Annotated in this window: 47 protein-coding genes, 2 tRNA genes and 1 pseudogene (2 of these 50 running past the window's edge); 38 read left to right on the top strand and 12 right to left on the bottom strand. The window is 37.2% G+C overall.

Going from position 1 to position 57,671, the window contains the following annotated elements:
- From moaB to CWS31_RS00685, 8 genes are all read left to right on the top strand, one after another.
- On the top strand, window positions 1–425 hold the 3' portion of the coding sequence (gene moaB, locus CWS31_RS00720; protein ID WP_101343245.1) for a molybdenum cofactor biosynthesis protein B. 118 nt of this gene lie to the left of the window's left edge; the window shows 425 of its 543 coding nt (coding positions 119–543); its start codon lies beyond the left edge, outside the window; it ends in the stop codon at window positions 423–425.
- The gene (gene moaC, locus CWS31_RS00715; RefSeq protein ID WP_101343244.1) at window positions 425–961 is read left to right on the top strand and encodes a cyclic pyranopterin monophosphate synthase MoaC; all 537 of its coding nucleotides are present in this window, start codon (window positions 425–427) and stop codon (window positions 959–961) included. Before moaB ends, moaC begins: the two co-directional genes overlap by 1 nt.
- A 79-nt stretch (window positions 962–1,040) precedes the next feature.
- Complete coding sequence (gene moaD / locus CWS31_RS00710) at window positions 1,041–1,289, top strand: molybdopterin converting factor subunit 1 (RefSeq protein ID WP_101343243.1); 249 nt, start codon at window positions 1,041–1,043, stop codon at window positions 1,287–1,289.
- Window positions 1,290–1,312: 23 nt separating this feature from the next.
- Entirely contained in the window at window positions 1,313–1,795 is a 483-nt protein-coding gene (moaE, locus tag CWS31_RS00705; protein WP_101343719.1) for a molybdopterin synthase catalytic subunit MoaE, read from the top strand.
- 1 nt (window position 1,796) lies between these two features.
- On the top strand, window positions 1,797–2,615 hold the full coding sequence (modA, locus tag CWS31_RS00700) for a molybdate ABC transporter substrate-binding protein (RefSeq protein ID WP_246143246.1): 819 nt from the start codon (window positions 1,797–1,799) through the stop codon (window positions 2,613–2,615).
- Complete coding sequence (modB, locus tag CWS31_RS00695; protein WP_101343241.1) at window positions 2,612–3,313, top strand: molybdate ABC transporter permease subunit; 702 nt, start codon at window positions 2,612–2,614, stop codon at window positions 3,311–3,313. Before modA ends, modB begins: the two co-directional genes overlap by 4 nt.
- A complete protein-coding gene (gene modC / locus CWS31_RS00690) occupies window positions 3,313–4,419 on the top strand; it encodes a molybdenum ABC transporter ATP-binding protein (RefSeq protein WP_101343240.1) in 1,107 nt (368 codons plus the stop codon). The genes modB and modC overlap by 1 nt, the downstream gene beginning before the upstream one ends.
- A gap of 42 nt (window positions 4,420–4,461) precedes the next feature.
- On the top strand, window positions 4,462–5,226 hold the full coding sequence (locus CWS31_RS00685) for a HesA/MoeB/ThiF family protein (protein ID WP_101343239.1): 765 nt from the start codon (window positions 4,462–4,464) through the stop codon (window positions 5,224–5,226).
- Between the two features lie 122 nt (window positions 5,227–5,348).
- On the opposite strand, the gene CWS31_RS00680 is transcribed toward CWS31_RS00685, so the two are convergent.
- A complete protein-coding gene (locus CWS31_RS00680) occupies window positions 5,349–5,933 on the bottom strand; it encodes a DUF1285 domain-containing protein (RefSeq protein ID WP_101343238.1) in 585 nt (194 codons plus the stop codon).
- Between the two features lie 139 nt (window positions 5,934–6,072).
- Between CWS31_RS00680 and CWS31_RS00675 the strand changes: the two genes are divergently transcribed.
- The 9 genes from CWS31_RS00675 to CWS31_RS00635 all read left to right on the top strand — a co-directional run bounded on the left by CWS31_RS00675 (window position 6,073) and on the right by CWS31_RS00635 (window position 21,002).
- Window positions 6,073–8,274, top strand: a complete 2,202-nt coding sequence (locus tag CWS31_RS00675) for a S9 family peptidase (protein ID WP_101343237.1) — start codon at window positions 6,073–6,075, stop codon at window positions 8,272–8,274.
- Between the two features lie 41 nt (window positions 8,275–8,315).
- Window positions 8,316–9,107: a porin family protein gene (locus CWS31_RS00670; RefSeq protein WP_101343236.1), complete on the top strand. Its 792-nt coding sequence runs from the start codon at window positions 8,316–8,318 to the stop codon at window positions 9,105–9,107.
- A 511-nt stretch (window positions 9,108–9,618) separates the two neighbouring features.
- Complete coding sequence (locus CWS31_RS00665; protein ID WP_170252728.1) at window positions 9,619–11,670, top strand: methyl-accepting chemotaxis protein; 2,052 nt, start codon at window positions 9,619–9,621, stop codon at window positions 11,668–11,670.
- A gap of 252 nt (window positions 11,671–11,922) precedes the next feature.
- Window positions 11,923–13,329 carry a TolC family protein gene (locus tag CWS31_RS00660; protein WP_101343234.1) on the top strand — a complete coding sequence of 469 codons (1,407 nt, stop codon included), beginning with the start codon at window positions 11,923–11,925 and terminating at the stop codon, window positions 13,327–13,329.
- 71 nt (window positions 13,330–13,400) lie between these two features.
- On the top strand, window positions 13,401–14,795 hold the full coding sequence (locus CWS31_RS00655; RefSeq protein ID WP_101343718.1) for an efflux RND transporter periplasmic adaptor subunit: 1,395 nt from the start codon (window positions 13,401–13,403) through the stop codon (window positions 14,793–14,795).
- Entirely contained in the window at window positions 14,795–17,920 is a 3,126-nt protein-coding gene (locus CWS31_RS00650; RefSeq protein WP_101343233.1) for an efflux RND transporter permease subunit, read from the top strand. The genes CWS31_RS00655 and CWS31_RS00650 overlap by 1 nt, the downstream gene beginning before the upstream one ends.
- A 106-nt stretch (window positions 17,921–18,026) precedes the next feature.
- A complete protein-coding gene (locus CWS31_RS00645; RefSeq protein ID WP_101343232.1) occupies window positions 18,027–20,393 on the top strand; it encodes a chondroitinase-B domain-containing protein in 2,367 nt (788 codons plus the stop codon).
- Window positions 20,394–20,803: 410 nt separating this feature from the next.
- Window positions 20,804–20,879 (top strand) — tRNA-His (locus tag CWS31_RS00640).
- Window positions 20,880–20,925: 46 nt separating this feature from the next.
- Window positions 20,926–21,002 (top strand) — tRNA-Pro (locus tag CWS31_RS00635).
- 199 nt (window positions 21,003–21,201) lie between these two features.
- Here the strand turns inward: CWS31_RS00635 and CWS31_RS00630 are convergent.
- Both CWS31_RS00630 and CWS31_RS00625 read right to left on the bottom strand, forming a co-directional pair.
- Window positions 21,202–21,978 carry a DODA-type extradiol aromatic ring-opening family dioxygenase gene (locus CWS31_RS00630; RefSeq protein ID WP_101343231.1) on the bottom strand — a complete coding sequence of 259 codons (777 nt, stop codon included), beginning with the start codon at window positions 21,976–21,978 and terminating at the stop codon, window positions 21,202–21,204.
- A 108-nt stretch (window positions 21,979–22,086) separates the two neighbouring features.
- Window positions 22,087–22,551 (bottom strand): DoxX family protein, encoded by a 465-nt coding sequence (locus tag CWS31_RS00625; RefSeq protein WP_101343230.1) that lies wholly within the window; start codon window positions 22,549–22,551, stop codon window positions 22,087–22,089.
- A 123-nt stretch (window positions 22,552–22,674) separates the two neighbouring features.
- Between CWS31_RS00625 and CWS31_RS00620 the strand changes: the two genes are divergently transcribed.
- The 5 genes from CWS31_RS00620 (at window position 22,675) to mdoH (ending at window position 28,867) form a co-directional block, all read left to right on the top strand.
- Window positions 22,675–23,571, top strand: a complete 897-nt coding sequence (locus CWS31_RS00620; protein ID WP_101343229.1) for a LysR family transcriptional regulator — start codon at window positions 22,675–22,677, stop codon at window positions 23,569–23,571.
- 406 nt (window positions 23,572–23,977) lie between these two features.
- Window positions 23,978–24,445 carry a pyridoxamine 5'-phosphate oxidase family protein gene (locus CWS31_RS00615; protein ID WP_101343228.1) on the top strand — a complete coding sequence of 156 codons (468 nt, stop codon included), beginning with the start codon at window positions 23,978–23,980 and terminating at the stop codon, window positions 24,443–24,445.
- An 80-nt stretch (window positions 24,446–24,525) separates the two neighbouring features.
- Window positions 24,526–25,059 carry a peroxiredoxin-like family protein gene (locus CWS31_RS00610; protein ID WP_101343227.1) on the top strand — a complete coding sequence of 178 codons (534 nt, stop codon included), beginning with the start codon at window positions 24,526–24,528 and terminating at the stop codon, window positions 25,057–25,059.
- Window positions 25,060–25,241: 182 nt separating this feature from the next.
- Window positions 25,242–26,786, top strand: a complete 1,545-nt coding sequence (locus tag CWS31_RS00605; protein ID WP_170252726.1) for an OpgD/OpgG family glucan biosynthesis protein — start codon at window positions 25,242–25,244, stop codon at window positions 26,784–26,786.
- A complete protein-coding gene (mdoH, locus tag CWS31_RS00600; RefSeq protein ID WP_101343225.1) occupies window positions 26,762–28,867 on the top strand; it encodes a glucans biosynthesis glucosyltransferase MdoH in 2,106 nt (701 codons plus the stop codon). The genes CWS31_RS00605 and mdoH overlap by 25 nt, the downstream gene beginning before the upstream one ends.
- A gap of 236 nt (window positions 28,868–29,103) precedes the next feature.
- On the opposite strand, the gene CWS31_RS00595 is transcribed toward mdoH, so the two are convergent.
- Window positions 29,104–30,810 carry a SulP family inorganic anion transporter gene (locus CWS31_RS00595; RefSeq protein ID WP_101343224.1) on the bottom strand — a complete coding sequence of 569 codons (1,707 nt, stop codon included), beginning with the start codon at window positions 30,808–30,810 and terminating at the stop codon, window positions 29,104–29,106.
- Between the two features lie 595 nt (window positions 30,811–31,405).
- Between CWS31_RS00595 and CWS31_RS00590 the strand changes: the two genes are divergently transcribed.
- The 7 genes from CWS31_RS00590 to CWS31_RS00560 all read left to right on the top strand — a co-directional run bounded on the left by CWS31_RS00590 (window position 31,406) and on the right by CWS31_RS00560 (window position 40,022).
- Window positions 31,406–31,891 (top strand): Hsp20 family protein, encoded by a 486-nt coding sequence (locus CWS31_RS00590; RefSeq protein WP_101343223.1) that lies wholly within the window; start codon window positions 31,406–31,408, stop codon window positions 31,889–31,891.
- A gap of 242 nt (window positions 31,892–32,133) precedes the next feature.
- Window positions 32,134–32,325 (top strand): hypothetical protein, encoded by a 192-nt coding sequence (locus CWS31_RS00585; protein ID WP_101343222.1) that lies wholly within the window; start codon window positions 32,134–32,136, stop codon window positions 32,323–32,325.
- Between the two features lie 100 nt (window positions 32,326–32,425).
- Entirely contained in the window at window positions 32,426–33,307 is an 882-nt protein-coding gene (locus CWS31_RS00580) for an RNA polymerase factor sigma-32 (RefSeq protein ID WP_101343221.1), read from the top strand.
- Window positions 33,308–33,531: 224 nt separating this feature from the next.
- A complete protein-coding gene (locus CWS31_RS00575) occupies window positions 33,532–35,061 on the top strand; it encodes a DUF1214 domain-containing protein (protein ID WP_101343220.1) in 1,530 nt (509 codons plus the stop codon).
- Between the two features lie 393 nt (window positions 35,062–35,454).
- Window positions 35,455–37,368, top strand: coding sequence for an alkaline phosphatase PhoX (locus tag CWS31_RS00570; RefSeq protein WP_101343219.1), 1,914 nt, complete (start codon window positions 35,455–35,457; stop codon window positions 37,366–37,368).
- 107 nt (window positions 37,369–37,475) lie between these two features.
- The gene (locus CWS31_RS00565; protein WP_101343218.1) at window positions 37,476–39,203 is read left to right on the top strand and encodes a hypothetical protein; all 1,728 of its coding nucleotides are present in this window, start codon (window positions 37,476–37,478) and stop codon (window positions 39,201–39,203) included.
- Window positions 39,204–39,269: 66 nt separating this feature from the next.
- Window positions 39,270–40,022 carry a hypothetical protein gene (locus CWS31_RS00560; RefSeq protein WP_101343217.1) on the top strand — a complete coding sequence of 251 codons (753 nt, stop codon included), beginning with the start codon at window positions 39,270–39,272 and terminating at the stop codon, window positions 40,020–40,022.
- 55 nt (window positions 40,023–40,077) lie between these two features.
- Here the strand turns inward: CWS31_RS00560 and CWS31_RS00555 are convergent, their stop codons facing one another.
- On the bottom strand, window positions 40,078–41,745 hold the full coding sequence (locus CWS31_RS00555; protein ID WP_101343216.1) for an ABC1 kinase family protein: 1,668 nt from the start codon (window positions 41,743–41,745) through the stop codon (window positions 40,078–40,080).
- Window positions 41,746–42,196: 451 nt separating this feature from the next.
- On the opposite strand from CWS31_RS00555, the pseudogene CWS31_RS17980 reads away from it, so the two are divergent.
- The 3 genes and pseudogenes from CWS31_RS17980 to maoP form a co-directional block, all read left to right on the top strand.
- Window positions 42,197–42,961: pseudogene (locus CWS31_RS17980) on the top strand (PAS domain-containing protein); the annotation flags it as partial.
- A gap of 18 nt (window positions 42,962–42,979) precedes the next feature.
- Window positions 42,980–43,501 carry a methyl-accepting chemotaxis protein gene (locus CWS31_RS17975; protein WP_425457507.1) on the top strand — a complete coding sequence of 174 codons (522 nt, stop codon included), beginning with the start codon at window positions 42,980–42,982 and terminating at the stop codon, window positions 43,499–43,501.
- A 366-nt stretch (window positions 43,502–43,867) separates the two neighbouring features.
- Window positions 43,868–44,230, top strand: coding sequence for a DUF413 domain-containing protein (gene maoP / locus CWS31_RS00545; protein ID WP_101343214.1), 363 nt, complete (start codon window positions 43,868–43,870; stop codon window positions 44,228–44,230).
- Between the two features lie 133 nt (window positions 44,231–44,363).
- Here maoP and CWS31_RS00540 read toward each other — a convergent pair whose 3' ends face one another.
- A complete protein-coding gene (locus CWS31_RS00540; protein WP_101343213.1) occupies window positions 44,364–44,834 on the bottom strand; it encodes a nuclear transport factor 2 family protein in 471 nt (156 codons plus the stop codon).
- Window positions 44,835–44,988: 154 nt separating this feature from the next.
- Here CWS31_RS00540 and CWS31_RS00535 point away from each other — a divergent pair, with 154 nt between their 5' ends.
- Window positions 44,989–45,567: a TetR/AcrR family transcriptional regulator gene (locus CWS31_RS00535; RefSeq protein ID WP_101343212.1), complete on the top strand. Its 579-nt coding sequence runs from the start codon at window positions 44,989–44,991 to the stop codon at window positions 45,565–45,567.
- 46 nt (window positions 45,568–45,613) lie between these two features.
- Window positions 45,614–46,192: a DNA-J related domain-containing protein gene (locus tag CWS31_RS00530; protein ID WP_101343211.1), complete on the top strand. Its 579-nt coding sequence runs from the start codon at window positions 45,614–45,616 to the stop codon at window positions 46,190–46,192.
- A gap of 82 nt (window positions 46,193–46,274) precedes the next feature.
- On the opposite strand, the gene CWS31_RS00525 is transcribed toward CWS31_RS00530, so the two are convergent.
- Window positions 46,275–47,477, bottom strand: a complete 1,203-nt coding sequence (locus CWS31_RS00525) for a YbfB/YjiJ family MFS transporter (RefSeq protein ID WP_246143242.1) — start codon at window positions 47,475–47,477, stop codon at window positions 46,275–46,277.
- 241 nt (window positions 47,478–47,718) lie between these two features.
- Here CWS31_RS00525 and CWS31_RS00520 point away from each other — a divergent pair, with 241 nt between their 5' ends.
- Both CWS31_RS00520 and CWS31_RS00515 read left to right on the top strand, forming a co-directional pair.
- A complete protein-coding gene (locus tag CWS31_RS00520; RefSeq protein ID WP_101343210.1) occupies window positions 47,719–48,552 on the top strand; it encodes a LysR family transcriptional regulator in 834 nt (277 codons plus the stop codon).
- Between the two features lie 60 nt (window positions 48,553–48,612).
- Window positions 48,613–49,302, top strand: a complete 690-nt coding sequence (locus CWS31_RS00515; RefSeq protein WP_101343209.1) for an MliC family protein — start codon at window positions 48,613–48,615, stop codon at window positions 49,300–49,302.
- A 55-nt stretch (window positions 49,303–49,357) separates the two neighbouring features.
- Here the strand turns inward: CWS31_RS00515 and CWS31_RS00510 are convergent, their stop codons facing one another.
- The 5 genes from CWS31_RS00510 to CWS31_RS00490 all read right to left on the bottom strand — a co-directional run bounded on the left by CWS31_RS00510 (window position 49,358) and on the right by CWS31_RS00490 (window position 54,746).
- On the bottom strand, window positions 49,358–50,890 hold the full coding sequence (locus tag CWS31_RS00510; RefSeq protein WP_101343208.1) for an FAD-dependent oxidoreductase: 1,533 nt from the start codon (window positions 50,888–50,890) through the stop codon (window positions 49,358–49,360).
- Between the two features lie 155 nt (window positions 50,891–51,045).
- Window positions 51,046–51,393 carry an RNA-binding S4 domain-containing protein gene (locus CWS31_RS00505; protein ID WP_101343207.1) on the bottom strand — a complete coding sequence of 116 codons (348 nt, stop codon included), beginning with the start codon at window positions 51,391–51,393 and terminating at the stop codon, window positions 51,046–51,048.
- A 274-nt stretch (window positions 51,394–51,667) separates the two neighbouring features.
- Complete coding sequence (locus tag CWS31_RS00500; RefSeq protein WP_101343206.1) at window positions 51,668–52,498, bottom strand: substrate-binding periplasmic protein; 831 nt, start codon at window positions 52,496–52,498, stop codon at window positions 51,668–51,670.
- 265 nt (window positions 52,499–52,763) lie between these two features.
- Complete coding sequence (locus CWS31_RS00495) at window positions 52,764–53,591, bottom strand: haloacid dehalogenase type II (RefSeq protein ID WP_246143240.1); 828 nt, start codon at window positions 53,589–53,591, stop codon at window positions 52,764–52,766.
- Between the two features lie 213 nt (window positions 53,592–53,804).
- Complete coding sequence (locus CWS31_RS00490; protein WP_101343205.1) at window positions 53,805–54,746, bottom strand: LysR family transcriptional regulator; 942 nt, start codon at window positions 54,744–54,746, stop codon at window positions 53,805–53,807.
- A gap of 128 nt (window positions 54,747–54,874) precedes the next feature.
- Between CWS31_RS00490 and CWS31_RS00485 the strand changes: the two genes are divergently transcribed.
- Complete coding sequence (locus CWS31_RS00485; protein ID WP_101343204.1) at window positions 54,875–56,140, top strand: efflux RND transporter periplasmic adaptor subunit; 1,266 nt, start codon at window positions 54,875–54,877, stop codon at window positions 56,138–56,140.
- Between the two features lie 9 nt (window positions 56,141–56,149).
- On the top strand, window positions 56,150–57,671 hold the 5' portion of the coding sequence (locus CWS31_RS00480; RefSeq protein WP_101343203.1) for an efflux RND transporter permease subunit. It continues 1,628 nt past the right edge of the window; only the first 1,522 of its 3,150 coding nucleotides appear in the window; the start codon lies at window positions 56,150–56,152; its stop codon lies off the right edge, out of view.

Below are 57,671 nucleotides of genomic sequence, written 5' to 3'. Positions count from 1 at the left end.
AAGCAGGTCATAATCTAGCCGACAAAGCTATTGTGATTGATGATGTCTACCAACTACGTGCACAAGTATCAAAATGGATTGCCGATGATAGCATTCAAGCAATTATATCAACCGGTGGCACAGGTTTTACCATTCGTGATAATACCCCTGAAGCATTAATTCCATTATTTGATAAAGCAGTCGAAGGTTTTGGGGAAGTCTTTCGTCATGTTTCATTAGCTGAAATTGGTACTTCAACAATTCAATCGCGTGCTTTTGGTGGCATAGCCAATAAAACCGTAGTGCTTTGTGTTCCGGGGTCAACCAACGCCTGTAAAACAGCCTGGGATAAAGTTATTAAAGAGCAGTTAGATAACAGCCATCGTCCGTGTAACTTTGTGCCGCATCTTAACTTAACAGCAGCACAATGTGAGACTCGCGGCTAATGGCAACTACTCCTAACACACCAGAGCTGAAACCAGAACTGAAACCAGAACTGAAACCAGAGCTTAGCCACCTTAATCAACAAGGTGAAGCAAATATGGTTGATGTAACTGAAAAGGCTATGACCTCGCGCACTGCAACTGCACAAGGTTTTATTAAAATGAACCGTGCGACTTTTGACTTGATCACCACAGGTAAACATAAAAAAGGTGATGTATTCGCTGTTGCCCGTATTGCAGGTATTCAAGCAGCGAAGAAATGCAGTGATTTAATTCCATTGTGTCATCCGTTAATGCTAACTAAGGTGCAAGTTGATTTCATCCTTGATGATGAAAACAGCCAAGTACAAGTGACTAGCTTATGTAGATTAACAGGGCAAACAGGAGTTGAAATGGAAGCATTAACAGCAGTATCTATCGCCTGTTTAACTTTATTTGATATGTGTAAAGCTGCAGATCCTGCCATGGTTATTCACGGTATTGAAGTATTAACTAAAGAAGGCGGTAAATCAGGTCACTGGCAAACACCATCAGCTTAAGCGACTTTCTAAAATCTAGAACCTAGGTACTAGCGCCTATGCTCTAAATAGTAGGGTTTAATTAAATTTTGAGATTATTATGATTAACATTGTTTTTTTTGCAGCTCTGAGAGAGCAACTTGATTGCGCACAATTATCAATTGCCGCAGAAGATGTAAAAACAGTTGCCGATATCAAACAACTATTGAGTGATAAAAGCGAAAAGTGGCAACAAACCTTTAGCAACGCCTCACTTTTATCAGCAGTAAATCATGACATGGTTAATGCTGAGCATCGGGTTAAATCAGGTGATGAAGTGGCTTTTTTTCCACCAGTTACAGGTGGATGATGCCAGTTAATAGCGAAATACTTATGAATAACAACATTGAACAACAAGAGATATCTATTCAAAATGAAGACTTTAGCCTAGCCGAAGAAGTGGCGTTGCTTGAGCATGATAACCTCACCGATGGCGCTGTAGTTACTTTTACTGGCAGAGTAAGAAATAACAATAATGGCAATATAGTTACCACGCTAACGCTTGAACATTATCCTGGCATGACAGAAAAGTCGCTTGCCAAAATAATTATCGAAGCTAAAGAGCGTTGGAATATAGGTCGTGTAAAAGTTATTCATCGTATTGGCGAATTAACCATTGGCGATCAAATAGTGTTTGTTGGCGTGACGAGTAAACACCGTCAAGATGCCTTTGCCGCAAACGAATTCATCATGGATTATTTAAAAGTCAGTGCCCCTTTTTGGAAAAAAGAGCGTATTAATCATAACGGTGAAACCTCTGAAAACTGGCTTGATGCAAAAACTACTGATACTGACAAAGCAGATCTTTGGGGCTAATGTGTTACGTTTTTTGTTATTATCGGTTACCTATATTTGCTTAAGCTTATTCTCTGCCAAGAGTAGTCAAGCGATACAAGCTAATGAAAATAATTTAAGAATTGCCGTAGCCGCTAATTTTACACCCGTACTCAATATATTACTCGAAGATTTCACTAAACAAACGGGCATACCCACACAAGTAATTAGCGGCGCTAGTGGCGCATTATTTTTACAAATAACACACGGTGCGCCGTTTGATATTTTTCTGAGCGCTGATAGTCGTCGCCCAATCGAGCTTGAGCAAACCGGCTTTACCGTAGAAAACAGTAGAAAAACCTACGCTTTAGGTCAACTCGCTTATTATTCTTCACTTCACACCGATAAAGAAATAAATAACGCGACTTCTTTATTAGCAATACTTAATACGCCCCCCCAACGTTTTGCCATCGCTAATCCTGATATTGCCCCTTATGGTAAGGCAGCTAAAGAAACTTTAATATCTTTAGGTTTATGGCAAATTTATCAACCTCGTTTAATTACCGGCATCAATATTGGACAAACTTTCACACAATTGCGCAGTAAAGCGGTAAGTAGTGGTTTAATTGCTAACAGCCAATTAATCTTAAATAATTTATCAGGTGTTGTCATTCCAAGTGATTTACATCAACCAATAGAACAACAATTAGTTATTATTCGCGCCAGCAAACAGCAAGCTAACGCACAAAAACTAATGGATTTTCTATTATCAGATGCCACTAAACAAATTATCGAAAGTTATGGTTACGCAAAGTCTTCGGTGCCTGTTTCATTACCAGAAAGTAAGTTGAGCCCACAATGATAAATTCTGATCTACAAGCACTAATTACTACCCTAGAAATGGCAGCGTTAACAACAATAATTTTATTAATTATTGGTACGCCTCTCGCTTGGTATTTAGCTAAAATGACCAGCCGTTCTAAGGTTATTATTGAGGCCATAGTTGCCTTACCTTTAGTGTTACCGCCAACCGTATTGGGGTTTTATCTATTAATCGCTTTTTCACCCGAGTATTTGCCCGGACAATTGTGGCAACAAACAACAGGGCAACAGCTTGCTTTTAGTTTTTCAGCCATTGTTATTGGTTCAGTTTTATATTCTCTGCCATTTGTTGTACAACCGTTACAAAAAGCTTTTGAACAATTAGGCGATTCATTATTAGAAGCAGGAGCCTTACTTAATGCAGGGCCTATCGACCGATTTTTCTCTATTGTTTTACCTTTAACTAAAGCTAGTTTCATTACCGCCGCCACTTTAGGCTTTGCTCATACTGTTGGTGAATTTGGTATTATTTTGATGATTGGCGGAAATATCCCAGGCGAAACTAGAGTGCTTTCTATTGCCTTGTTTGATCATGTTGAAGCCTTTGATTATACCCGAGCACATATTCTCTCAATCGGTTTGTTAATCGGTTCTCTGATCATATTAGCGGCTATTTATTGGTTAAATTTACCCAAAAGAGCAGGCACTAAAACAACTCTCATAGGCAAAGCTAACTAATGAACAATAACCCTCCACAGCTAAATATTGATATCAGCCTTAGTTACTCACAATTTAATTTAGTGATAAACCAAGCTATTCCCTTAACAGGCATCACAGGTATTTTTGGTCACTCAGCCTCAGGAAAATCGACCTTGTTACGTGCTATTTCGGGGCTAGAAAAAAGTGTATTCGGCAATATCAGTTTAGGTAAAATAAAACTTGTCTGCACAGAGCAAAAAGTCTATTTGAAGCCTGAAGCGCGTCATGTTGGTTTAGTATTTCAAAACAGCCGCTTGTTTGATCATTTAACTGTGTTAGGCAATTTAGAGTATGCAGTCAAACGTTGTAAAAATAATCAACTTTTTATCGATGATATAATTGAGTTAACTAAACTAAAAACTTTACTTAATAATCACATCAATGAGCTTTCCGGTGGTCAACAACAACGTGTTGCCTTAGCCAGAGCAATACTCGCAGAGCCTAATTTATTGCTACTTGATGAGCCATTAAGCGCTCTTGATCAACAAAGTAAAACACAGTTATTAACTATGATGCTGGCTATCCAAAAGCAGCTTAATTTGCCTATATTATATGTCAGCCACTCCCTTGATGAATTGCAACAAGTATGTGATAACCTACTAGTAATGGCCCAAGGCAAAGTAAAAGAGTTTGGCAATATTCACCAAGTAATTCACAACTTAAATCATCAACTAGGTGACGACCTTATTGCACAGCAAACCAGCTTATCTTTACCTATAACAAAGCTTTGTGATGGTTACGGCTTAACAACATTAACGCTCCAAGATAAGCAAAAAATTTATCTTGAATACGATGCAAGCTTTAAAGATAAAATCAATAATGGTGAGCTACGCTGCTTTATTCTAGCCAGTGATGTCAGCGTTACCCTAACGGAGCCAACTAATAGCTCTATCGTTAATCACTTATGCGGTACAATTAACGCCATTAAACAAAATAATAACAAAGTATTACTGACAGTAAATTGCGGTGAGCAAAATTTTTATGTTGCTATCAGCGCTTTTTCACAACAAAAACTAGCGCTCATTGTTCAGCAACAAATATATTTACAGTTTAAAGCCAGTGCAGTACGTACTTTTATTCATTAACTCAACATTAATCATTATCACTTTTAAAGAGCAGGACAACACGTGTTAAGCAATCAAGAGCAACTCAAATACTCACGTCAAATTATGTTAGATAAGGTTGGCACTAAAGGTCAACTTGCACTGCGTAACGCCAAAGTTCTTATTTTAGGGGTTGGTGGTTTGGGTAATCCTGCAAGTTTATATTTAGCGGCTGCAGGTGTTGGCACACTTTACATTGCTGATGGCGATAACATTGAGATCAGTAATTTACCACGTCAAATTTTATTTTCAGAAGCAGATATCAATGAAAATAAAGCCGACACGGCAGCAGAGAAGTTACAACAGCAATTTCCTGATACAACCATTGAAGCCATTGATGAAATGCTTGATATTGAGCTGTGCGATTATTACTTGCCACAAGTCGATTTAGTACTAGATTGCTCTGACAATATTCAAACCCGTTACCTTATCAATCAAGCTTGCGTACAACACAAAGTGCCATTAATTGTTGGCGCAGCTACAGGGTTTGATGGTCAACAACTGACTATTGATCCGCGCGACGAGACCAGTGCTTGTTACCATTGCTTGTTTCCTGTTGCAGAGAAACCGCCCGCCAATAATTGCCAAACCGTTGGAATTATTGGTCCAGTATTAGCAATGATTGCCGGCATGCAAAGCTTACAAGCAATTAAGTTATTAACAGATAATGAAGTGCAAATTAATCAATTGAATTTACTCGATGGTTTGGCGAATAAATGGCAACAATTTAACATGAAGAAACAGAGTAATTGTACTGTATGCGGTAATACTTCAGCAGATAATACTTAAGTAGGATATGTGAAATAGATAAAGCTAGATAGAGAAGCGCGAACAAGTTGTCGCCTACAAACATGCAATAACCTATTAACGGGATTTTAATCGCGCAGCTCTTAAACATTTATTCTGAACAATCAACTCTCAGTAATTACACCCAAACTAAAAGTACATCCTGAACTATTAATTACCAACTCAGTGCCTTTTTCTGTTTGTTGCTCACTAGCAATCTCAGCCCATTGATAATAAATATTTCGATGAACTTTAGCGGTTAAATTTCGGCGAACCGTCACATACAAATCACCGTTTTCATTAATAGTTAATGGATGTTCTGCATCAAGTAAAAACTCATCACCTAAGTTAGTGCTTACCTTCATTTTTCGTGAATTATTATGTGACTTTTCTTCATCAACAGTTAGCCCGTCATCAAGCCAACACCATTGAGTTAAAACAAAAGGCGCCTCTTCTACGCTAATTTTTACTTTTTCAACTGGGGTAACTAAAAAATAGGCTTCGCTTGAATCTTCAACTTCTTTAATTAATACCGAAGCAAACAATTTAACTAACGGCAGACGTTTAAAAATTGTGCCATTGTAGAACCAATCACCATTGGTTTTAATAGTAATGTCTATTTCACCACAATAAGGCGGATTCCATAACTCAACTGGTGGTAAGCCCTTACTGTGCTCATTCAATTGACGGGTGATTTGCTCTAACGACATATAACACCTTTTGTGAAAAAGTTTAACGTGTAAAAATATACATTACATTCATAATAAGCATTTAAGATAAAATAATATTATCGCTACAACTACTGCCTTATGAGTTAACATAAGACATTGAAACGCGACAAGGATTTTTATGTTTCTCAATCACCTTATCAGCAAGTTAAGTTTAATCAGTTGCGTTACTTTGCTTATCATCGCATGTAGCCAACCCAATAACAAAGCATACAACAATATGACTATTACCGAGCCACAAACCACAGTGACTATTAAGCCACCTGTCGCTAAAAAAAATCCACATACCATGGTTAATCATAATCATACTCGCATAGATGATTATTACTGGATGCGTGACGATAGCCGTACCGATCCAGAAATATTAGCTCATTTGGCAGCTGAAAATGCTTATGCAACAGCACAGCTAAAACATACAGAAGTATTGCAAGAACAAATTTTTCAAGAGATCAAAGCACGTATTGATAAAGACGATAGTTCAGTACCTACCAAAAGAGGAAAATTTTTCTATTCAAGCCAAATGCTAGGTGACAATGAATACCCTATTTATGTTAGAGCAACTGACTTTGCTGGCAGTAACCTTGAAGAGTTACTTAACGTTAACGAACTTGCCAAAGAGCATGATTATTATCAAGTAAGTGGTTTAACCGCTAGCCCAGATGGTAAGTTACTAGCCTACGGTGAAGATACCTTTAGCAGACGCGTATACACAGTCAGATTTAAAAGCATTGCCAACAACCAATTATTAAATGAAACACTTGAAGGCACTAGCGGCAATATTGTTTGGGCTAACGATAATAAAACTGTTTATTACATTAAAAAAGATCCTCAAACATTATTAGGTTATCAAGTATTTAAGCATACCTTAGGTACGCCGCAAGCTGATGATGAATTGATTTATGAAGAAACAGACAATGCTTATTACACCTATTTAAGTAAATCTAAAGACGGCAGTAATATCTTCATTTGGCATTCAAGTACTGAATCAAGTGGTGTGTCTATTATTGATGCAAACAGCACAACAGCAAAACCGAGCATGTTTATTCCTCGTGAAGAAGGACACGAATACTCAATCGCCAAATTAGGTGACTGGTATTACATACTGACTAACTGGCAAGCTACTAACTTTCGATTAATGAAAGTGCAAGAAACAAAGATCGGTGACAAAGCCAATTGGCAAGATGTTATTCCTGCTAATGATGACGTTAAGCTGGAAGATTTTGAATTATTTACCGATCACCTTGTTTATCAACAACGTGAAAATGGTATTACTCGCGTTACAATTGAGCAACTATCAACAGGCAAAAAGCAACAGCTGAGCTTTAATGACAGCGCCTATTCATTAGAGTTATATGGTAATAATGAACTAGATAATTCTGCGCTGCGTGTACATTACGATAGCTTTACCACACCCGGTACCGATTATGATATCGACTTAATTAGTTTTGATAAAAACCAGTTAAAACAAACAAAAGTATTAGGTGACTTTACCCGTAACAACTACGCTTCAGAGCGAATATTTGTTACTGCCCGAGATGGTAAACAAGTGCCTGTATCGTTAGTTTACCGTAAAGATAAATTCAAAAAAGATGGTACTAACCCAATACTACAATATGCCTATGGCTCTTATGGTCATACTATCGATCCTTATTTTTCGTTAAGTCGTTTAAGTTTATTAGACCGAGGTTTTGTATACGCTATTGCCCATGTACGGGGCTCTGAAATGCTAGGGCGACCGTGGTATGAAGACGGTAAAAAATTGAACAAAATGAATACTTTTACAGATTTTATTGATGTAACCAAAGCGCTCACCGCACAAGGTTATGCCGCTAAAAATAAAGTGTTCGCCGCAGGCGGTAGTGCAGGTGGTTTATTAATGGGTGGCATTATTAACATGGCTCCTGAATTATACCTAGGTATTGCCGCAGCCGTACCGTTTGTTGATGTAGTGACTACTATGCTCGATGAAAGCATTCCGCTTACCACCAATGAATTTGATGAATGGGGTAACCCGAAAGACAAAGTGTATTACGACTACATGCTATCGTACTCACCATATGATCAAATCAAAGCACAAAACTACCCAAATATTCTTATCACAACAGGGTTACATGATTCACAAGTGCAATATTTTGAACCTATGAAATGGGTAGCTAAGTTGCGCGAATATAAGACTGACGACAACTTATTAATATTTAAAACCGATATGGAAGCCGGACATGGCGGCGCATCGGGACGTTTTAAACAAATTTATGAAACAGCCTTAGAGTACAGCTTTTTTATTGATTTACTTAATAAAAAAGATATATTAAATAACAAATAATATTAACAATACGATGAATTATTAATCTGAAGGGAACTATAATGAAATGTAAACTGGCTTTGTTGTTTGTATTAAGCCTTCCTTTATCTGCAGAGGAAGTAACACCTGATAATTGGCATTTTTCTGGTAATATCGCCTACAGTAATCGCGCACTGGATGGCACTATTGTTAATCAAACAGAAGATAATAACGGGCAATTTGGTGAGTTATTCACTACTGGCAACGAAATGAACGTTGGTACTAGTTCAAGTACAATGGTGGAGCTTGCGGTGCAATACAAGCGCTATGGGGTTGGTTTAAACTATATGCCTACCTCGTTTAACGGAGAAGGCACGGCACTTGTTGCTGCAAGCGGTGATAATGCAGGCTTTTTTGTGCAAAGCCCCTTAGACTCTCAAATTGATGTTGAGATGTTGTTAGCAAATTTCTATTACAATATTATTCAAACTCCCGATACAGTATTTGGTGTTGGCTTAGGCTTAGGACAAACCAGTATTGACTTTAATATTAAGCCTGAGTTAGGTAATGACCTTGCCTATACTGGAGACCAACCTTTTGGATTTTTAAACCTTCACTTTTCAAGTAATTATAACCGTTTTCTCTATGGTTTTTCTTTAAATGGCATCAATGCAGCTTTTAGTGGCGTTGATGTAGATTATTCTGACTATAGAGTCGACCTTGGTTATCGAGTAAGCGATGCGGAAATCAAAATTGATATTATTGGTGGTTACCGACTCATTAACTTTGCACTTGATATAGAGGATGGCGAAGATAAAGCAGCCACTGATATCAGTTTATCCGGGCCTTTTCTTGGCATCACAGTTACCTATTAATAATTACTATAGTGGCCAGTTTAACTGGCCACTTTTTAACCTACTCTTAAACCACAACTCTAGCTTGATAAGTTTATCAATTCGAAGTGAATTTCATTTTAATAGCTAACTTATTGTCAGTAATAACAATTAAAAAATAAATAAATCATCCAAAAATAGTACAATCGCTCAATTTATACCCTATTCAATTGCTAGAGCTAGCTATTGCTATAGTTCAATCACGCGCCTTAAATTTGAATACCCTTCATCAATACCACTTCGATAACTAACTGAATTTAAATACTTAAGTGGCTAAATCAAGTTAATAAAGTAACAGTTAGAAAAACCTTTATTCAACCAGTATCAGGTTAAGTTAACTATTAATAATATTCATCTTGCGTATGACGAAATTATTATACTACTATTAAAAACCAGAATGGTGATTGTTGTCTGTAGTAAGTTGAATGTATACAATAGTCAAAATCAATATATTCCTTGTTCAAGGCAAAATATATCCGGAGAGATAAATAATATGCAGTTACTAAGTCAAATAAAAATTCAAAGCCGGATTATTATTTTAGTGGTCATTCCACTAATAGCAACCTTATTACTAGCTTACGAAAAGCTAAATAGTGGCTTTGTTGAACAAGAAAAAATTGTTAAATTAGATATTGTTTTAGACTATGCCGGCGTTTCTTCCCCTTATCTCAATAGTATACTTAAAGAAGCTTTTTACACTCGATTATATATTGACAGTAATCCAGATAAAGCAGAAATCTATAAGAGAAAAATGTTAGATATTAGGTTGAAAGCACAAGAAGCAGAGAGAGCTTATATAACTTTTATTGATGATCACGCCCATGATTTATCTCAATTTGCAGTTTTAGAACGCGAGATTAAAGGTATAAGAAAACTCATTGGTGAGTTTAAATATATACGGGGTGCTGCAGACAGTAAAACACATAGAACATTTGATTATCAACAAGAGCTGGGGAGAGAGTTACATACCATGTATGAAATGAATTTTCTCGGTAAAAGGTTGCTAAGTTCATTAAGTGAAATTGTTTCTATCGCCAGTCAAAATGAGAAATTAGGGTTGATGTCTAATGCTTATTACAACTTACTGCTTGCTAATGCTGAAACCGCTGTCCATAACAGTTTTGTTTTTGCTGCAATGAATACCACGTTAGATGTTTATGTTTTTGGCCTTATTTATAGCAGCGCAACTAAAAAAGCCACTAATTTAGAGCTTTTTGTGAACTTTTCTACAGATGTAGGTAAAGATGCCTACAGAAAACTCACCACCGATAAAAACTACCTATTAGGAGAAGAGGTTGCCATTTTAGCCAGAGGAGATATTTACAACCAGGTTAATAAACCTTTAGATTTAGGCGAAATTGACTTTGATAAAGCCAGCACCGAGATATTTAAACTATACCAAGATGCAATGGATACCGTGTTAGATGAATTATTAATGACCAAAAATGATCTCGTTGCCGACGCTGAACAGGTTGTTTACGAAACCATCACATTAATGGTCATGTTACTGGCCTTTATATCTGTTATTTCATATTTAATCGGGCACAGTATTTCAAATCCACTTAAACACATGGTGAAAACTTTTGCTAAAATCGCAAAAGACAAGGACATGTCAATAAAACTGAACAATCAAGGTAAAGATGAATTATCTGAATTAGCGACTGCATTTAATAGCTTATTAAGTAGCATTCATACTACGTTAAACCACGTCAAAGACGAAGCTGTTATCATCAATTGCACAACCAACGATATCGTTATATCCATGGATGACTCATTAACACTATCGCACAATCAATCGCAAGCAACTGACAGTATATCGGTTGCCATAACAGAAATGACCTCAACCATAGAAGAGGTTGCCTCAATGGCCACACACACGTCAGATGCAGTACAAAATGCGAATGATATATCCATAAGAAGTACTGAAAATGCTACATTAAGTAAAGCCATGATGGAAAAATTAACTTCCGAGCTAGGTAATACCAGTATAGTTATCAATAGCCTAAATGAAGAAACAATCCTAATTGGTAACGTATTAAATGTAATTCAAGGCATTGCTGAACAAACGAATTTACTCGCTCTCAATGCAGCCATAGAAGCGGCAAGAGCAGGAGAACAAGGGCGAGGCTTTGCTGTCGTTGCTGACGAAGTTAGGAATCTAGCTGGCCGTACTCAGGAGTCAACCGAATTAATACGCCAACAAATTGAAACATTACAAAAAGGTGCTGAAGCTGCCACATCAAATATGGAAAACTTACAAGCTGAAGGGCAAAAAGCCGTAGAGATAGTTATAGAAGGTGTTGAGTCTGTGAATGTGATGAAAGGTGAGCTCGACAACATTATGGAAATGGCAGTACAAATTGCCACAGCGGCAGAAGAGCAATCACATGTATCAAACGAGATTAATGAACGTATTTTAGCGATTAAAGATGATGCTGATAAAATTACTAATCAAACTAACCAAACATCTCAATCTGCTCAAGGATTAAAAACCACAGGCGTTAGATTGAATTCTTACATAAGCGAATTTCAACTGGATAAATAACATAACAAACCACATAAATAAAAGCGCTGCCTAATATAAATATTAGCTAGCGCTTTTATTTTACCTATCAAAATACAACTACTTCCCTACTGTAAAAATTGTCTGAATATGGCTTAATCCCAGTTAAAATAAGATATTAACTGAGGTACGATAGACTCGTTTGTAAATTTATGTAAAAAGGCTGTATAGGTATAACTACATTGATTACACTGCCTAAAGAGTTTATTTTTTATTTTAAAGAGTTATTTTCATATGTCCCGTCGCTTTCGACACCTACTACCATTACTATCAAGCTTAACGTTACTCGCTTGTAGCAGTACCTCAGAAGTAGATGAAAAACTAAAAGACCTACCGCTCCCCAAGCATTGGCAAGGTCATGAGCAAGAAATTAAACAAACCCTACCCGTTGAGAATAACTGGTTGGCTGAACTTAATAATGCTCAAGCACATGAGTTAGTTAATAAAGCTCTGGCAAACAACCATCAATATGCGATTCAAGCTTATGCACTTGATATAGCTGAGCAGGAAATGATAGTTACCGGCAGTGAACTTTGGCCTGAATTAGACTTAGCATTTCGCAGTGGTCGTAACAAAAATAACGACACTGATACCTACAGTAATACTAACTCACTGAATTTACAGTTGAGCTATGAAGTCGATATTTGGGGTAAGTTATCCGACGCTGATCGCCAAGCTAACTTTAATTACCTTGCCCAAAAATCTACATTTGAGCAATATAAACAGCAGCTTGTGGTTAATGTACTCAACACTTGGTTCCGTGTTATTGAAGCAGACAAGCTACTAGCGCTTTATCAAAACCGAGTGGCAAACTCTCAGCAAAACTTAGCCATTATTGAATCGGGCTATCATTCAGGTTTAACCACTGCACTCGATGTTTACTTAACGCGTAACGACTTAAATAACGAGTTAACTCGCGTTTCAGAACAACAAACCGTAAAAACTAAAGTGATCAGAGAGCTTGAATTACTTGTCGGTGAATACCCCAAAGGTGAATTATTAGTTAACGCCAACTTACCATTATTAACTTCTGAAATACCTGTTGGCTTACCATCAGAATTAATTAGTCGTAAGCCTGAATTAAAAGCCAGCTGGTATGAATTACTCGCTCAAGACGCCGGTTTAGCTTATGCACATAAACAGCGTTTTCCAAGTATTGTATTATCAGGTACTCTTGGTGATTCAAACCCAGACATTAGTGAGTTACTCTCAGGTTCATCACTTGCCTGGTCTTTACTAGGCAGTATTTCAGCGCCAATTTTCAATGCGGGAAGACTAAAAGCTAATGAACAAAAAGAACGATTAGCGCTTAAACAAGATGAACAGCAATATCTTGATACGCTTTACACCGCTTTTAGCGATGTTGAAAATGCTATCACTACAGAACAAAACTTAAGAAATAGTTACAACACTATGTTAGCCGCAGAAGAAAACGCAAAAATTGCAGCAACCTTATCCTTCGAGCAATACCAAAGCGGTTTAGTTGACTATATTACTGTGCTCGACGCACAAAATAGGTACTTTGATGCACAAAGTAATTTAATACAAATTAAAAATAGGCTGATAGCCAATAGAATTAATTTACATCTTTACTTGGGTGGCGATTTCACCACACCGTCACTTGAAAATAAGGCCAATTAAACATGTCTACAGCTAAGCACTCAAACAACACAACTTCTAACGATAATACATCTAGTAAACATAGTGACAATATGAACGATAACCCTAAGACTCAAACTGGCTATAAAAAAATATTATTACCGGTAATTATCATTATTATCACCATCGCATTGGTTATGTTAATTACCAATAATCCACCAGAAAGCCAACGTGGTAAACCATCAAAAGCACCACAAATGACAGTAGAAACTATTACTATTCAGCCGCAAACATATCCGGTAATGATACAAAGTTTTGGTACCGTGCAACCACGTACACAAAGTGTATTATTTGCCCAAGTATCAGGACAAATAACTAAAGTAAGTAAACAGTTTAGAGCTGGGGGCTTTTTCGAACAAGGCGATGTGCTAATTCAACTTGACGATAGAGATCACCGTGCAGAAGTTAACATTGCAAAAGCAAGTTTAATGTCAGCCAACCAAGCATTTCAAGAAGAAGAAGCCCGTGTCAGCCAAGCAAAAGCAGACTGGGCAAGACTAGGCAACGGCAAAGAGCCCAATGCCCTAGTGTTACGCCAACCACAACAAGAAGCCGCCAAAGCACAAGTATTATCAGCGCAAGCACAACTTGATAAAGCTCAGCTATCACTTGAGCGTACCAAAATTGTTGCGCCATTTGCAGGTCGTGTTTTAAAGAAATATGTTGATATTGGTCAAGTTGTATCAAGTAACACCCAACTTGCTGATATTTTCTCTGTTGATTACGTAGAAATACGTTTACCAATTAAGAACAAAGACTTACCACTAATGAAGTTGCCTGAAGAATACCGCAACGCCCATGAGAAATATGAATTACAAGACAGCGAAAACGAACAAATCAGTAACGTTGTTATTTCTTCTGACCTACTTGGCAAACAAGTATGGCAAGGCCAAATTGTAAGAACCGAAAGTGCCATTGATGAAATGTCACAACAATTGTATGTGGTTGCCCAAATAATTCGTCCATACGACAGCATGTATAACCAAGGTGCACAAATTAAAATGGGACAATACGTAACGGCTGAAATTACCGGCCGTGACGTCGAAAATGCTTTAGTCATACCAAGCAGTGCTATTTACCAAGGTAGTTACGTTTATACCGTAAAAGACGGTTTATTAATGCGCAAAGAGATTGAATTAGATTGGCAAAATGGTACTGAGTCTATTGTATCTCGCGGCTTAAATGCTGGAGACGAACTGGTTATTACTGCCCTAGGTCAAGTAAGTTCTGGTACACCAGTTGCGATTTCAGGAGAATTACCGAGTAACACCGCACAATCATCAGACTCAGCTAAAGGCGGAGCCAAATCACCGGCCGAACGTCGTGCAAAACTTGAACAAATGGCTGAGCAAAAAGGTATTAGCGTTGATCAATTAATTGCCGAACGAAAAGCTAAAAGAGATAAAGTAAATTCTGAAAGTACGACTAACGCGAAGGTGAATAACTAATGATTGCTTGGTTCGCTCGAAATCACGTTGCCGCCAACTTACTATTAATCACTATTGTAATAGCAGGTTTATTTAGTTTATCTAATCGTATTCCATTAGAAGTATTCCCTTCTTTTGAAACCGACCGAATTAACGTTAGCGTATCATTACGTGGCGCAACGCCTGAAGATGTAGAAAAGAGTATTTCTATTCGCATTGAAGAAGCGGTGCAAGATTTAGAGGGTGTTAAAGAAATATCTAGTCAATCATCTGAGGGATCTTCTCAGGTAAGTATTGAAGTAGATTCAGGTTACGATCCGCGCGAAATGCTCGCAGATATTAAAAGTCGCGTTGATGAAATTAATACTTTTCCAGCTGATGCCGAAAAACCCGTTGTTTCTTTAGCAACACGTAAGCGTGATGTAATAGCAGTAACGGTTGCCAGTATTTATAGTGAAAAAGAAACTCGAGAATACGCAGAACAAATACTTGATGATTTACTTAAAGATCCAGCCATCACCCAAGTAGACTTGAAAGGTGTGCGTAACTACGAAGTCTCAATTGAAGTACCACAAGACAAATTACGCCAATATGATTTAACCATTGGCCAAATTTCTGCTGCTATTGCTAACTCAAGTACCGATGTTTCTGCCGGTAATTTAAGAACCCAAGGCGGCGATATTTTACTGAGCTCTAAAGGGCAAGCTTACCGTAAAGATGAATTCGACCGAATTGCCATAAAAACCAATGTTGATGGTTCAATCATTCGTCTAAGCGATATTGCCATTGTTTCAGACTCATTTGAAGAAATGCCAGTACGCGCTCGCTTTAACGGTAAAAGAGCTGCTTTTCTTGATGTTTATCGTATCGGCCAACAAAGTGCGATAGAAGTAGCGGCGGCTGTTCGAACCTATATCAACAATAAACAAAGTAGCCTACCTGTAGGTGTTGAATTAAGCTTTTGGGATGACGACTCTCAAATTGTTAAAAACCGTATATCGACTTTAACAACAAGCGCCCTACAAGGTGGTATTTTAGTACTCGCTTTATTAACTTTATTTTTAAGACCTTCAATCGCATTTTGGGTGTTTATTGGTATACCAGTATCATTCATGGGTGCTTTTATCATGATGCCAATATTTGGCGTCACCTTAAATATCATGAGTTTATTCGCTTTTATCTTAGTTTTAGGGATTGTGGTGGACGACGCCATTGTCACCGGCGAAAATATTTATACCCATTTAAAAACCTCTGAATCAGGTGAAGAAGCAGCCATAAAAGGCACCCAAGAAGTAGCAACACCTGTGACCTTTGGTGTGTTAACAACCGTAGCGGCTTTTCTACCATTAGCTTTTATTGAAGGTAACCGTGGTGCTTTATTTGCGCAAATTCCGGTCATCGTTATTCCGGTACTGATCTTCTCTTTAATTGAGTCAAAGTTTGTTTTACCGTCGCATTTAAAAAACTTAAAGTTACGTTCACAAACCACCAAACAATCAAAATTTAGTCAACTACAACAATCATTCGCTGATGGCTTTGAACATGCAATCATTCGTTTTTATCAACCACTATTAAAGCGCGCTTTAAGTCATAAAGCCGCTACATTATTAGGTTTTGTTGGTGTCTTTTTAGTGATTGTGGCACTTATTATGAGTGGCTGGAGTAAATTTATTTTCTTCCCTCGTATTCCAAGTGAAACAATACGCGCATCAATTACTCTACCAGCTGGTACGCCATTTGAAGTAACCAATAAATACATAGTTAAAATGGCAGATAAAGCTGAGTTATTACGCGACAAGTATATTGAACCAACCACAAATAAAAGTGTAATTCTTAATATATTAGCAAGCGCAGGTGGCCGTGGTGGCGTAACAAACGAAGGTAGTGTTCGTTTTGAAATAACCCCACCAGAGTCACGTGAACTGGCGATAACCTCAAGTGAATTAGTACGTGAATGGCGAAATTTAATTGGTCCGATTCCCGGCGCTGAAAGCATAACCTTTAGAGCTGAAGTTGGTCGTTCATCGGATCCAATTGACGTACAATTAAAAGGTAATTCATTAGCCACTTTGAAAGAAGTTTCAGAGAAAGTAAAAACTAGATTAGCGACCTATCCAACAGTATTTGATATTGCTGATAGCTTGTCTAATGGTAAAGAAGAGCTGCAAATTGAATTAACTGAACAAGGTAAAGCTTTAGGTTTAACGCTTGTTGGCGTGTCAAAACAAGTGCGTGAATCATTTTTTGGTTCACAAGTACAACGTATTCAACGTGGGCGAGACGATGTACGCGTAATGGTTAGATTGCCATTAGAAGAGCGTCGTACTATGGCTGATTTAGAAGATATTATAATTACCACGCCAACAGGTGGCTCAGTTCCACTGTCTCATGTAGCCAAGTTCTTGCCGGGTAAAAGCCCGTCAACCATTTCAAGAATTGATCGCTACCGTACTGCCAATATTATTGCTGATGTTGAAAAAACCAATACCAATATGACGGTACTTCAAGCTGATTTAAAAGCTTACTTAGATGAATTAATGGTGCAATACCCAGGCGTAAGTCATTCTCTAGAAGGTGAAGCACAAGAGCAGCGAGAATCTTTTGGCTCGCTAGGTTGGGCATTAATCTTTGTATTCTTTATTATTTATGCTTTACTAGCTATTCCATTTAAATCGTACTTACAGCCACTTATAGTGATGAGCATTATTCCATTTGGGATGATAGGTGCTGTTTTAGGACATTGGATCATGGGCATGCCATTAACCATTATGAGTTTGTTAGGTATGCTTGCCTTGATAGGTGTTGTAGTTAATGACTCATTAGTATTGGTTGATTTTATCAATAAAAAACGCCTTGAAGGCGGAGAGTTGATGCAAGCCGTATTAACCGCAGGAGCATCGCGTTTTAGACCTGTTATGCTAACCAGTTTAACTACCTTTATTGGTTTAATGCCGTTATTGTTTGAGCAATCAACTCAAGCACAATTTTTAATTCCAATGGCAGTTTCATTAGGGTTTGGTATTTTATTCGCGACATTTATCACATTAATATTAGTACCGGTAAACTACTTACTTGTTGAACGTATAAAAACATTCTTGTTTGGTGAAACAACAAGTGAGCAACAAAAAATAACAACACAAGTATAATAAATAACTTACCCTGTTTTAAATAACAGGGTTATCTTTAAATAAAATAGTCTTAGTTTAGTTATAGCTAACTCAAGATACCTAATTAATTAAAAAAGAAGATATTATGAAAAAATGTTTGCTAGTAACGTGTATAACCTTAGCTTTGAGTGCTTGTAATGAGCCATCAAATTCAACTGATGCTACTAATCATGCAACAAGTGCTTCCTCAACTAAAGACGCTCAATCAAAAACCATTGCAGGTAATGAAGTATTAGTAAGTAACGAACAAGAGCTAAAGTCTGCGATTAAAAATGCCAAAGCTGGCGACAACATTGTATTGAAAAACGGTACCTACACTGACATTAAAATCAAATTTTACGGTGAAGGCACTGAACAAAGCCCAATTACTTTGAAAGCCGAAACCGCTGGTAAAGTTTTCATCGAAGGTCAATCTAACTTAGTATTAGGTGGTAACTACCTAATTGTTGATGGTTTATATTTTAGAAATGGTTACACACCAACTAAAACCCTAATTAATTTTAAAATTAACGATGAACAAATTGCTTTCAATTCTAAAGTAACTAACAGCGTTATTGAAGAATTCACTCAACTAGACAGACATACGTCAGATCACTGGGTTGAGTTATGGGGTCGCAACAATGAATTAAGTAATAACTATATTGCGGGTAAGTCTAACTTTGGCCCAACCGTTATGGTGAATTTAAAGGGTAATCAACATATAAAAAATCACCATCAAATTATCAATAACCATTTTGGCCCTCGCCCAAGAAAAGGTGGCCCTCATGGTGAAACCTTACAAATTGGTAACAGCTATACCTCAATGACACCTTCTTACACCAATGTTGAAAACAACTTTTTTGATCGTTGTAACGGTGAAGTAGAAATAATTTCAAGTAAATCAAACTACAACCAATTTAAAAACAACGTTTTCTTTGAAAGTGAAGGTTCGTTGGTAGTACGCCACGGTAACTACGCAACTATTGACGGTAACATGTTTATTGGTAATGGTGAGTCTGAAGAATTTGGTGGTATTCGTGTTGTAAATACAGGTCACTGGATCACAAATAACTACTTCTACAAGTTAACGGGTGAAAAATTTAGAGCACCAATTGCGGTAATGAACGGTATTCCTAAGTCACCACAAAACAGATACAACCAAGTAACTGATGCCGTTGTTGCTTTCAACTCGTTTGTTGAAACACCAACACCTTGGTATTTCAGTGTTGGCTCTAACGTAGAGCAAAGTGCTGTATTACCTGCCTCTGAAATTCGTTCTGCAAGACCAACTCGTACTGTTTTCGCTAACAACTCTATTTACAATACAGACACTGCCGAACACCCTATTTATAATTACGACAAAGTTGACGGGATTACCTTTAAAAATAACTTTTCTAATAACGCCAACAAAACGGGTATAGCAACTGACGGTATTATCACGCAAGCCATGACCATGGAAAAAGTTAGCCAATACTTAGTAGTGCCAACAACTAACAACACTGATGTTTATAACGGTTTTGACTTTGATAAGATCACGACTGACTTATTAGGCCATGAAAGAGCTGATCATAAAGCTGTTGGCGCATTTATTAGCCCTGTAGCTAAAGGTACTAGCTTATTTGATAGAACTAAATACGGTACTAACTGGTTTGTAGCAGAGAAAGAAGCTAAAGAAGCAACTACTTTCAAAGCCCTTACCACTGAAGAGTTAACACAAGCGCTAGCTAATGCAACTTCTGGTGACATTATTGAACTAACAGCTGCAGAATATACAGTTGATAGTACACTTGATATCAATAAAGAAATCACCTTTGTTTCTGCTGATAAAGAAAACAAAGCAATCATTAACTTTACTTCAGCTGATACTGCGTTTTCTATGCAGCCAAAAGGCTACTTACATTTAGATAGCGTGATAATCAAAGGTAACAACAAGCAAAATGCTTTCACAACCTTAGATAAAAATATGTCTAAAGCGTATGATTTATCAATTAAAAACTCGACAGTTAGTAACTTCATAAGCGTATTAGAAGTATCTAAAGCATCATTTGCCGACAACATTACTGTTGAAGATTCAGTTATCAGTAATAACCAAAATGGCTTCATCTTAAATAAAGAAAATGATGACAAAGGTGATTACAACGTTGAATTCTTAACGATTACTAACACTACGTTTGACAACAACGCTGGTTTAATCGTTGATTACCATCGTGGTGGTTATGATGAGTCAACTATTGGTGGTAACTTCGTTTTTGAAAACAACACAGTAACCAACTCTGGCGTAAAAGGTGGTTTATTAATGAAAAACCGCGGTATTGTTAAAGTATCATTTGCTAACAATACTTTTAAAAATAACCCAGTTAAATTAATTGCCATTCTTTGGGGTGAAAAAGGTCAAAAACCAATTAATAACACTATGGTTAATTCTGGTGAAGTTGAAGTGGTTCAAAACTTAGAAATGAAATTAATGTATTAATACTAAGTCTAAAATTAAGCCTAAAATTATAACTTTAGCTGTAATGTAAATTATGGCTAAAGTTGTAAGCTAGAGTTAGTTAATGACTATATTAATAACAACTGCATCAACTAGTAGCACTAATTAAATTTGATTAGCATTGCAAGTTGATGATTATTTTAAACGTATAATAACTCCTAATTCCCCCCCATTCCCTCGGGACAATGCAAACTTAAGCCAATATTAAGCGTGATTTAATACAATAATGGCATAACCTTTAAAAAACCCTACAAATATGAATTTTTTGCTTGTCAACATAAGGCAAAATACAATACAATCGCCCCGCTGTTAAAGAGCAGCACGCATACTCTTCAAATACTTGTCTAATAATAGTCATATACTTTTCGAATATGTAGTAGTACATCTCAATGGTGGCTATAGCTCAGTTGGTAGAGCCCCGGATTGTGATTCCGGTTGTCGAGGGTTCAAGTCCCTTTAGCCACCCCATCTTTTACTTCTTCCTGAAGTAGTAGTTCAAAAAAGTTAAACATGTCGGTGATTAGCGCAGCTTGGTAGCGCACTTGGTTTGGGTCCAAGGGGTCGCAAGTTCGAATCTTGCATCACCGACCACTTTTGATTACTTATCTCCCTAAAAATTCAGATAAATTAACGATCCATTAAAACGTTATGTTGCAAATCAGTCGTACTAGTGACTTTTTTCCTATTAAATTGAAGCTCAAATAACCTAATCTTTTTTTCGATTGCGACATTGGTAATACCCCTTACTTAAAGTAAAAGTAAAAATATAAAAGAACTAACACCTATTTAGCTATTCAAAGCGATATGCATCCATCGCTAATATGCCATGCTCTATGTCCTGATGTATTAGCTCACCTTTTCCTGTTTCACTAGCTCCCAGTGCAGCAATAAACGGTAAGAAATGCTCCTGTGTTGGATGGTTGAATAAGGCATCAGGTGCAGCATTCATATAATCTATTAAAGACTCGATCTGTGCGCTTGAAACCTTCTCATTTACCCACTTGGTAAATGCCTTAACGCGTTTTTCACTTCCCACGGATGGCCTAGAAAATTCAGCTAGGTTATGAGTTACATTGCCAGAACCAATAATAAGAATATTTTCATCCCTAAGTGACGCCATTAACTTGCCATATTCATAGTTAGCATCAGCACCTAATGCGCTGTTGATAGAAACTTGTACAATTGGAATATCCGCAGTAGGGAGCATCAACCGCAATGGGATCCAAAGGCCATGATCCCACCCTTGCTGTTCATCTAGAATTGGGTGTAATCCTACTTGCTCAAAACGTTTGGCAATTTTTTTAGCTAATCCAGGAGAGCCAGGAGCGTTATATTGAATATTGTATAACGGCGCCGGAAAGCCATAAAAATCATGAATGGTTGTGGGATTTTCTCCTGCTGTAATGACAATGTCATTAGCTCGATCAAAATGCGCTGAGAACATGATAATAGCTTTCGGTCTTACTAGTGATTTTCCTAACTTCTGTAAGAATAGAGAGGTTTTACTCTCTGCTATCGCCATCATCGGCGAACCATGAGAGATAAATAATGCAGGTTGTTTTTTCATAACTATCTCCGTTAGCCAGCAGACACAATGCCTGATGGGTTTTATGCGGCTAGTGAGTAATATCCATGTTTAAATGGTTACGACTCACTTTTTACCTATTCTCAATAGCTATGCATTATTATCTAGCTTAGGTCTAAGTCGTTGTGCAATTTTATTATCCACTGAGAAAGCACCAGCCCCTTGAACCATTAATGCTAATGAAGCAACGGCAAGCAATAACGCATATTCATAACCGTTATTAGTAACAAAAAGACCATTACCTATATGTACTGTCATTGCCATAAACATGGTAAATGCAGTTACCACAGCAGCCGGACGAGTAAGCAAACCAACTACAAGCGCCAATCCACCAAAAAACTCACCGCTACCTGCCAACAAAGCCATTAAATAACCTGGTGCAAAACCAATGCTTTCCATAAATTGTCCAGTACCTTCCAAACCATAGCCTCCAAAAAGACCAAACAGTTTTTGAGCACCATGAGCCATTAGTATTATGCCAAGTGGAACACGTAAAATAAGCGCTCCAAGCCCCGCGTTTGAGGTGAAAACTTTTTGTATAGTTTGTGTATTCATCATAATTCTCCAATTCATAATAGGTTGTTTGTTTTCATTAATAGAATAATATTAGATAGAGTATTAAAGATAAATATGCTATTTATTGTTACATTATAAACATTTTGTTGTTAATGGGTAAGTATGGATAAGTTAGAAACAATGAAAGCTTTTGTTACGGTTGCGCAGGAAAGTGCTTTTTCTAAAGCCGCAGGCAAACTTAATATTTCGCCGCAGTTAGTTAGCAAATACGTATCTCAGCTAGAGGATAAACTGCAAATACGGTTATTAAATAGAACTACTCGTAAAGTCAGCCTTACAGAAGCGGGAATAGAATATTACCAACGTTGCCAGCAAGTTTTAGCTGACATTGATGAAATGGAAGGCTCCTTAACTGATTTACACAAGAATATCTCTGGCTTATTAACAATAAGTGCGCCGATGTCGTTTGGTACAAAACATCTTCCTAAGCTGTTTGCTGAATTTCAAGATATCCACCCAAAACTAAAAGTAGAGTTAAAATTAACAGACAGAAAGGTCAATATTGTTGAAGAAGGAATTGATGTAGCATTGAGAGTAGGTAAATTGGAAAGCTCTTCATTGATTGCCAAAAAAATAACTCCTATCAACCTTGCAATATACGCCTCCCCTGACTATTTGAAAAAGCATGGTACCCCAAATTCTCCCATTGAATTACAGGGCCACACCTATTTAAAATATAATAATTCAGAAAGCAGCATGCTGTTTTCACAATTTGGTATCGAATATAAGAAGTTGGGATTAAATGAGAAGATAGTCACTAATAATGGTGACTTTTTGGTTAATGCTGCGGTTTATGACGAAGGCATTATCATTCAGCCCACATTTATTGCTGGTGAAGCCTTTGCCGCAGGTAAATTAAAGCAAATATTAGTAGGTTATGAACCAGCACCTTTGGCACTTTATGCGGTTTATGCCAACAGGAAATTTCTTGCGGGTAAAGTACGTACCTTTATTGATTTTGTCAGTCAGTTTTATGGTGATGTACCCTATTGGGATTAGCCTTGTACAATAGCCACTTTGAACCAACCGACTTTTACTGTTCCAGCCTAAACAAAACCTAAAAAAGCATAAACCAAGACCTAAAAATGTGATTTAGGTCCTTAAAACTCAAGCTAAGTCATATCGTTCTTATTAACTTTAATTTAACAGAGAACTTATCATTCTATAACGTGTAAATATTTCCAATAGCAGTGAAAAATATACTCAGCTCTTTTCACCTATGAATAAAATAAAGTACAAACCTTCATTATAAAAAATCACTCCAATAGCCTACTGAGTACAGTTTACCTGACTCGCTCAATGAATCACCCCCTAGTAAATATTTTGTTACTTATATTGGTACAAGTTCTGCAATCAACAGAACGTATAACTAAATTAAATAACCGTATTGATAAAGGAGATATTCATGAGTTCTAAGATTACCCAACAAATGTGGGAAGAAATAGCCGAAAGTCCTTACCTAATGCTTTCACTTAGTCGCTCTAATGAGCACAGTGAGCCTATGCGGGCGCAACTTGATAAAAACGCTAATAACTGTTTTTGGTTCTACACCACAAAAGATAACAGAATTGCCTCTGGCGGCAATGCGATGGCTCAGTTTGTTAGTAAGGATCATAAACTCTTTGCTTGTATTTCTGGCAACTTAATTGAAGAGGTGAGTTCGACGATTATTGACAAGTTTTGGTCGAAAGGGGTGGAAGCTTGGTATCAAGATGGAAAAGAAGATCCCTCACTTAAAATGATGCGATTTGAATTGTTAACCGCAGAGATATGGACCGTTGAACCCAGTGTCACCGGCATGCTGAAATTAGCCACCGGAGTTACCATAAAGGCAAGTGAGATGGGTGAGCACGAGAACCTAGCATTTAAATAACACATTTACGTTTTAAGCAAATCAGTTTTAAGCAAATCAACTATTAATATTTAAGTCTAATCCAAAATGGGGAAACCACTATGTCTTCTACTAAATTAACACCTGCCACTAATATTCCCGGCATCAGCCTTGCTAATTTTTCTGGCGGAACGCTTAATCTCTCTGAACGAAAAAATAAAGATAGCTGGAAACTAATTGTAGTTTACCGTGGTTTACATTGTCCTATATGTGCCAATTATTTAGAGAAATTACACAACTTAAAAAACAAGCTAGCAGAGCTAAACGTTGAAGCTGTTGCTATTTCAGCTGATCCGCTTGAGAAAGTAAAAAAACAATTTGAAGATTACGAGCCATCGTTTAGCGTCGGATATGATTTAACTATTGAGCAAATGGAAGCATTAGGTTTATACATATCCTCGCCACGCTCTCCTCAAGAAACAGACAGAGTTTTTGCTGAACCTGGCATGTTTATTCTTAATGAAAATGATGAACTACATATTATTGATATTTCAAATGCTCCATTTTCACGTCCTGATCTTGATGGGGTGGTTGATGGTATAAAATTTATCCGCAACCCAGAAAATAAATATCCAATACGTGGTACTTATAATTAAAACAATGATTTATAGCTGCCATGTAAAACGATAACTCATTATTTTATGAGTTAACGTATTTTTAGTTGTAGCTTGTACTTGAGTGGCGAACATTGCTAACTAGCTATCTTCGCCGCTTATCTATCACTGCAATTTAAGTATTATTCAACCAACATCATTTAATCAATGTAAAAGGAATGACTTTGAAAAAGCTAATCAATCAATTGGCGATAATAGCCACGCTAGTCATAACGCCTTCTTATAATGTACTTGCACAAACCGATGCTAGTGATACACAAGAAGCTAAGCAAGTACAGGAACGCCCTACTTATAACTTTGACCGAGAATGGCTCGAAAACAAAGCAAAAGAACTTGCCTCTAAAGATTATCAATCACAACGTATACCTGAAAATAACCCATTAAGTACAATGAGTTATGACGAGTATAAAAAAATTCAATTTGAACGTGGAGCAACTATATGGTCTCGTGAAGATCGTAATTTTAGACTGATCCCCCTTCACCCAGGCTTTTTATTTAAAACACCTGTTAAATTGAATTTAGTTGTTAATGATGTCTCTCGTCGTGTTTTATATACAACAGATATTTTTAATTACGATGATGAACTGCAGAATATTAAAAAATCAGCAGCTGAAGGTTATTCAGGCTTTAGCGTTACTCACCCTATAAATACGGCTAAAAAGTGGGATGAGTTTATGGTTTTTCAAGGCGGTACCTATTTCAGAGCTGTTGGCGAAACAAATTGGTATGGGTTGTCTGCTAGGGGATTAGCAATTAATACCGCAAAGCCTTCTGGTGAAGAGTTTCCCGAATTTACTGAATTTTGGATTGAACGTCCAAGTAAAGATAATGAGTATTTAATTGTTCATGCTTTAATGCAAAGCCCTTCGGCAACAGGAGCTTTTACTTTTACCGCATCACCAGGGAAAAATACTGAAATAAAAGTAGAAAGTGCTATTTTCCCCCGTAAAGATATTCCCTCTTTTGGTATAGCACCTTTAACTTCTATGTTTTTATTTAACCCCATCAATACAACTCAATTTGATGACTTTCGTCCGGCGGTTCACGATTCGGAAGGATTGTTTATCGTAAAAGGTAACGGCGAACATATATGGAGACCGTTAGCTAACCCTCGTCGTTTAGAAATATCTATGTTTGAAGATGATGCAATTAAAGGGTTTGGATTAATGCAACGCAGTCGTAAATTTAGCCATTTTGAAGATATTGAAGCGCACTATCATAAAAGACCGTCAGCTTGGGTAACACCAATATCTGATTGGGGAGAAGGACATGTTGAATTAATTGAAATTCCAACAAACGCGGAAATTCACGATAATATTGTCGCTTTTTGGCAACCTAAAAAACCTTTAAAAGCAGGTCAAACTCATCGGTTTGCTTATAAAGTGGCCTGGGGGAGTTCAGTTCCTACAGAATTACAGGAGGGGCGAATTGTTGATACAGCTTCTGGAAATGCGTTTGGGTCAACCACTGTTCGTGACTTTGTTATAGATTATGAAGGAAAGAGTATTCCTGACAATATGATTATTAATGCCTCAAGCAGTACAGGAAAAATAGTAGGAACGATCAGTAAAGTTATTCCTGAAAATGGTAATTTAAGAGTTGTGGTGAAATTTGAACCTGCAGATGAAGATTTTTCAGAGCTTAGAGTTTCATTAACAAATAAAGACAAACAATGGGGTGAAACATGGCTTTACCGATGGACACGATAAACCTAAAAGAACAAGCTACCCCGCCTGAAAACAAGCTAGCGATGCCAGCACAAGATTTTAATAAAAATCTTAATACTAAGTACGGTTTGCAGGGATGGAGAGCATTTATTGCTCGAATTATCACTTTTTTAGGTGCGTTATCTTTAACTGGGTATGCAACTTGCCAAATGGTATTAATTGTATCAGGAGGAACCGTTACTTTCCTTCAATGGGTAATGGTATGTTTATTTGCGATAACTTTTGTTTGGATTGCATTAGCTGCGTGTGCCGCTGTATGCGGATTTATTTTTTCAGGTAAATCTACATTTAAAGACAAAGTCGACATTTCAGGTAAAAAAACAGTTCTTCTAATGCCTACTTATAATGAAGATCCGAGTGAAACATGTGCTGCTTTATATAGCATGGGTGAAAACATTGCAGCAGAGGGACTAGGCGATCTTTTTGAAATATTTATTATTTCTGATTCTAACAATCCTGATGTTTGGGTTAAAGAAACCGCCGCTGTTCAACAATTAAAAGATGCCTTGGCTGGTAAAGTTAATGTCTGGTATCGAAGACGTCATGATAACAAAGCCAAGAAAGCTGGTAACGTTCATGAATTTGTCAGCCGTTGGGGTGCTCGCTACGACTATATGTTAGTGCTTGATGCCGATAGCCTTTTGTCTGTTGAGACATTAAAAACATTAATGGAAGAAATGGCTACCGACGATAATAGCGGTATTATTCAAACACTGCCGTGTCTATATCGTGGAGATACATTGTTTGCTAGATTACAGCAGTTTGCCGGGACTATTTATGGCCCTATTGTAGCTCGAGGGGTAACAGCTTGGCAGGGAAATGATGGTAATTATTGGGGGCATAATGCAATTATTCGAGTGAAAGCTTTCGCTGAATCAGCAGGATTACCAACCTTAGGCGGTGTTAAACCTTTTAAAGGTGATATTTTATCTCACGATTTTGTCGAAGCAGCACTTATGCGCAGAGCGGGTTGGTCAGTTAAAATGTTACCTGGGTTAAAAGGCTCTTGGGAAGAAAGTCCACCAAGTTTATCTGATGTTGCTATTCGCGATAGACGCTGGGCTCAGGGGAACATACAACATTTAGCAGTATTAAAAGCTAAAGGTCTGCGTTGGCCCAATCGATTTCATATGATAACGGGGGTTATGGGCTATATGGCCTCCCCATTTTGGTTAGCATTAATTTTGGTAGGGATTGTTATAGCGATACAAATACACTATGTAAATGTCGAATATTTTACCGACCAACACTCGCTTTTTCCAAATTGGCCAATGTTTGATTCTGAACGAATGATCGCTCTATTTGTTTTTACTATGGGTATATTGATAGTACCGAAAGTTTTAGGCTTACTTAGGGCATTTTTTCATACTCCGTTACGTAAACCGCTTGGTATTATAAGGTTGACCTTAGGTGCTATTATCGAAATGTTTTTTTCAATTTTGTACGCGCCTATTTTTATGCTTATTCACACTAAACATATATTTGATATTTTTAGAGGTCGTGACTCTGGATGGGCTACGCAGCAACGACAGTATAAAGGAACACCTTGGTCGTTATTATGCAAACAACATTGTGGTCATACCTTAGTAGGGTTAAGCATTACTGCTATTTTGTATTATTACTCACCCATGCTGCTTGTATGGTTATTACCTACAGTTATTGGCTTGATTTTTTCTATTCCATTATCCGCACTTAGTGGTAGCAGAACACTAGCTAAAGTATTTCGCTTCTGTGGTATTTTAACTATACCTGAAGAGGTACAAGAGTCGCCTATTATGCAGCAGCGCGATAAATTTGCTGAAAAGTTACAAAAATCAATTGAGCATATTGATCTTGCAGCGTTACTAAATAATAGTGATCTACAGCGAGTACACTTTACTATGGCAGGTACTGTCCCTAAGCCTAAACGAGGTCAGCCTAACGTAAATAAAATAAGTGCTGACTGTAAAATCAATGATGCAAATCTACAACAAGAGGCGCTTGATTGGTTTACTAAAAGTGAAGTTATGGAAGTACTAAGCGAACCTTTATTATTCAAAAAATTAGCGTTAAAAACGATTTAACTGACTTGAGTCAAAGAATTTCAGCTTAATTCATTTAACCTGAGTTAGAGATAATAAAAGTGATTATGTAAATAATATCAATTACTTAGATGGTTACCTCGACAACAGTTTTAATTGTTCGTAGTTCAATGAGGGAAAGCTAAGCCAATAACTGGTTATTGGCTTAGCTTTTGTAACGCAGCTTTCATAATGCGTTAATACCGATAATTAAGGCTGTTGTAGCATTTTGCTTATCTCTAATTCAGGTTACCTATTAACCCCCTCTCAATCTCTTCAGTATCATCCGTTGCTACCGTTTTATTTCCAATAACATCCAATGCAGCTTGTAGTGCTTCACCACGGTAAGAATATAAATTGCTGTCGGGAATTAAACTCAGTACATTGAGTTTTTCTAGTTGATCTCGGGTTTGTTTATTTGGGCACAATAAAAACACTTCACACTTTGCATCTAACGCATCTTTAATGGCATTCTCTAGCGCTAGACCAACAGTTACATCAATCATGGGTACGTCGGTTAAATCTAAAACCATAACATCATAATCAGCAACCGTTGTATGTTGTCGTGCTATTGCTTTTGATACACTAAAAATCATAGGGCCTGAAAGGTAAAAGAATAATACCTTGCCATTAGCTTTATCTAGTAAATCACGTTCCGTATCAGTTAAAGGAACATCATCACCACCAGCATCACTTATAGCCTTAACTTGACGAACTTGCTCTCTACTTAGTTTTTCAATGATGATTATATTTGAGATAAAAACACCTAAGCCAACAGCCACAATTAAATCAACAAAAACGGTTAGTAACATTACCGCGTACATAACACTCATGCCTTGAATACTTACTTTATGAGCGCGTTGTATGAAACTCCAATCGAGAATATTAAAACCAACATACACAGCAATACCCGCTAATACCGCCATTGGGATCGGTTCAGTTAACCCGCCAGCAACCAATACCACTAAGGCAAGCACGCCTGCTCTTATAACCCCTGATAAGGGTGATCTCGCTCCCACTTGAATATTAGTAACTGTGCCCATAGTTGCGCCCGCACCTGGTAGCGCACCAAATAATCCAGCAATAATATTAGCAATGCCTTGGCCTTGTAATTCTTTGTCAGAATCATGCTCTTTACGCGTTAAAGAGTCACCAATTACAGCCGTGAGCAATGTATCAATACAACCCAAAGTGCCTAAAACTAAAGCATCGATAACCATAGTAGTGAACACTTCGGCATTAAAATGAGGTATAACTAAAGAAGGCAATCCCGCAGGTATTTCGCCTATTCTACGGATACTGTCAGTATCAAAAAACACGATAGATAACAAAGTTACCACAACAAGGGCAATTAACTGCGCAGGTACAATTTTTCTGTATTTTGCAGGGTAATAAAACAAAATACCTAAGGTCAGTGCGCCTAAAAGCAACTCATTAAATTTCAGATTAGCTAGTGTGTCAGGTAGTTGAGATAAAGTTCCCATCACACCACCCGCCGGAGCTGAGTGTCCCAAAAGCGGTGATAGTTGTAGTATTATAAGGATAACGCCAATTCCTGACATGAAGCCAGAGATAACACTATATGGCATTAACGTAACGTACTTACCGAGTTTTAGGGTTCCTAGTAACACCTGAAACGCACCGGCCATCATCACAATTGTAAATGATATAGCTAAACCTGATTCGGGGTACTTAGCCATCATACTAGTTAAAACCGCAGTCATTATTACGGTCATAGGGCCAGTAGGCTCAGAAATTAAACTTGTAGAACCACCAAAAATCGCCGCAAAAAAACCGACCATAATAGCGCCCCAAAGACCTGCTTCTGCGCCAGCTCCTGAAGCAACACCAAAAGCTAACGCTAATGGTAATGAAATAATGGCAGTTGTTACACCACCAAATAAATCACCTTTAATGTTCATTTCAGCAAAACGATTACCAAACATTTTTACTTCCTCACTTCTTATACTAATTTAATTAAAAGCAAATAACCCAGCTGAAATAGGCTTATGATGATTGCTTTTATAATGCTGATGGCAATTATAATTGTTTTCACAATTGTAATACCAGACTATTCTAATACCAATCGGATTAATTAAATGATCAATTTTTAATGAGGATAAATCTTCAAGAACAATGCACTTGATTGAGCAATTGCTGGCTTGTGTGATTGAAAGCAACGATGTTATTGGATATTTAGGCCATTTTAAAAGATCACTTAATTAGTTGGATTGGTATAACATAGAGTCAGAATGTGTGATTGCAACGCCCAAAAGTAAAAGTACAGGTTTATTAAACAACTTAAGTTACCACTTATAACAGCTACATTAATTATCGTGGTCTGTTTTAACTGCATAAAAAACAAATACGAGGTATTTATTATTCCGTTTTATTATTTATATATTGCAAACTTTTATATTAAAAAACTTGGATTTTTTACCCTAATCCCTAGTTATATCATTGTGATTAAATTGTCTTACAAAGAAGTTTAATTGCACTTAATTGTTTTTATTTTATGTTGCTTCAATCGGAGGATATACTATGCACTCAGTTGATTTTACCCCACTTTACCGTAGCAGTATTGGTTTTGACCGCTTAGCGTCATTACTTGATAATGCTTTAACGTCTGACTCTAAAAGCAGTAGTTACCCACCTTATGATATTGAAGTGCTTGACGAAAACCGTTATGCCATCACCTTGGCAGTTGCGGGATTTGCTCAAGATAACCTCGATATACAAGTAGAAAACGGTGTGCTAACTGTTCGTGGAGAAAAGGAAAACTCTGAAAAGCGTGAATACTTATACCACGGCATTTCAAATCGCACTTTTGAACGAAAGTTTAACTTAGCGGATTATGTAGAGGTTACTAATGCTGATCTCACTAATGGTTTATTAACCATCGACCTCAAAAAAGAAATACCCGAGGCGATGAAGCCAAAATCAATCAGCATTAACCAACAGGTTAACACTATTGAACATAAACGCGATAACGAACTCAAAGGCGAAAAAAAAGCTAAAGTAGCTTAAGCAGGAGAAAGGGGGCAAACTTTGCCCCCTTAACTTGATTTATTAGCAACTAATTAATTCAGCATTGTTATCACCAAAACCACCAACTTTATGAAAGGAATTTTAGGAGACTTCCATGTTTAACTTGAATAACTTCCTCTACCCACAACTACGGCAGATTTGTCACTGTATATTTGTAACTCTATATAGGTAAAAACAGCCTAATTTGAAATTATTTTATGTTGCCACAACGAGGATATATCATGACTTCAACTAACAAATCATTAAACAAAATGTTACTCGTATCATTGTTGATATCAACATGTATTGGTTTATCAGTTCTATCTGTCATTACACTAAGCCAAGCGAGCGAAAACATAAAACCTCAACAAAACATAATCACTAAAACTGCTGTAAATACAAAAAGTTTAGAAAACAAACCCAAAGAGAATTAAATATGTTGATACCTGGAAATAAGCAATTTAATTTACATTTTTTGAACCACTTATTATGCGAATGTAGGACACAAAGTATAACTTCGGAGGCTGAGTAACAATGACTATTCAATTCCCTACAACCATAAAAAATACAGGTAGCTTTGAATCCTATTTAACCTATGTTAATAGCCAACCTCGGCTTGATGATCAGGAAGAAAGAGCATTATTTCTAGCTTACCAAGAAGAAAACAACTTAGATGCGGTGCAAAAAATAATTTTATCGCACTTACGCTTTGTCGCTTACATAGCACGAAACTATCAAGGCTATGGCTTACCTATTGCAGATTTAGTACAAGAAGGTACTGTTGGCTTAATGAAAGCAGTTAAAAAATTCAACCTTGAACATAGTGTTAGGTTATCTAGCTTTGCGGTGCATTATATAAAGTCTGAAATTCAAGAGTTCATTATTCGTAACTGGCGTTTAGTAAAAGCTGCCACAACAAAAGCCAAGCGAAAACTCTTTTTTAATCTAAGACGCTTAAAATCTAAAACCGATTGGCTCACCGAAACGGAAAAAGCCAACATTGTTGAGCAACTTGGTGTCAGCGAGAGTGATTTAAATGATATGGAAGTACAGCTTTCTCAACCAGACATATTTATTAATTCTTCGCTAGATAATGACGAAGAAGGCCCAAGTTACCAAGTAGATAACTTATTAGCGGACAAGTCTGAATCACTTGAGCTTCAAGTAATTCAAGATGACTTCCATAAAAAAGCGTTACATAAAGTAAAAGGGGTTATTGAAACATTAGATGAGCGCAGTAAAGATATTATGCTCAACAGATGGCTGTGCCCCGATAAAAAAACACACCAGTTTTTTGCCGATAAATATGGCGTATCAAATGAGCGTATTCGACAACTTGAAGAAAAAACCTTACTGATGATTCGAAAAGAATTAGAGCAGAAAATAATCAGTACTGAAGAAAAGATTACAAGCTAAATAACGACTAAAAATAAGCTCAATACTTAAAAATTTCATTCATATACATAAAATATTAAGCACAAATAAGCATTGGAGATAAGAGCTACATAATTTATACTTTTTACACAATGGCAAGTTGTTGTGAGTGGCTCGAGTTCAACTTGAGCAATTTAGTAATGCTTGAAGGTCTATTACTTTTTTACTTATGGCTTTTAATTATGTTTTAACAAGGAGTATAACTAATGAATAAAAGAATAACCTCAGCGCTTATGTTTACCTGCGCTGCTGCTTTAGCAACAAGCGCTTGTAGTACATCTCAGCTAGTCGATAATAATAAACCAGTGTCAATTGCCGATGCGACCTTGGTCGGCAATGAAACAATTCAAACTGATTTTGGCACTCTACAACTCAACGAAACCTACCTTGATAATGAGTCTATAGCTAAGCTCAACGAGCAATTAGCGTTACAACGTGCTATTGAGGTTTACCAATGGGCACTACCGCTTACTACTTTTCAAATGTGGTATAACGCGCACAGCGAAGTTTACGGCGCAAAAGATTTAGAATTTGTACAGTTTGAGTCATTCAATGAAAAGGTTGGTATTCTTACCGCCAACGCCGTTACGCCTTACTTAATTACTTGGGTAGATCTTTTCAAAACAGGTCCAATCGTTATTGATTACCCTGAAGGTCCTTCCGCTGGTAGTATCATGAGTTTCTTTCAGTTATCTCTTTCTGATTTAGGCTTAACTGGTCCAGACAAAGGAAAAGGCGGAAAATACCTTGTTGTTCCTCCAGGCTATGATCAATCTAAGCTAGAGACCAAAGGTTTCAATGTTGTACAAGCGACAACCAATAAACTTTTCCTTGGCACGCGTTTTTTATCTACGGATAAACAAGTAAACGATAAAATGAGTAAGAACTTCTTAGTGGGTAAATATGGCGACAAACTTAAGCCAGTTAAGTTTTTCACCAACACTAACAAACGTTTTTCAGGTGCTCCTTCTCGCGGTTTGAAATATTTTGAATTAGTACATCAAACTATTCAAAACGAACCGATTAATCCACAAAGTGTTATTTTCAATACCTATATGAAATATCTTGGTATTGAAAGTGGTAAGCCGTTTAATCCTACTGACAAACAAAAAGTAATGTTTGCCAAAGCGGCTAATCTAGGTGAGCTTATGTCTAGAGCGAACCAAATAAAACCTCGTCAAGATCATACTTACTACGAAGGAAGCAGCTGGTACCGTTTGCTGTCTAATTTCCCGGTAACTCTGTTTGATAAAGATTATTATTACTTAGATGAAAGTAATGAGTATTACTACGAAGCGGTAACAGTAACTAAAGGAATGCAGTCGAACAAGCCAGGTCCTGGCACCACAAGTTACTTAACAACTAAGCAGGACAAAAATGGTAATAACTTAATTGGGTCTAAAACGTATAAGTTACATTTACCTAGCGGTATTCCTGCCTCAAACTTCTGGGCTTTAACACTTTACAGTGAAGATACCCGTAGTTTCATCGACAATGTGGGTGCTAAGGATAAGTTACGTTCGATTAACCTTGATTCAAGAAACAAAGAATTCAAGACTAATGCTGACGGTAGTGTAGACCTTTACGTTGGTCCTAAGCCTTCACTAGGTAAAGAAGCTAACTGGTTGCAAACCCAAGCTGGCGAAGGATGGTTTCCACTATTTAGAACATACGGTACTGAGCAAGCGTTCTTCGATAAAACTTGGCAGATTGGCGAGTTTGAATTGATAGATTAAGGCTTAATAAATTATCGCTCTGTTTGAGAAATACAATTAGGACACTCGCTTAGAATATTTTTAAATTGCCATGAAACAATGGCAACTTAAGCGACTGTCCTTTTTTATTTTTTCAAAAGTTCAACAGTTTCGAATAACTATGTTGAATAATATCACTATCAAAATAAATGTTTATAGATGAGTCTTACAGATTCATTAAACCCAATCTACACGCAATTAATCCACAAAGGCTCTTAGTTGTCATATTGCTGTCTCATTAGTTTCACATTTCAATCACGAAACTGTAAAGGAACACCTCCAGAATACTTTCCAATTTCAGTACATCTTTTACCCCTGAAGTATTAGATGTCTGTTCACCAGTAACATCCACACTACTTTGAAATTGGAAACATTATGTCTATGAGAGCAATGAATAAATTCAAATTATCAGCAATAGCTGTATCTTTAATTATCGGATTATCGGCTTGCGATGGCGATAACGGAACAGATGGCGAAATCGGCGGTCAAGGCATTGCTGGCCTGGAAGGTTCTGATGGCGCCAACGGCACTGACGGTGTAAATGGAGCTGATGGCGCCAACGGTACAGATGGCACTGACGGTGTTAACGGTACCGATGGTATGAATGGCCAATCTGCTCCAGTATTAACACGTTTAGCGACTGTACCTACTGGTGCTGAAGTTACTGGTGCATTTTTAACTGACGAAGGTGATTTATTCTTCAATGTTCAGCATCCTTCTGACGCTAACACAGTTACAGAATCGGTTAACAACAAGCCATACAATAAAGGCACTGTTGGTGTTTTACGTGGTGTTAACTTCAACAACTTACCAAAAACTATCGTTAACTCTCCAGTACCTGAGTCAGAAAACGAACGCCAAGTAGTGGTATCTGCTTTAGGTGAATACCAAATTATCGGTCAAACCAACGACACTTTTGCAGACCTTGGTGATGCTGGTTTAGCAGGCGGTTTAGGCGTACATTATGGTATTGTTTCAGGTGACAAAATCATTGAAAACAACGCACCTGACTTTAACGGTTATGTTTCTACAGGTACAGGTGAAGGTTACTTATTCACTAACTGGGAAGCTTACCCAGGTGGCGTAAGTCGCATGAAAATCCAAAAAGACGAAACTGGCAACTGGTCAGTTTCTGAAGCAATGATGGTTAACTTTGACAGTGTTGGCGGTACTGCAGCTAACTGTTTTGGTTCAGTATCACCTTGGGGGACGCCACTTAGCTCAGAAGAATGGATTGTAAACTCAACGGTTGATTCTACAACTGATGCAAGCTGGAATGATCCAGCTAATACAGGTACTGATGGTATTGAAGCTTTAACCGCACCAGACTTTCCTAACCCTTATCGTTACGGCTATACAGTAGAAATAACTGGAGCAACTTCAGCAGCTCCTGTACCAGTTAAACATTTCACCTTAGGTCGTTACGAGCATGAAAACTCTACAGTAATGCCTGACCGTAAAACGGTTTATTCATCACAAGATGATACTGGTGGCGTATTATTCAAATTTGTTGCTGATGCAGCTGAAGATTTGAGTGCAGGTACAATTTACGGTGCTAAATTAGTTCAAGATGCTGGCAGCACAGAACCTGCAACAACAGGCTTTGATGTAAGCTGGGTTGAATTAGCCTCAGGTAACAATGCCATGATTGAAACATGGATTTCACAATACGATGGCATTGATACGTCAGATTATGTTGATGGTCAAACTAGTTACATGACACTTGCAGACGTGCAAGCATGGGCAAATGGCGATGCTACCTACCCTACAGTTGCTAACGGTGGTAGTGCAATAACTGCAGGTCAACCTATGGATGATAGAGCGGCTTTCTTAGAGTCTCGTCAAGCAGCTAAAATGAAAGGTGCTACGGCAGAATGGAGAAAACTTGAAGGCATCAGCATTAACCACGACCGTGCTTTAGAAGCTGTAGGTGGCGTAGAATCAATTGCCGAAGAAGATGTTAAAGCAGCTTACTTGTACATGGGTATTGCTGATTTAGATAACACAATGATTGACGGTGAAGGTGATATTCAATTGTCATCACGTGTTAAAGATTGTGGTGGTGTTTATCGCGCTAAACTAGAAGAAAACTACGACCTTGCTCGCATTGAACCGGTTGTTATGGGCGGTACTTACCGTTCAAGCTTAACAGGTGCACTTCGCTGTGACGTTGAACAACTTTCTCAACCAGATAACGTAATCGTTATGCGCGATGGTCGTATCATTATTGGTGAAGATGGTTTCCAAGAAAACAACACCTTATGGATGTACGATCCTAAGTCGCTTTAACTTAAACATTAAGCTGAACATTAACTTAAGCATATAAGTTAAACATTAAAGCGGGACTTTTTGTCCCGCTTTCCTCTCTTATTATTTTCAAACATAAATGATAAAACATGCAATATTTAATTAAAATAACACTATTAACTTCCGTTCTTTTTATTGTTTCGGCCTGCTCTGAGCAAACCACAGATACTTTGTTAGACCATAATGATATCACTAGTAATAATAAGGTATCAGTCTCAAAAAAACAGACAGAACAGCCTTTGAAAACGCCATATTCTGACGGTGATGCTATTCCCGCAACGGCCTTCATTGAACATAACGAAGTATATAATGCGGAGTCAGTTATTCCCCCGCAGTGTTATACCAAAACAGAGGGCGACAACAACCCTTGTTACGCATGTCATCAAACCTATAAAGATAATCCTAATCGTCCAAACACCATGAATGATGGTGACTTACAGGGCGAATATCAATTTTCAGATTTAGGCACAACCAATCACTGGAAAAACTTATTTGTAGACAGAACCAAGATGATTGAAGCTATTACAGATAAAGAAATTAAGCAGTGGATTGCGCAAGATAACTACGCAGATTTTATTAATAAATTTAGTAATGATCCTAACTGGCAAGGTGAAATTACACCGATCAACAACTTAGCGACACCCAATATAGCCTTCGACGACAACGGTTTAGCAAAAGACGATAGTCATTGGGTTGCCTTTAATTACAAGCCTTTCCCTAGTACTTTTTGGCCAACCAATGGTTCAACTGGCGATGCCATGATCCGCTTACCTAAAGCCTTTAGAGAAAAAGATGGTGAATTTTCACAAGATGTTTATTTTACCAACTTAGCCTTAGTTGAAATGACCATGAAAGAAACGTTAAGTATTAGTACTATTCCTGTTTCTGAGCAGGTTATTGGCGAAGATATCAATGGTGACGGTCAATTAACCCAAAGCGTTAATCAAGTAAACCTAGGCACACACTATGTAGGCGATGCAAAAAATATCGCTATCAGTAATTTGCTTTATCCTGAAAATACCGAATTTTTACATACAGTTCGCTATATCGGCATTAATGAAGACGGCTCTATATACAATGCTCAGCGTATGAAAGAAGTTCGTTACATGAAAAAACACAGTTTTAAAGATAAAGCTGAACTCGCCTCTGAATATTACTTAGAAGCCAAAGAAAAGCATTTTGAAAATTTACCGCAAGTGCACTTATTAGGTGATAAAGGCGTTAACAGTAATATGGGTTGGACACTTAACGCCTACATTGAAGATGAACAAGGCGAATTACGTCATCAAAACTCTCAAGAATTAGCATTTTGTGCTGGTTGCCATAAAACCATTGGCTCAACTTTAGACCAAACATTTTCTTTCCCACGTAAAGTTGAAGGCGCTAGTGGCTGGGGATATATCAACTTAGCAGAGCAACAAGATGCACCAAACTTAGGTGAAGACCAAGGCGAAATACTCACTTATTTTCAACGTGTTGGTGGCGGTGATGAATTTCGTCAAAACAAAGAAATGTTGAAGCGCTGGTTTAATCAAGACGGCACTGTTAATACCCAAAAAGTAGCTCGAGCAAAATCCGTATATGAGCTTATTACCCCGTCTGCCGAGCGCGCTCTGCAATTAAATAAAGCATATTTAACTATTATGCGTGAGCAAAGTTATATTTTTGGTCGCGACGCTAACTTAACCTCAGCCACAAACGTACTAGAGCAAGTTGATGAAAGCCAAGCACCATTAAAATCTGAACACAGATATAACTGGGATATGCGTTTAGACTGGGCAAAAGGTTTAGCAACATCACAAGCTAGTTTAGATTAAGTTAAGGTAGCCAAAATAGGTTAGGCGATATCGGGCTAAGCAAACAATTAACTAGGATTAAAGATCATGGAATTTGCATTATTTGATTTTATTATGGCCAGCTTGTTAATGAGTTTAGGTATAGGCTCAGATGTCGCTATTGCAACATTTGCCCGAGCGAATCAGTTGGTTGGTTTACGCACAATAATAATCTGGATTGTTGGTGTGTCCGTTACCCATACCTTGTTTCCTATGTTAGGTTATTTACTCACCTACTTTAGTTTACAGCTTAATCCTAATATTGAACCTATTGTTGGCTTAATCGCTTTCGCTTTTATCTTCTTTTATCTAAAAGGAGAACTCGCTGATTTTGTGAACCCGAAAGAAGAGTCCGCGCAAGACAGACAAATATTGATAACTTTAGGGCTTATTTTAGCGGTAAGTTGGGATGCGTTATGGTCAGGTCCAGCTAAGTCGGCACAAGTTATTGGTTGGCCTGAACTATTCGTTTGGCTGTCGTTTATCGTTGTAGGTTTACTGGTTTCAACACTCGCTATAATGAGCTTGCACTTTGCTTTACGCTTTAAACATATTGTCAAAAACGCTGATAATTCACGTTGGTTCGTTTATTGGTTACAATATACTGTAGTGGGTTATTTTGGCTTATTAGCCTTATTTAATTACACTTTAGGTTTACAACTGTTGTGGTGGCAAACGTTTATCAGCTCTGGTCTTATGATAGGCTTAATTATGAATCAAACAGTGCGACACTTATCTTTGCAAACAACTCAAAGCTTGAAAACAATCTACCTTAAGTCAATAAACCAGCTCCAACTTTAAGAGCGTATGTTATTGCTTCACGATCACAACCAATGAAGGAGATTCGTCATAGCGACTAATCTCCTTCATTAGTTAAACTACCAGAAGTTCTAATCGCATTTAATAACCTATAACACAATATACTACCAACCCCGGTAACCACGGCGCCAATAATTGAAGTACCATGAAATAATGGTCTTACTGCGCTACTTAACATCATAGAGCCACCTAAAAAAATGGCGCCACTTAAAATACCATAAACCAACCGGTTAATAACTGCATCTAAGTGCCTGTGCTTAAGATTTACATCAAAGCTACCACTACGCATTTTGCTGATAAGGGTTTCAACATCATCGGGTAAAGTAGTTAATAAACGTTCCCAAACAAAATAAGAACGCCCTAATTTTTTGCTAAACCTGCGCGGTGAGAAACGTGCCATTTTCATTTTTTGCGTATAAGGCTCAATCGCATCATTGACACTAAATTCACGGTCTAAACGTTGTGATGATCCCTCTAACATTACCAATACGCGAATTAACATTGATATACCACTTGGCATTAAGAGTCGATGATGACGGATAATATTATTCATCGTGTTGAGTATTTCGCTAATATTTAACGACGCTAAAGGTTGGCCTAAATATTCATGTAAAAACTCATCAACATCGCGTTGTAATTTATTTTGATCAAAATCTTCTGGCAAGGTACAAATTTTCAATATTTGTTTGGTAAAGTCAGTTGAATTTTTTTCTGACGCCGCTAATAACATTAATTCTATTGATTCTTGTAAACTATCATCAATACGGCCAATCATGCCAAAATCTAGTAGCCCAATACGATCACCCGGTAACACCCAAATATTGCCTGGGTGAGGATCAGCATGAAAAATATGATATTTAAAGACCATATCTAGATAGATATTTACCCCAAGTGAAGCCACTTTTTTGGTGTTAACGCCATTGGCTTTTAACTTATCTACTTCAGCAATGCTAAAGCCATCTAAGCACTGCATGGTTAATACTCGCTTTGATGAAACATCAGGATAAGCGGTAGGAATGACTACATCGTCGTTGTTGCTGAAAAATTGGGAGAATAAAGTCATATTACGCAGCTCTTTACCGTAATCTAACTCTTTTAAAAGGCTTTCACTAAAGTCTTCAATTAAGCTTTTCGGCTGAAATAAGCGTAATTCTTTATCGTATTTTTCGGCTAGAGTTGCAAGCAAAGCCAGTATTTCTATATCAGCAAGTATTTTGTCTTCAATATCGCTGTGCTGTACTTTAACTACAACGTCAGTGCCATCATGTAATTTTGCTTTATGAACTTGACCTATTGAAGCAGAGCCTATGGGAGTGAAATCGAACCCTGAAAATAACTCATCCATAGCAAGACCTAATTCAGATTCAATCATTGCAGTAACTTGTTTTGGTGAATCAATGGGCGTATCAGATTGCAATTTAGTTAACTCTGTCGCAAGTTCAGGACCAATAAGATCGGCTCGGGTACTTAAGATTTGCCCCAATTTTATAAAGGTGGTTCCTAATTCAGTCAACGCCATACGACATCGTTCTTCAAAAGGCAATCCAGCTAAACTATCACCTTGAGCATTGGTCACTAAGTTTTTTAAAAAGTTAGGGTCTTCTGCTTGGATCCAATTAGCTAAGCCATATTTGGTTAGAGTAGAAATAATAGTATGAAAACGACTGGTGTTATTTTTAAACTGGCTAAACTTATGAAGATTCATTGAATGTCCTTTCAATTAATAAGCGATAAATATCGCTAGACACTGGCACAACTATCCTATCAATCTTATAGGATAGTTGGCTATAGCAACACTAATTTAGTCGTTGTTAATCGCTGCTGCAGGTGAAAAGTAATTAGCTAAAATTTATTAAACCTCAACTCTGAATAATGCAATTAAGTAAGTTTATTTTTTCAATATATTAATAACGTATATCGATAATTATTCTAGAACAAATCGCAATAGAGTCACTTTTATCACAAATGGTCAAAATTGAGTAAAAGGTAAGGACTTTATAAGCATTTTCACTTAATTTTAATTCTTCAATCATTATGTGGAATATCAACAATCTATCTCCTACACTTGATTGATAAAATAAAAGTTTCTATTAATGACGTACTTTTATATATTAAAAATAAGCCCAACAAAAAAATGAATATTAGGGAAGATTGATATGTTATTTGGTAAACGTAAGCTGTTAACAAAGATCGAAATACTAGAAAAAGAGTTAGCGATATTTAATGATATTAAAGCAGATCTACGCGAGGAAATGACTTATTTTCTATTAGATACCAAAGGCAATATTATTGAAGTTAATTCTTTGTTCATAAATTCAATAGGCTACACTGAAAGTGAGCTAATCAATAAAAGTATCCGAGATGTTATTCATCCTAAAGCGTTAAAGAGTGATATCTGCCAAAAAATGTTAACTGCCATAAATAAAGGTGTGCACTGGCATGGCGCGCTGCAACTACAAACTAAAAAAGGTAACGATGTTTGGTATCGTACTATTATTCAACCTAGAGCCAACCCGTTAACCTTATCCGTTTACTCAACAGAATTAACCAAAACCATTTCAGAATCTCGAGAGCATAAGGACATGCTTGCCGCGTTAACTCGTTCATCTGCGGTAATTGAGTTTAGCTTAGACGGTACCATATTAACGGCTAATGATAATTTCCTTAAAGGCATGCGATATTCTCTTAGCCAAATTTTAGGTAAACACCATAGTATATTTTGCGAGCCTGCCGAAGCTAAATCCCAAGCGTATAAAGATTTTTGGAGTAAACTTAGATCGGGCATTTTTATCTCTCAACGGTTCAAACGTATAGATAGCAATGGCGATACTGTATGGCTTGAGGCGTCTTATAATCCAATCCATGATGACAGCGGAGAATTATATAAAGTTGTTAAATTTGCCACCGTAATCACCGATCAAATAAATAGAGAGTTAGCTATGTCGGCAACCTCTAAAATTGCTCAAGAAGTATCACAAAGAACCGGCGAAGGCACCTTAAATGCAATTAAAGTTATAGAGTCAACCATACAAACTATGGGACAGCTTTCAGCCAAAATGAGTGATGCAAGTAAAGGTATATTTGAATTAGATACACAGTCACAGAAAGTAGCCCAACTTGTTGAAAGTATTAGAGGTATTGCTGATCAAACCAATTTATTAGCGCTTAATGCTGCAATAGAAGCAGCCAGAGCTGGTGAACAAGGTCGTGGTTTTGCTGTCGTTGCTGATGAAGTAAGGGAGTTAGCATCAAGAACAAGTATTGCAACAGAACAGATTATTAGTGTAGTAAGTGAAAATAAACAGTTAACCAAAAGTGCCGTGAGCTTAATTGAAGAAAGTATGGTTGAAGCTGAAAAAGCCTTACAGCTTTCCAATGAAGCGGGGCATGTAATGAGTGATATTCAAGTAGGCGCTAAAGAAGTAGTTGACGCTATTGCTCAGTTTAATAAAAATTTATAAATAAGCTTAACTCAAGCTAAATTAAGGTTAAATTCAAGTTAGATAATATAAGTTAACCTAAACTGGGTTAACTTACCTTCAGCAACATAATTTCAATTGTTATTACATAGCCTACATTTACACTCTCAGGTATGAATGTAGGCTAGTTCCCCTTTAAACAAATTCCGATCAATAAAAATTTATTCTCTTATCGATAATTATTTCTTGCTTTTCTTTTGCATAGTCTAGAAATACATTTAGGTATAGGTATTGCGTTTAAAAAAATGAGATGACAAACAATATTTTTGTCATATTAAAGTAACATTCCCCCTATAAAGTCATACGTTAATTACAGGTTTAACAGATGATTTGTCAAAGGAGTAAGCTATGGAAACGTCAATTAGAGTAGGTGTAACACCATTTTATGCTGAAAGTGAATTCCCCTTTGGGCTAGCAAGATCTAGCTACTTTAACAAACGAGAGTCGCTTGAATTAACCACGTATGGAACAACATTGCAAAGTTTGCAACTTGGCTTATTGTCCCCAATAAACGCTGAAGAACAACAGTTTATTATGGATCTGAATAGCCCTGATGAGAGTGACCTTTACTCGGTTAAGCTTTGGCAAAAATACTTAAAAGCGACACAAAAAAGCAAAGTATTTCATGGCTTTAATTTCAGTGAAAGATTTCATTCTAATGAAGTTGCTGAAATTGATATGAATTCTGCTGAAGTATCGCTTAACATGTAATGTAAGTACCTTAATTTACATTACACGTACATAAATAATATGAATGAGGCAGACTCCAAGAGCTGCCCATTTATATTATATTAACCTCAACTCACGCTTAACTAATAACGAATAACTCAGATTAGTTAATCAGTTATAAACCTAAGTCTGACAAGCTAGGAAAATCATCAGGTCGCGTTGTGCCCTGCCAAGTAAATAATCTGTCTTGCTCATCTATAGCTAAATCGTTAATACAAGCATAGCGATTTTTCATTAAACCATATTGATCAAATTCCCAATTTTCATTGCCATAAGCTCGAAACCATTGGCCTGCAGAATTTTTATATTCGTAAGCGTAACGAACCGCGATGCGATTATCAGTAAATGCCCAAAGCTCTTTAATGAGTTTGTAGTCTATTTCTTTTTGCCATTTATCCGCTAAAAACTCAACAATCTCTTCTCTACCGTTAACAAAACTTGAGCGGTTTCGCCACTGACTGTCTTTGGTATACGCCAAGGATACTTTTTGTGGATTTTTATTATTCCAACCATTTTCTGCTGCTCTTACTTTTTCTGCTGCACTTTGTGCGGTAAATGGTGGTAAAGGTGGGCGTAAACTTTCCATAATGACTCCGATAAATAAGTGAATAATGATGTAGTAACAAGTCGATTTAGAAACCGATCGGTCTACCCAATTGAGTTATAGTAGACAACTCTGTATACTTATGCAATATCCTTATTCATAAAAATAAATCGACCCAACAACAGCGATAACAACAATGCAGCAACTAGATAAACGTCAACAACTTATAAATAGCGCATTACACTTATTTTATGCAAAAGGCATTCATGCGGTGGGTATTAATGAAGTATTGGCGCAATCTGGAATTGCCAAAAAAACTTTATATAATCACTTCGTCAGTAAAGATGCATTAATTCAGGCTTGTATTCTAGAACGTGATCAACGGTTTATGGCATGGTTTACACAAAAATGTAACGACAATAGTTCATTAACTGTATTTGTAGAACACCTACTTAATGCGTTAGATGACTGGATAAACGACAGAGTCATTGAGTTAGGTCAATTTAAAGGCTGTTTCTTTGTAAACACTGCTGCAGAATATGGTGAACATACTAACGAAATTAAGCAGTTATGTATGCAGCACAAAGCAAACATAAAGCAGTTTTTTGAAAAGCAGTTGCAACCGCTAATTAACGATAAAGTACAGTGCGATAATTTGGTAGCTTTACTAGTATTACTTAAAGAAGGATGCATTAACTGCGCGCATGTTATGGGTGATAAACAGGCCGCGATATCAGCCAAACCTTTGGCAACAGCTTTTATAGCCAAAATTTAATCAACTTATAAAACCTATAATTCCATTTTTCAAAGAGAATATACCAATGACTAATCCTTTAATTATTCCGATACTAGGGTATTTAAAAATACAGAAAAGTGTTTGTTCATTGCTTGATTTGGTCGATCTTTGTCAATCTGACTTAGCATCACTCATAGGTAAAGATGTCGAACCTCAAATAGCTCTTTTTCAAAAGAACTTTTTGATAATGAATGCTCTGTATCAAATTCAACGTGATATTCAAAGTGAGGGCTTTTTACTTAATATTTTTCCTATGCAAATAATGCTTGTTGCAAATAATAACACGAGTGAATGCGCCCTCACCTCACGTGATAACGATCTTGCAAATTACTATTTAGATTGGAAAAATTTAGATAATGTAACAACCGCAGAGGTAGATGACTTATTTACTAGTTTCTGGAAAAAATACAATGCCGTTGATAAAACAGAGTCTGCCTTGATAACACTAGGATTAGCGTTAGGTGTCACTTGGGCTGAAGTACGACAAGCCTACTTAAAAAAAATAGCCATTTGTCACCCCGACAAAGGAGGCAATACCGAAGACTTTATCGCCATACGTGAAGCCTATGAAGTATTAAGTGCTAGCTACCAAAGTGCATTGTAGCGGCGAAGTTATTTTAAGTCTATCCGACAATTTAAAGCTAACTACGGTGACTCTCGTGCGAAAGCTAATTTACAAAGCTAACTTACAAAATTAATGACCTTTTATTTTTAACTGCGTTTGTTTTTAATACCTTTCTTTCAAGACTTAACAAAGCAAATAGAAATAATACCCCCACCATCACCATAGCTGCAGAAACATATAAGCCAATATCATAATTTCCATAAGCTTCAGCAAGATATCCGGTAGGTACAGGTCCAATAATTTGTGCTGCGCCATAAGCTAAGGTCATAGTTCCCATAAACTTAGCAGGATTACTTGGATAAAACTTACCTGCCATTGTTAATACTAAACTCACACAAGCTATAAATGTTCCGCCAAATAAAAGTACACTTAAAATAACAGCAGGTAACGAATTATTTAATGCAGGTAAAATAATGCCTATCGCCATTAGAATATAAGCTGCTATCAAAGCTTTTACGTAACCGATTCTGCGTGCGATTAAATCCCATATAAGTGGCGCTGGGGTAGCTGCCAAACCAATTAATAAAAACGCAAAGCCTCCTTGACCTTGCAAGCTTTCAACACCTTCTACAATATCTACAATAAAAGTAGAACTAACCACATAACCATAACCCGAACAAAAATAAGCAAGCATCATTAGTAAAGTAAAAGCTTTACTAGGTGGGTTGTCTTTAGCAGTTATACTCACCTGACCATTACGCGAAGGATGTGGCATCCATAACCAAGCAGGAATGGCAAATATGACCGCCATAACAGCTAAAGCTAGCCACTGTTGCTGCCAATCGGCTGACATTATTAACATCACTTCAACCAGTAATGAGGTAATAACAATACTCAATCCGGCACCTGCAAAGTGAATACCTAATTCAGCCCGATAATTATTTCTAACTAGCCATTTTAATATTAGACCTGATGCAATAATAAAGCCGCCTGAAGCACAAACACCAGCCAGAAAACGAAGTATTGCCCACGCAAACATATCAGTTGTCATTACCATTGCTATGGATGTAACAATACTTAATATTAGATAAGCTCGATGAAAATTGTATTTGTAATTTAGGTTGTGAATGCTAGCAGCTAGAAACACGCCAAACATGTAACCCATAAAGTTTGTGGTGGCTAACCAACCGCCGCCTGACTCAGTTAAGCCAGCGTGTTCCTGCATTATAGGTAATAACAAGCTATAGGCAAACCGAGCTACGCCAACAGTCACAATGACACTACAGATACCTGCAAAATATACACGAGCTCTTGTTAACTCCATTATTATCTGTCGCCTCATTAATTTATTGCTTTGAATCTAGCTGTTTATTAAAGTTTTTATTAACTTTTTTACTAATAGAGGTTACCTTATCAAGACCACCTTAAAAATTGAATTATTTAGAATTTAAACTTCTTATTATGAGAACTAAAGTACCAATTAAAGTAATAGTTAAAGTAATAGTTAAAGTAAAAATTAAATTTGCAGAGCTAAATAAAGACTATTCTATTAAGAGAGCTAAATAATGGAAATTTTGACACTAAAAACATTTAAAGCAGTTGTTGATGAAGAAGGCATTAAAGGCGCTGCCGATAAGTTGCATACGGTTCAATCTAATATCACTAACCGAATTAAAAAATTAGAAAAAGAATTAAATACTAAACTCTTTAATTTGGTAGGACGAAAACTACACTTAACGCCTAGCGGCCAACAGTTATGTGAATATGCCGATAAAATTCTGCAACTCGAATACCAGGCAACATCGGCCATTCTAAGTAATAAAGGCAGTTACGAATTAATAGTTGGCATGCCTGAAACTTTTGCCGCGGTGCATATGCCGCTAGCACTCAAACAGTTAAAGCAGAATCACAGTCATATTCGAACTAGAATTTACACCGATACTAGTGAAAAACTCGTACATGCCGTATTGAATAATAGGGTTGATTGCGCAGCAATAGGTTGTGTTGCAAATAACGAGAACCTTGTTGTGCTACCTATATTAAAAGAAGAATTGGTAATGGTTACTCCACTTGACAGTGATTTTAGTCCAGTAATTTTTGTTCGAGATGAAGGTTGCGGCTACAGAAAACATGCGCTGCATTGGCAACAAAATTCTGGTCATGAAAACGATGAACTAATGATAATGAGTAGTGCTGATGGAATTTTAGGTTGTGTTGCAGCAGGATTAGGCTATACCATTATTGGTGAAAATATGGTGACTGGCAGTCGATATGAAAAATCACTCATGATGATCCCAGTCAAGCATGGATCTAAGCATATCCAGTTATCTGTCATTTATCGTAAAGGAAGTCCGTTAGAATCAGGCGTTTTAACATTAGCTAAGCTACTCACACAATAAAAAATTATTTTCTCCCTGAAAATGCTAACCATATTTGCTAACCATATTAAGGAGTAACACATGAACAAAGTTCTATTAATACTGACAATTATCGTCGCTATTTGGACCACAACCACAGTAATTCAATCGCTCGATAATCCCAACCAAGAAATAATTCAAAATCAACAAACTATCGACATTAACTCAAATAACCAAACCGCAAAAATTGAACCGAGCTTTATTTGTGATAAAGCTAACAATAACAGTGTTGAAAATACTATTTGTCAAAATGATGAGCTTTCCGCTCTTGATAATGAATTAGCCATAACTTATAAAAAAGCCTATAAAAAATCAGCTAATCAGACGGCTAAACAATCACCTGCTAACCTATTACAAGCTGAACAGCGAGGTTGGATAAAAGGACGTGATGAGTGTTGGAAAAATGATGACCAAGCCAGTTGTATTAAAAACGAATACATACGCCGAACAGCAGAATTACAGGCACAATATCGTTTAGTTGCACATACCCAACCAGCAAGGTTTATTTGTGATAATGATCCTACTAACGAGTTTATGGTGGTATTTTTTGAAACAACACCATCGACTTTAATTGCCGAACGCGGCGATAGTGTTTCACTCATGTATATTCAGCCAAGTGCTAGTGGGAGCAAATACCAAGGAGCTAACGAGTCTTTTTGGGAACACCAAGGTGAAGCATTAATTACATGGGGAGTTAATCAGTCTAAACTTCGCTGTGTTAAAGCGCGATAAGTCTTGTCAGGAAAGCAAAATAACCTTTAATAAGATTTATAAGCAACAATTAATATTATTCTCTTTTTAAACAGCGCCCTCGTGGCTCATCGCCTTCATGCAACACCACATCAGAATGTAAAAATTCCGCAGCTTCTGCTGAATCTTTGACTTTAGACGCGCTGCGCATCAACATTTCAGCTTCAAATTCTGTTAATGCGCTGGCTCTAATGCCTTTTTCTCGCCAATTCGATAAAGGTCGGCATGATGTTGAAATTTGACGCGCTAGTGATAATGCATCAAGTATGGCTTGATTAGCACCCTGCCCTTTAAACGGACTCATTGGGTGAGCCGCATCACCTATCAAGGTAACTTGCGAGTTTTTCGCTAATAACTCAGCACTGAGTAATTCTCTATCGTAAACAGGATATCCTGATATTTTATTTTGCTTAGTTGCCACTAAAATTTGCGGAATAGGCGTGTGCCAATCACAGCGGTGAATGGCTTCTGCTTTTAAGGCTTGCGCGCCTTGCGCACTTAACGCTGTAGCCTCAATTTCAGACATAGGAAAACTCAATTGCCACATAACAGAGTTAGCGTCAAAAGGCATAATGTAAATACGCTCGTGTCCATTAGCGGTTTGAAATACCGTGGCTGAATCTAATAATTCATTATCTGCTGGCTCAAGCCCTTCAATATCAGCTAAAGGGCAAATACCTAAAATCACAATGCAATCTAAATAGCGCAATGCTGTAGCCTGATTACCAATAATTTCTTTATCTATTAACTCTTCACCTATGAACTCATCGCCTATAAGTAACTGTCGTACAGAACTTCTAATGCCGTCTGCGCCAACCACTAAGTCAGCCTTAGCATGCTTTAACTCACCATTAACGTTAAAGGTGAGTTCAATAGGTTGGTCTTTGGTTTCTTCATTTTCTTGCACATTACTAGTGACTAAGTTTTCCTTAATTTCGATTAACTGGTGGCTCCATTGTACGGCATTACCCTCACCTAACTGTTTAAGCAAAGCTAAGCGCAAAGACTGACGTGCAATATGAATGTTTCGACGTTTTACTGAATTTTTAACATCCGACGGATGCCATTTTCTAATGCCCCACTCGCCAATAACCTTACCCTCGGTAGTATGCACAAGGTGTCGAGTTGAAATAACACCTTCATCTAAAGTTAAAATACCTAATGCAGCTATGGCTTTACTCGCTTGTTGTAGCGTTAAACCATAACCTTGCGAGCGGGCAGAAAAGTTATTGTCTCGTTCATAAAGAGTAAATGGAATGCCGCGATGCTGACAAGCAATAGCTAAGGCTACACCGCCAATACCACCGCCAATAATAGCAATATGAGGATAATTTTCAGTATCAGCAATAACCAATTCAGCAGCTTCAACTAAACCCGTGCCACTACAGTTTTCACAATCAAAACGATGACCTTTAGGACGCACTGGAGGGGAGCCTTCACTATTCGATTTTTCAAAGTGTTCTAAAGCTCTTTGATAACTTAGTCGTACTTTTTTGCGCAGTCTCCTAACTTTTTTACCGCGTCCTTGACATTCAGGGCAAGCGCTCCAGTTAGACTTATCGTTATTCAACGTATTCATTTCCTCAGTTAGAATCATGCTACCGATGGATGTATATTAGCGATTTCAGGGGTAGTTTGAGCAATGCTAATACATAATTTACAGTACTATTTACCCGCCCATCCTACGCTCTCATCAGCGAAAATATTTTCTGTAAACTGAAACTTTTAGCGTTTTTGTGATGGTTTAGTAACAGCTTCTGATGAAATAGTTCGCGCTTTACTTTTAGCTCTTTTTTTTCTTTGATCTTTTTTACTCGCTAAAACGACAGTATTAATAAACTCAGTTGATTTTTTGCTGGGATCATAAGCGACCTTAATAATTTTACCGTTACATTCGATAATATCGCCGCTTCTAATTTTTTTACGCTTTTGAACTGTAACTTCATTATTTACTAAAACATTACCGTCACTGATCATAGTTTTAGCTTCGCCGCTAACCATATCAGCTATTTTAAGTAGTTTATAAAGCTCTATAGGTTCAACACAAATGTCGAAAGTTGAGTGTTCAGACATGAAATACGCCTAATAATTTTAAAGAATTATATTGTTAAATTCTAACATATATAATGCCATTTCCGATAAGTTTGTGATTTTGATGTACGCAACGAAAATATTTAAAAAACAAAACTATTGATTGAATAACATTCTAATATTTATTGATGAATAGTAACCCCCTTATTAACTTGAGTTCGAGATAATGACAGTGAGTAGTACAGGGCGAGAAAGCTTTGAATAACTGGTTATTGAGGGCTCTAAAACACAATTAACTATAAGAGAATACGGATAATTAAGGCTGTTGTAGCATTTTATTTATCTCAAACTCAGGTTTATTAGTATAACGCTCAAATATAGCCTCATATTCTCCATTTTCTTTCATTTCTATTAAGCGTCTATTAAATTCATCTCTAATCACACTATCTTTAAACAAATAGCCATTAGGACTTTTACCAAACAATGGAAACTTTTCAACAACTTCTGTGGTGTCTACTTTATTATTTTTAGCTACATAGGCACGGTAGTATTTAAAAATTTGCAAATCAAGTTGAATTACATCGACCCTTTCTGCAAAAAGCATTTTTACTTGTGCGGCTTGATCATGGAGCTCTAGGTAAAGAGGGTTTTTCGACGCCATTACCGCATACTCACCGCCTAAATGCGCAATTGCGCCCTGCCATGAAACTAACGAATGGTTTGCCAGTTCATCCAAGTGATGAAAGTTGAAATTGTTTTTTTCTAATGCGAATGCATAATTTTGATAAGTATAAGCGTCATGAGAGAGATATCCCTCGAGTTTTTCATGCTGAATTGTTCTTATGTTCATATCTGAAGAAACATCAGCTTCTCCAGATTTATAGGCATTGACTCTTCTTGCGTAAGGCAGATAAATATTTTCTATTGTATAACCTGATGGGTTAAGTGCTTGAGTAAAAATATCTACGATAATACCGTTATTACTTGCAGGGGATACCCAAGGTGCTAAAGCATCTCCAAATGCTATTTTAAGCGTTTTTTCTTCATTAACACTCTTTTTCGCACTAATACTATTTTCTGCATTAACACTTGATGATATTCCAAGCTGTAAAAATAAAAAGACTACAAAAAATAATTTAATTTTCATTTTTAATTTTCATTTTCATTTTCATTTTCATTTTCATTATTGGCATGCTTGTCATTCTTGGATTAAATAATTAATTATTGTAATTAAATTATAGGTCAATACCATTTATTTAACCATTTCAGATGAAACAAATGATGTAACAAATCAACATGCCTCTGAAATTATAGTTTTAAAACAACTCTCCCCCCCCTGAATATAAAAGAAGCAGAGCTATTTTATCATTTAATGTTCATTTACTTATAAAATTAATCATCCAGATTTTAGTTTATTTAGAAGTAATAGCTTCTAATTCATCTATTACTTCTAATAAATTTGTGCCAATTAAGTTAGGTTTTTCCGCTAACGGATAAGGCGCTTTTCCGGGGCGCATTATAAAAGCCGTTTGCCACCCCGCACGCTCAGCACCTGCTATGTCCCACGCATGTGCGGCAACCAACATGGCTTCTTCAGGCTTAATGTTCATGGTTTGTTGTGCCCATTGATATACTCTTAAATCAGGCTTAAATATCTGTAACGTTTGTACGGTTAATGAGCCGTCAAAATATTCTGCTAGTTGTGCATTTTTAAGCTGCGCGGCAATACCTGCGTCAGAAGAATTGGTGAGTGTGATCAAGGTATAACCTAAGGCTCTAAGTCGTTTTAACCCTTCAACAACTTCAGTATGCGGAGCTAAATCTCTAAACGGTGTAAGTACCGCTGTTTTAGCTTGTTCATGGGTAAGCGTAATATTTTTTTGCTCTGCAATCATCTCAAGTGAAGCAATACCTATTTCACCAAAACTATTGTATTGACCTGTAACATTACCTACTAAGGAGTAATGCAACATAGTAGTAAACCAGTAAGGAACCAATTCATCTCGGCCACCTAAAGCTGCTGAAACAGATTTTGCCACATTACCTAAATCAAGTAATGTTTCGTTCACATCGAAAAAAATAATTTTTGGCTTAATGATCTTGTTCGCTTTATTTACCTCAACAACCTCACTTGACTTGGCGTTTGTGGTATTGGTTTCTGCAACGGCATAATTGATACTTTGCAGTAAACTAAATGTAATAGTTAAGCCGAGCATAAAGCGTTTATAATAAGTTTTCATAATTTTACCTTTAAAGTTAATACGAGTGACAAGGTTTGCTGTCTAATGCAAATGATACGATATTGAGTTACTAAGTTATGAGTTATGAGTTATTAGGAGTGTATTAATATATTACTTTGGTAAGAGAACGTTGTTTTACATTTTTAATTTCAACATGCCACTTAATTTACTTACCACACATATAGCACATACATAACCCATACATAACCCAAGCTATAAATACATATTTTCGAAGCCAGGAATGCTACTCTCCCAAACAGGTATGTCTTTTCCTATAAAATCACGCACCGCATCAAAAAAAAGACGCGTTCTTACAGGTAGATCACGATGCGGATAAACCGCATAGATAGAGCCATAGTTAATGAGTTTTACATCGGTTAATATCGGAATTAAACGGCCGTCTAATATTTCATTGTCAAGTATAAAAGCAGGGGCGACAAAAAAAGCCGTCCCCGTCAGAGCTTTCATTATTAACACTTCCGCATCATTTGCTCGATAGACACTATTAAGCTTCTTTTCTTGTGCTAAGCCATGTTCGTCATAATAGCGTATGCCACCACCTCTAACTGAACTACTCGCATAACTTGCCGCGGGTAAACGCGCTAAATCTTCAATAGTTTTTGGCATACCATAATTAGTAATAAATTCTGGCGTAGCCAAAACCAAAAACCTATTTCGTGCAATTTCACGAGCGATTAATGATGAGTCTTTAGGCTCACCGACACGAAAAGCTAAATCATAGCCTTCTGAAACAATATCAATTAGCCTTTCATTCAAGCTAAGTTCAACTTCAACTTGAGGAAAACGCATTTGGAAACTATTAATAACAGGCTGTAGATAACGCTTACCGAACAAACCACTAGAAGCAATTTTAAGTACGCCTTGTGGCTCTAAATGAAAGTTCTCTGCTATACGCACAGTTTCACCTAGCAATACTCTAAGCTCTTTTGCCTTTTTTACCATTTCAGCGCCAGCGGCAGTTAGTGAAAAAGATCGGGTAGTTCGATTGAGTAACCTAACACCTAATTCATCTTCTAAACGGCTAAGCTGTTTAGATATTACCGAGCGGTCAATATTGCGCGCTTCCGCTGCTCTTATAAACGAGCCTTGCTCAACCACTTCAAGCAACATTAATAATCGACTAGTTGTATCCATTCGGCGTCACCATTAACTATCAAAAACCTCTATTGGTGTCATTTTGGCACTAATCAAATGTAAAAACTATGCTTTTTCAACATCAGGTTGTTACATAAAATTACAATCACATAAAAGAAGGAGTTAACATGAACAAACATCTAATCGCCGTAGTTATCGCTATAGCCACTATTACACTAGCCTCTTGCTCTGATGAGCAAACCGCTCCACAACAACAAAGACCATTACAAACGATTGATGTTGCAAACGTTATTGTTAAACCAGTACAAAACTGGCATACCTTTACTAGCCGTTTAGAAGCACCTGAGCAAGTTGATTTAAAACCTCGAATTTCAGGTGTTATAGAAAAAATCGCTTTTGAAGAAGGCAAGAAAATCAAACAAGGCGATCTACTTTTTCAGTTAGACGATCGTCCTTTTCGCGCTATCGTATCAAGTTTACAAGCACAAATAAGCAGTGCTGAAGCAGCGTTAGAGCAAGCCAAAAGTGAAGAAGAACGCGCTATACGTTTAACCGAACGTAAAGCAATGTCAACCGAGCAAGCTGAATCTCGTACTTCAACATTACGCCAGCGCCAAGCTCAGCTTGATGCATTGCAAGCACAGTTAACTGCAGCCAAACTTGATTTAGAATTTAGTTCAATCCGTGCACCTATCGACGGCATAATTTCTCGCGCCAATATTACTAAAGGTAATAACGTGATTGCCGGACAAAGTGTATTAACAACTATCGTTTCTGATAAAGCCATGTACGCTTATTTTGACATTGACGAGCGCACTTGGAATACATCGTTTTCAAACGTTACTTCAGCTGATAAACAACAAGTTGTGATGCAGAAGCTAGGACAGAAAACAGGTCAAGATAGCTTTCCTTATGAAGGCCATATCGATTTTATCGACAACCAAATTAATGCCGCAACAGGTACTTTACGTGTTAGAGCTGTATTTAATAATGAGCAAAGTGAAAGTACCGCTCAATTAAGAGCAGGATCTTTTGCGCGTATTAAACTGGCTGCAAACGGAATTGCAGAAAAAATTATAGTTCCTGATCGCGCTATTGGTACTGATTTAAAAAATCGTTTTGTGTTAACGGTTGGCGAAGGCAATGTTTTGCAATACAAAGCAGTTCAAGTTGGTGAGCTTTACGGCACGTTCAGAGCAATTGAATCAGGCTTAACTGTTGACGACATTATTGCGGTAAATGGCCCAGCCCGTGTAGGTCCAGGTATGCCAATTGCGCCAAACAATATCGAGCTTGATAGTAAAGGCATTGCTTTTACCTTATCACCTATTGCTGATGAAACGCTAACCGCAAAAAATATCATTCAGTTAGCACCTCAAATCAAGTCACCTTTAGCTGCAGAGCTTGTGTCACAGTTAGCGTCAAAAGAGTAATTATAAACAATGAAATTTTCCCATTTTTTTATACAAAGACCCATATTTGCGGGTGTTTTATCGGTACTAATTTTAATAGCCGGTGCTATATCGCTGTTTCAATTACCGGTAAGTGAATACCCAGGTGTTGTTCCACCAACAGTTGTTGTTACTGCAAGTTATCCTGGTGCTAACCCGTCAGTAATAGCAGAAACGGTAGCCACCCCGCTTGAGCAAGAGATTAATGGCATTGAAAATATGCTTTATATGTCTTCACAAGCAACTGGCGATGGCCGCATGAGCTTAACGGTAACTTTTGCCCTTGGTACTGATCTCGACAGAGCGCAAGTACAAGTACAAAATAGCGTTAACAGTGCTTTATCGCGCTTACCTGAAGAAGTACAACGATTAGGTGTTATCGCTGAAAAATCATCGCCTGACTTAACGTTAGTAGTGCATTTGTTTTCTCCTGAAAAAACCCATGATACCGCTTATTTGTCTAACTACGCTGATCTATACATCAAAGACCAAATTGCCCGTTTACCTGGCGTTGGTGATGTTAGGTTATTTGGTGGTGGTCAATTTGCCATGCGTGTATGGTTAAATCCAGATGCGTTAGCATCACGCCAAATCACCGCAGCCGATGTAGTTAACGCTTTACGCTCTCAAAACAAACAAGTGGCAGCGGGTAGCTTAGGATCTCAACCTTCAGCTAATGACAGCCAATTTCAAATTCTACTTAACGTGAAAGGTCGACTAGACAACGTAGAAGAATTTGAACAAGTTATTATAAAAGTTGGTGACCAAGGTCAAATTACTCGATTACAAGATGTTGCGCGTGTTGAGTTAGGACAAGATTCTTATACATTACGTGCTATGTTAGACAGCCAACCAGCACTTGCTATTCCTGTATTTCAACGTCCTGGCTCAAACGCGATTGAACTATCAGATCAAGTACGTGAAACCATGGCGCGTTTATCACAAAAATTCCCAGCGGGTGTTGAATACGACATAGTTTACGACCCAACTATCTTTGTGCGCGACTCAATTGATGCGGTAATCACTACCTTAATTGAAGCCATTATTTTGGTTGTTATCGTTGTTATCTTATTTTTACAAACATGGCGTGCGTCCATTATTCCGTTAATTGCTGTACCTGTATCGCTTATTGGTACCTTTGCTGTAATGCATTTACTCGGCGTATCCATTAATACCTTGTCATTATTTGGCTTAGTACTCGCCATTGGTATTGTGGTCGATGATGCCATAGTAGTCGTTGAAAACGTAGAGCGTAATATTGAAACCGGTCTATCGCCATTAGAAGCAACTAAGGTTGCTATGAATGAAGTAACTGGGCCTATTATTGCAATCGCTTTAGTATTGAGCGCAGTATTTATTCCTACCGCTTTTATTAGTGGCGTATCAGGTCAATTTTACAAGCAATTTGCATTAACAATTACTATCTCAACCATTATTTCAGCATTTAACTCTTTAACTTTATCGCCAGCTTTGGCAGCAATATTGTTGAAATCTCATGACAGTAAGCCTGATA

The organism is Colwellia echini (assembly GCF_002843355.2).
GTDB classification, from domain to species: domain Bacteria; phylum Pseudomonadota; class Gammaproteobacteria; order Enterobacterales; family Alteromonadaceae; genus Colwellia; species Colwellia echini.
Note: the sequence above shows the minus strand (reverse complement) of the source record. Positions and strands in the feature narration are given on the sequence as shown.

Coding starts and splice junctions, on each gene's coding strand:
- moaC (WP_101343244.1), top strand. CDS start 425: ATGGCAACTACTCCTAACACACCAGAGCTGAAACCAGAACTGAAACCA.
- moaD (WP_101343243.1), top strand. CDS start 1,041: ATGATTAACATTGTTTTTTTTGCAGCTCTGAGAGAGCAACTTGATTGC.
- moaE (WP_101343719.1), top strand. CDS start 1,313: ATGAATAACAACATTGAACAACAAGAGATATCTATTCAAAATGAAGAC.
- modB (WP_101343241.1), top strand. CDS start 2,612: ATGATAAATTCTGATCTACAAGCACTAATTACTACCCTAGAAATGGCA.
- modC (WP_101343240.1), top strand. CDS start 3,313: ATGAACAATAACCCTCCACAGCTAAATATTGATATCAGCCTTAGTTAC.
- CWS31_RS00680 (WP_101343238.1), bottom strand. CDS start 5,933: ATGTCGTTAGAGCAAATCACCCGTCAATTGAATGAGCACAGTAAGGGC.
- CWS31_RS00675 (WP_101343237.1), top strand. CDS start 6,073: ATGTTTCTCAATCACCTTATCAGCAAGTTAAGTTTAATCAGTTGCGTT.
- CWS31_RS00670 (WP_101343236.1), top strand. CDS start 8,316: ATGAAATGTAAACTGGCTTTGTTGTTTGTATTAAGCCTTCCTTTATCT.
- CWS31_RS00665 (WP_170252728.1), top strand. CDS start 9,619: ATGCAGTTACTAAGTCAAATAAAAATTCAAAGCCGGATTATTATTTTA.
- CWS31_RS00660 (WP_101343234.1), top strand. CDS start 11,923: ATGTCCCGTCGCTTTCGACACCTACTACCATTACTATCAAGCTTAACG.
- CWS31_RS00655 (WP_101343718.1), top strand. CDS start 13,401: ATGAACGATAACCCTAAGACTCAAACTGGCTATAAAAAAATATTATTA.
- CWS31_RS00650 (WP_101343233.1), top strand. CDS start 14,795: ATGATTGCTTGGTTCGCTCGAAATCACGTTGCCGCCAACTTACTATTA.
- CWS31_RS00645 (WP_101343232.1), top strand. CDS start 18,027: ATGAAAAAATGTTTGCTAGTAACGTGTATAACCTTAGCTTTGAGTGCT.
- CWS31_RS00630 (WP_101343231.1), bottom strand. CDS start 21,978: ATGAAAAAACAACCTGCATTATTTATCTCTCATGGTTCGCCGATGATG.
- CWS31_RS00625 (WP_101343230.1), bottom strand. CDS start 22,551: ATGAATACACAAACTATACAAAAAGTTTTCACCTCAAACGCGGGGCTT.
- CWS31_RS00620 (WP_101343229.1), top strand. CDS start 22,675: ATGGATAAGTTAGAAACAATGAAAGCTTTTGTTACGGTTGCGCAGGAA.
- CWS31_RS00615 (WP_101343228.1), top strand. CDS start 23,978: ATGAGTTCTAAGATTACCCAACAAATGTGGGAAGAAATAGCCGAAAGT.
- CWS31_RS00610 (WP_101343227.1), top strand. CDS start 24,526: ATGTCTTCTACTAAATTAACACCTGCCACTAATATTCCCGGCATCAGC.
- mdoH (WP_101343225.1), top strand. CDS start 26,762: ATGGCTTTACCGATGGACACGATAAACCTAAAAGAACAAGCTACCCCG.
- CWS31_RS00595 (WP_101343224.1), bottom strand. CDS start 30,810: ATGTTTGGTAATCGTTTTGCTGAAATGAACATTAAAGGTGATTTATTT.
- CWS31_RS00590 (WP_101343223.1), top strand. CDS start 31,406: ATGCACTCAGTTGATTTTACCCCACTTTACCGTAGCAGTATTGGTTTT.
- CWS31_RS00585 (WP_101343222.1), top strand. CDS start 32,134: ATGACTTCAACTAACAAATCATTAAACAAAATGTTACTCGTATCATTG.
- CWS31_RS00580 (WP_101343221.1), top strand. CDS start 32,426: ATGACTATTCAATTCCCTACAACCATAAAAAATACAGGTAGCTTTGAA.
- CWS31_RS00575 (WP_101343220.1), top strand. CDS start 33,532: ATGAATAAAAGAATAACCTCAGCGCTTATGTTTACCTGCGCTGCTGCT.
- CWS31_RS00570 (WP_101343219.1), top strand. CDS start 35,455: ATGTCTATGAGAGCAATGAATAAATTCAAATTATCAGCAATAGCTGTA.
- CWS31_RS00565 (WP_101343218.1), top strand. CDS start 37,476: ATGCAATATTTAATTAAAATAACACTATTAACTTCCGTTCTTTTTATT.
- CWS31_RS00560 (WP_101343217.1), top strand. CDS start 39,270: ATGGAATTTGCATTATTTGATTTTATTATGGCCAGCTTGTTAATGAGT.
- CWS31_RS00555 (WP_101343216.1), bottom strand. CDS start 41,745: ATGAATCTTCATAAGTTTAGCCAGTTTAAAAATAACACCAGTCGTTTT.
- CWS31_RS17975 (WP_425457507.1), top strand. CDS start 42,980: ATGTCGGCAACCTCTAAAATTGCTCAAGAAGTATCACAAAGAACCGGC.
- maoP (WP_101343214.1), top strand. CDS start 43,868: ATGGAAACGTCAATTAGAGTAGGTGTAACACCATTTTATGCTGAAAGT.
- CWS31_RS00540 (WP_101343213.1), bottom strand. CDS start 44,834: ATGGAAAGTTTACGCCCACCTTTACCACCATTTACCGCACAAAGTGCA.
- CWS31_RS00535 (WP_101343212.1), top strand. CDS start 44,989: ATGCAGCAACTAGATAAACGTCAACAACTTATAAATAGCGCATTACAC.
- CWS31_RS00530 (WP_101343211.1), top strand. CDS start 45,614: ATGACTAATCCTTTAATTATTCCGATACTAGGGTATTTAAAAATACAG.
- CWS31_RS00525 (WP_246143242.1), bottom strand. CDS start 47,477: ATGGAGTTAACAAGAGCTCGTGTATATTTTGCAGGTATCTGTAGTGTC.
- CWS31_RS00520 (WP_101343210.1), top strand. CDS start 47,719: ATGGAAATTTTGACACTAAAAACATTTAAAGCAGTTGTTGATGAAGAA.
- CWS31_RS00515 (WP_101343209.1), top strand. CDS start 48,613: ATGAACAAAGTTCTATTAATACTGACAATTATCGTCGCTATTTGGACC.
- CWS31_RS00505 (WP_101343207.1), bottom strand. CDS start 51,393: ATGTCTGAACACTCAACTTTCGACATTTGTGTTGAACCTATAGAGCTT.
- CWS31_RS00500 (WP_101343206.1), bottom strand. CDS start 52,498: ATGAAAATTAAATTATTTTTTGTAGTCTTTTTATTTTTACAGCTTGGA.
- CWS31_RS00495 (WP_246143240.1), bottom strand. CDS start 53,591: ATGAAAACTTATTATAAACGCTTTATGCTCGGCTTAACTATTACATTT.
- CWS31_RS00490 (WP_101343205.1), bottom strand. CDS start 54,746: ATGGATACAACTAGTCGATTATTAATGTTGCTTGAAGTGGTTGAGCAA.
- CWS31_RS00485 (WP_101343204.1), top strand. CDS start 54,875: ATGAACAAACATCTAATCGCCGTAGTTATCGCTATAGCCACTATTACA.